Origin of the sequence: Bacillus sp. AY18-3, from assembly GCF_008042305.1 — a bacterium.
GTDB classification, from domain to species: domain Bacteria; phylum Bacillota; class Bacilli; order Bacillales; family Bacillaceae_G; genus Bacillus_A; species Bacillus_A wiedmannii.
The window spans coordinates 1-57,120 of record NZ_QKQR01000013.1; the positions used below are offsets into that span (position 1 = coordinate 1).

General features: G+C 34.8%; 68 protein-coding genes, 1 pseudogene and 1 riboswitch (1 of these 70 only partly in view). Of the genes and pseudogenes, 21 read left to right on the plus strand and 48 right to left on the minus strand.

Translation table 11 applies throughout. The features are described from left to right. Positions 1-512: 512 nt before the first annotated feature. Positions 513-1,748 (plus strand): dicarboxylate/amino acid:cation symporter, encoded by a 1,236-nt coding sequence (locus DM800_RS11515; RefSeq protein WP_000814822.1) that lies wholly within the window; start codon positions 513-515, stop codon positions 1,746-1,748. A gap of 22 nt (positions 1,749-1,770) precedes the next feature. Here DM800_RS11515 and DM800_RS11520 read toward each other — a convergent pair whose 3' ends face one another. Together DM800_RS11520 and DM800_RS11525 are read right to left on the minus strand one after the other, a co-directional pair. Continuing rightward, a complete protein-coding gene (locus DM800_RS11520) occupies positions 1,771-1,926 on the minus strand; it encodes a hypothetical protein (protein WP_000184933.1) in 156 nt (51 codons plus the stop codon). Positions 1,927-2,062: 136 nt separating this feature from the next. Beyond that, positions 2,063-2,482 carry a MarR family winged helix-turn-helix transcriptional regulator gene (locus tag DM800_RS11525; protein ID WP_137035313.1) on the minus strand — a complete coding sequence of 140 codons (420 nt, stop codon included), beginning with the start codon at positions 2,480-2,482 and terminating at the stop codon, positions 2,063-2,065. A gap of 162 nt (positions 2,483-2,644) precedes the next feature. Here DM800_RS11525 and DM800_RS11530 point away from each other — a divergent pair, with 162 nt between their 5' ends. Continuing rightward, on the plus strand, positions 2,645-3,076 hold the full coding sequence (locus tag DM800_RS11530) for a YrvL family regulatory protein (protein ID WP_087984835.1): 432 nt from the start codon (positions 2,645-2,647) through the stop codon (positions 3,074-3,076). A 33-nt stretch (positions 3,077-3,109) separates the two neighbouring features. Beyond that, entirely contained in the window at positions 3,110-3,697 is a 588-nt protein-coding gene (locus tag DM800_RS11535; protein WP_147786880.1) for a thioredoxin family protein, read from the plus strand. Between the two features lie 29 nt (positions 3,698-3,726). On the opposite strand, the gene uppP is transcribed toward DM800_RS11535, so the two are convergent. Further along, positions 3,727-4,518 (minus strand): bacitracin resistance undecaprenyl-diphosphatase, encoded by a 792-nt coding sequence (uppP, locus tag DM800_RS11540; RefSeq protein WP_060489503.1) that lies wholly within the window; start codon positions 4,516-4,518, stop codon positions 3,727-3,729. A 181-nt stretch (positions 4,519-4,699) separates the two neighbouring features. On the opposite strand from uppP, the gene DM800_RS11545 reads away from it, so the two are divergent. The 3 genes from DM800_RS11545 to DM800_RS29145 all read left to right on the plus strand — a co-directional run bounded on the left by DM800_RS11545 (position 4,700) and on the right by DM800_RS29145 (position 6,478). Further along, a complete protein-coding gene (locus tag DM800_RS11545) occupies positions 4,700-6,064 on the plus strand; it encodes an MATE family efflux transporter (protein ID WP_087984834.1) in 1,365 nt (454 codons plus the stop codon). 70 nt (positions 6,065-6,134) lie between these two features. Beyond that, on the plus strand, positions 6,135-6,308 hold the full coding sequence (locus DM800_RS11550; RefSeq protein WP_000343559.1) for a hypothetical protein: 174 nt from the start codon (positions 6,135-6,137) through the stop codon (positions 6,306-6,308). A 20-nt stretch (positions 6,309-6,328) separates the two neighbouring features. Then, entirely contained in the window at positions 6,329-6,478 is a 150-nt protein-coding gene (locus tag DM800_RS29145) for a hypothetical protein (RefSeq protein WP_087984832.1), read from the plus strand. A gap of 63 nt (positions 6,479-6,541) precedes the next feature. On the opposite strand, the gene DM800_RS11555 is transcribed toward DM800_RS29145, so the two are convergent. Beyond that, the gene (locus DM800_RS11555) at positions 6,542-7,060 is read right to left on the minus strand and encodes a biotin transporter BioY (protein WP_098147033.1); all 519 of its coding nucleotides are present in this window, start codon (positions 7,058-7,060) and stop codon (positions 6,542-6,544) included. A gap of 83 nt (positions 7,061-7,143) precedes the next feature. Between DM800_RS11555 and DM800_RS11560 the strand changes: the two genes are divergently transcribed. After that, on the plus strand, positions 7,144-8,052 hold the full coding sequence (locus DM800_RS11560; protein WP_087984830.1) for an aminoglycoside phosphotransferase family protein: 909 nt from the start codon (positions 7,144-7,146) through the stop codon (positions 8,050-8,052). Here the strand turns inward: DM800_RS11560 and DM800_RS29150 are convergent. From DM800_RS29150 to amaA, 5 genes are all read right to left on the minus strand, one after another. Next, positions 8,049-8,210 carry a hypothetical protein gene (locus DM800_RS29150; protein ID WP_046958209.1) on the minus strand — a complete coding sequence of 54 codons (162 nt, stop codon included), beginning with the start codon at positions 8,208-8,210 and terminating at the stop codon, positions 8,049-8,051. The two genes, DM800_RS11560 and DM800_RS29150, sit on opposite strands and share 4 nt — an antisense overlap. A 98-nt stretch (positions 8,211-8,308) precedes the next feature. Beyond that, complete coding sequence (locus DM800_RS11565) at positions 8,309-9,082, minus strand: hypothetical protein (protein WP_087984829.1); 774 nt, start codon at positions 9,080-9,082, stop codon at positions 8,309-8,311. A 24-nt stretch (positions 9,083-9,106) separates the two neighbouring features. Then, entirely contained in the window at positions 9,107-9,553 is a 447-nt protein-coding gene (locus DM800_RS11570; protein WP_000041145.1) for a flavodoxin, read from the minus strand. Next, on the minus strand, positions 9,546-9,722 hold the full coding sequence (locus DM800_RS29155) for a hypothetical protein (protein WP_179955672.1): 177 nt from the start codon (positions 9,720-9,722) through the stop codon (positions 9,546-9,548). Before DM800_RS29155 ends, DM800_RS11570 begins: the two co-directional genes overlap by 8 nt. Before the next feature lie 226 nt (positions 9,723-9,948). Continuing rightward, entirely contained in the window at positions 9,949-11,118 is a 1,170-nt protein-coding gene (gene amaA / locus DM800_RS11575) for an N-acyl-aliphatic-L-amino acid amidohydrolase (RefSeq protein WP_087984828.1), read from the minus strand. Between the two features lie 328 nt (positions 11,119-11,446). On the opposite strand from amaA, the gene DM800_RS11580 reads away from it, so the two are divergent. The 5 genes from DM800_RS11580 to dltD all read left to right on the plus strand — a co-directional run bounded on the left by DM800_RS11580 (position 11,447) and on the right by dltD (position 15,763). Next, entirely contained in the window at positions 11,447-11,593 is a 147-nt protein-coding gene (locus DM800_RS11580; protein ID WP_000440293.1) for a teichoic acid D-Ala incorporation-associated protein DltX, read from the plus strand. 12 nt (positions 11,594-11,605) lie between these two features. Then, positions 11,606-13,120 carry a D-alanine--poly(phosphoribitol) ligase subunit DltA gene (gene dltA, locus DM800_RS11585; protein WP_098147035.1) on the plus strand — a complete coding sequence of 505 codons (1,515 nt, stop codon included), beginning with the start codon at positions 11,606-11,608 and terminating at the stop codon, positions 13,118-13,120. Continuing rightward, positions 13,117-14,283, plus strand: a complete 1,167-nt coding sequence (gene dltB, locus DM800_RS11590; RefSeq protein ID WP_087984826.1) for a D-alanyl-lipoteichoic acid biosynthesis protein DltB — start codon at positions 13,117-13,119, stop codon at positions 14,281-14,283. Before dltA ends, dltB begins: the two co-directional genes overlap by 4 nt. Before the next feature lie 68 nt (positions 14,284-14,351). Then, positions 14,352-14,591 (plus strand): D-alanine--poly(phosphoribitol) ligase subunit DltC, encoded by a 240-nt coding sequence (dltC, locus tag DM800_RS11595; RefSeq protein WP_000807310.1) that lies wholly within the window; start codon positions 14,352-14,354, stop codon positions 14,589-14,591. Beyond that, positions 14,588-15,763 (plus strand): D-alanyl-lipoteichoic acid biosynthesis protein DltD, encoded by a 1,176-nt coding sequence (dltD, locus tag DM800_RS11600; protein WP_001030275.1) that lies wholly within the window; start codon positions 14,588-14,590, stop codon positions 15,761-15,763. Before dltC ends, dltD begins: the two co-directional genes overlap by 4 nt. Before the next feature lie 17 nt (positions 15,764-15,780). Here the strand turns inward: dltD and DM800_RS11605 are convergent, their stop codons facing one another. Continuing rightward, on the minus strand, positions 15,781-16,875 hold the full coding sequence (locus DM800_RS11605; protein ID WP_087984825.1) for an NAD(P)H-dependent flavin oxidoreductase: 1,095 nt from the start codon (positions 16,873-16,875) through the stop codon (positions 15,781-15,783). 115 nt (positions 16,876-16,990) lie between these two features. Here DM800_RS11605 and DM800_RS11610 point away from each other — a divergent pair, with 115 nt between their 5' ends. Beyond that, positions 16,991-17,911, plus strand: a complete 921-nt coding sequence (locus tag DM800_RS11610) for a S66 peptidase family protein (RefSeq protein ID WP_087984824.1) — start codon at positions 16,991-16,993, stop codon at positions 17,909-17,911. A 27-nt stretch (positions 17,912-17,938) separates the two neighbouring features. On the opposite strand, the gene DM800_RS11615 is transcribed toward DM800_RS11610, so the two are convergent. The 3 genes from DM800_RS11615 to DM800_RS11625 all read right to left on the minus strand — a co-directional run bounded on the left by DM800_RS11615 (position 17,939) and on the right by DM800_RS11625 (position 19,461). After that, positions 17,939-18,337, minus strand: a complete 399-nt coding sequence (locus tag DM800_RS11615) for an SseB family protein (RefSeq protein WP_000435201.1) — start codon at positions 18,335-18,337, stop codon at positions 17,939-17,941. A gap of 85 nt (positions 18,338-18,422) precedes the next feature. Beyond that, positions 18,423-18,977 carry a cysteine hydrolase family protein gene (locus DM800_RS11620; protein WP_137035312.1) on the minus strand — a complete coding sequence of 185 codons (555 nt, stop codon included), beginning with the start codon at positions 18,975-18,977 and terminating at the stop codon, positions 18,423-18,425. Then, positions 18,970-19,461 (minus strand): carboxymuconolactone decarboxylase family protein, encoded by a 492-nt coding sequence (locus DM800_RS11625; protein ID WP_097890376.1) that lies wholly within the window; start codon positions 19,459-19,461, stop codon positions 18,970-18,972. Before DM800_RS11625 ends, DM800_RS11620 begins: the two co-directional genes overlap by 8 nt. A gap of 63 nt (positions 19,462-19,524) precedes the next feature. Here DM800_RS11625 and DM800_RS11630 point away from each other — a divergent pair, with 63 nt between their 5' ends. Further along, complete coding sequence (locus DM800_RS11630; RefSeq protein WP_001175491.1) at positions 19,525-19,977, plus strand: Lrp/AsnC family transcriptional regulator; 453 nt, start codon at positions 19,525-19,527, stop codon at positions 19,975-19,977. A 100-nt stretch (positions 19,978-20,077) separates the two neighbouring features. Next, on the plus strand, positions 20,078-20,260 hold the full coding sequence (locus tag DM800_RS11635; RefSeq protein WP_000707107.1) for a DUF3913 family protein: 183 nt from the start codon (positions 20,078-20,080) through the stop codon (positions 20,258-20,260). Between the two features lie 28 nt (positions 20,261-20,288). Here DM800_RS11635 and DM800_RS11640 read toward each other — a convergent pair whose 3' ends face one another. From DM800_RS11640 to DM800_RS11700, 12 genes and pseudogenes are all read right to left on the minus strand, one after another. Continuing rightward, entirely contained in the window at positions 20,289-21,302 is a 1,014-nt protein-coding gene (locus tag DM800_RS11640) for a CPBP family intramembrane glutamic endopeptidase (protein ID WP_087984822.1), read from the minus strand. 195 nt (positions 21,303-21,497) lie between these two features. Beyond that, positions 21,498-22,274 carry an ABC transporter permease gene (locus DM800_RS11645; protein WP_088062593.1) on the minus strand — a complete coding sequence of 259 codons (777 nt, stop codon included), beginning with the start codon at positions 22,272-22,274 and terminating at the stop codon, positions 21,498-21,500. After that, positions 22,274-23,176 (minus strand): ABC transporter ATP-binding protein, encoded by a 903-nt coding sequence (locus tag DM800_RS11650; RefSeq protein ID WP_087984820.1) that lies wholly within the window; start codon positions 23,174-23,176, stop codon positions 22,274-22,276. The genes DM800_RS11645 and DM800_RS11650 overlap by 1 nt, the downstream gene beginning before the upstream one ends. Before the next feature lie 14 nt (positions 23,177-23,190). After that, on the minus strand, positions 23,191-23,985 hold the full coding sequence (locus DM800_RS11655) for an ABC transporter permease (RefSeq protein WP_087984819.1): 795 nt from the start codon (positions 23,983-23,985) through the stop codon (positions 23,191-23,193). Continuing rightward, positions 23,982-24,680, minus strand: coding sequence for an ABC transporter ATP-binding protein (locus DM800_RS11660; RefSeq protein ID WP_048544987.1), 699 nt, complete (start codon positions 24,678-24,680; stop codon positions 23,982-23,984). The genes DM800_RS11655 and DM800_RS11660 overlap by 4 nt, the downstream gene beginning before the upstream one ends. Beyond that, positions 24,677-25,057, minus strand: coding sequence for a GntR family transcriptional regulator (locus DM800_RS11665; RefSeq protein ID WP_000687513.1), 381 nt, complete (start codon positions 25,055-25,057; stop codon positions 24,677-24,679). Before DM800_RS11665 ends, DM800_RS11660 begins: the two co-directional genes overlap by 4 nt. A 228-nt stretch (positions 25,058-25,285) precedes the next feature. Then, complete coding sequence (gene nrdF / locus DM800_RS11670) at positions 25,286-26,254, minus strand: class 1b ribonucleoside-diphosphate reductase subunit beta (RefSeq protein ID WP_048544989.1); 969 nt, start codon at positions 26,252-26,254, stop codon at positions 25,286-25,288. A 93-nt stretch (positions 26,255-26,347) separates the two neighbouring features. Continuing rightward, positions 26,348-27,298, minus strand: a complete 951-nt coding sequence (locus tag DM800_RS11675; RefSeq protein ID WP_306295567.1) for a ribonucleotide reductase large subunit — start codon at positions 27,296-27,298, stop codon at positions 26,348-26,350. A 383-nt stretch (positions 27,299-27,681) separates the two neighbouring features. Further along, positions 27,682-28,809, minus strand: a pseudogene (locus tag DM800_RS11680) (ribonucleotide reductase N-terminal alpha domain-containing protein); the annotation flags it as partial. Beyond that, entirely contained in the window at positions 28,796-29,155 is a 360-nt protein-coding gene (gene nrdI, locus DM800_RS11685; protein ID WP_000634376.1) for a class Ib ribonucleoside-diphosphate reductase assembly flavoprotein NrdI, read from the minus strand. The pseudogene DM800_RS11680 and the gene nrdI, both read right to left, overlap by 14 nt. 476 nt (positions 29,156-29,631) lie before the next feature. Beyond that, positions 29,632-29,949 carry a hypothetical protein gene (locus DM800_RS11695; RefSeq protein WP_000502198.1) on the minus strand — a complete coding sequence of 106 codons (318 nt, stop codon included), beginning with the start codon at positions 29,947-29,949 and terminating at the stop codon, positions 29,632-29,634. 25 nt (positions 29,950-29,974) lie between these two features. Then, the gene (locus tag DM800_RS11700) at positions 29,975-30,169 is read right to left on the minus strand and encodes a hypothetical protein (RefSeq protein ID WP_000356682.1); all 195 of its coding nucleotides are present in this window, start codon (positions 30,167-30,169) and stop codon (positions 29,975-29,977) included. A 245-nt stretch (positions 30,170-30,414) separates the two neighbouring features. Here DM800_RS11700 and DM800_RS11705 point away from each other — a divergent pair, with 245 nt between their 5' ends. Next, a complete protein-coding gene (locus DM800_RS11705) occupies positions 30,415-30,993 on the plus strand; it encodes a GNAT family N-acetyltransferase (RefSeq protein WP_048544992.1) in 579 nt (192 codons plus the stop codon). 37 nt (positions 30,994-31,030) lie between these two features. Here the strand turns inward: DM800_RS11705 and DM800_RS11710 are convergent, their stop codons facing one another. Together DM800_RS11710 and DM800_RS29160 are read right to left on the minus strand one after the other, a co-directional pair. Continuing rightward, complete coding sequence (locus DM800_RS11710; RefSeq protein WP_087984818.1) at positions 31,031-31,633, minus strand: histidine phosphatase family protein; 603 nt, start codon at positions 31,631-31,633, stop codon at positions 31,031-31,033. A gap of 88 nt (positions 31,634-31,721) precedes the next feature. Then, a complete protein-coding gene (locus tag DM800_RS29160; protein WP_000503926.1) occupies positions 31,722-31,904 on the minus strand; it encodes a hypothetical protein in 183 nt (60 codons plus the stop codon). Between the two features lie 236 nt (positions 31,905-32,140). Here DM800_RS29160 and DM800_RS11715 point away from each other — a divergent pair, with 236 nt between their 5' ends. After that, positions 32,141-32,326, plus strand: a complete 186-nt coding sequence (locus tag DM800_RS11715) for a YkvS family protein (protein WP_001165081.1) — start codon at positions 32,141-32,143, stop codon at positions 32,324-32,326. 112 nt (positions 32,327-32,438) lie between these two features. Here DM800_RS11715 and queF read toward each other — a convergent pair whose 3' ends face one another. From queF to queC, 4 genes are read right to left on the minus strand one after another with little or no spacing between them, the layout of a single operon-like run. Further along, positions 32,439-32,936 carry a preQ(1) synthase gene (gene queF / locus DM800_RS11720; RefSeq protein WP_000918895.1) on the minus strand — a complete coding sequence of 166 codons (498 nt, stop codon included), beginning with the start codon at positions 32,934-32,936 and terminating at the stop codon, positions 32,439-32,441. A gap of 18 nt (positions 32,937-32,954) precedes the next feature. Further along, complete coding sequence (gene queE / locus DM800_RS11725; protein ID WP_000036302.1) at positions 32,955-33,671, minus strand: 7-carboxy-7-deazaguanine synthase QueE; 717 nt, start codon at positions 33,669-33,671, stop codon at positions 32,955-32,957. Further along, positions 33,664-34,155: a 6-carboxytetrahydropterin synthase QueD gene (gene queD, locus DM800_RS11730; protein ID WP_087984816.1), complete on the minus strand. Its 492-nt coding sequence runs from the start codon at positions 34,153-34,155 to the stop codon at positions 33,664-33,666. The genes queE and queD overlap by 8 nt, the downstream gene beginning before the upstream one ends. Then, a complete protein-coding gene (queC, locus tag DM800_RS11735; protein WP_000711595.1) occupies positions 34,155-34,817 on the minus strand; it encodes a 7-cyano-7-deazaguanine synthase QueC in 663 nt (220 codons plus the stop codon). Before queC ends, queD begins: the two co-directional genes overlap by 1 nt. A gap of 93 nt (positions 34,818-34,910) precedes the next feature. Beyond that, a riboswitch (PreQ1 riboswitch) is annotated at positions 34,911-34,954 on the minus strand. A gap of 207 nt (positions 34,955-35,161) precedes the next feature. Here queC and DM800_RS11740 point away from each other — a divergent pair. Then, positions 35,162-36,370 (plus strand): ATP-binding protein, encoded by a 1,209-nt coding sequence (locus tag DM800_RS11740; RefSeq protein WP_087984815.1) that lies wholly within the window; start codon positions 35,162-35,164, stop codon positions 36,368-36,370. An 11-nt stretch (positions 36,371-36,381) separates the two neighbouring features. Here DM800_RS11740 and DM800_RS29600 read toward each other — a convergent pair whose 3' ends face one another. From DM800_RS29600 to DM800_RS11760, 4 genes are all read right to left on the minus strand, one after another. After that, positions 36,382-36,498 carry a DUF6254 family protein gene (locus DM800_RS29600; protein ID WP_000038254.1) on the minus strand — a complete coding sequence of 39 codons (117 nt, stop codon included), beginning with the start codon at positions 36,496-36,498 and terminating at the stop codon, positions 36,382-36,384. A gap of 100 nt (positions 36,499-36,598) precedes the next feature. Continuing rightward, positions 36,599-37,132, minus strand: coding sequence for a DinB family protein (locus tag DM800_RS11750; protein ID WP_087984814.1), 534 nt, complete (start codon positions 37,130-37,132; stop codon positions 36,599-36,601). Positions 37,133-37,271: 139 nt separating this feature from the next. Next, positions 37,272-38,966, minus strand: a complete 1,695-nt coding sequence (locus tag DM800_RS11755; RefSeq protein ID WP_087984813.1) for a M3 family oligoendopeptidase — start codon at positions 38,964-38,966, stop codon at positions 37,272-37,274. 160 nt (positions 38,967-39,126) lie between these two features. After that, positions 39,127-39,573, minus strand: a complete 447-nt coding sequence (locus DM800_RS11760) for a MarR family winged helix-turn-helix transcriptional regulator (protein WP_087984812.1) — start codon at positions 39,571-39,573, stop codon at positions 39,127-39,129. Positions 39,574-39,767: 194 nt separating this feature from the next. Here DM800_RS11760 and DM800_RS11765 point away from each other — a divergent pair, with 194 nt between their 5' ends. Beyond that, entirely contained in the window at positions 39,768-41,264 is a 1,497-nt protein-coding gene (locus tag DM800_RS11765) for a DUF3149 domain-containing protein (protein WP_147786881.1), read from the plus strand. 29 nt (positions 41,265-41,293) lie between these two features. Here the strand turns inward: DM800_RS11765 and DM800_RS11770 are convergent, their stop codons facing one another. Continuing rightward, entirely contained in the window at positions 41,294-41,575 is a 282-nt protein-coding gene (locus DM800_RS11770) for an aspartyl-phosphate phosphatase Spo0E family protein (protein WP_087984810.1), read from the minus strand. Positions 41,576-41,972: 397 nt separating this feature from the next. Here DM800_RS11770 and DM800_RS11775 point away from each other — a divergent pair, with 397 nt between their 5' ends. Beyond that, positions 41,973-42,743 (plus strand): divergent polysaccharide deacetylase family protein, encoded by a 771-nt coding sequence (locus tag DM800_RS11775; protein WP_087984809.1) that lies wholly within the window; start codon positions 41,973-41,975, stop codon positions 42,741-42,743. Positions 42,744-42,809: 66 nt separating this feature from the next. Here DM800_RS11775 and cbpA read toward each other — a convergent pair whose 3' ends face one another. The 11 genes from cbpA to DM800_RS29165 form a co-directional block, all read right to left on the minus strand. After that, the gene (cbpA, locus tag DM800_RS11780) at positions 42,810-43,433 is read right to left on the minus strand and encodes a cyclic di-AMP binding protein CbpA (protein WP_087984808.1); all 624 of its coding nucleotides are present in this window, start codon (positions 43,431-43,433) and stop codon (positions 42,810-42,812) included. 124 nt (positions 43,434-43,557) lie between these two features. Further along, a complete protein-coding gene (locus DM800_RS11785; RefSeq protein WP_048545015.1) occupies positions 43,558-44,187 on the minus strand; it encodes a class II aldolase/adducin family protein in 630 nt (209 codons plus the stop codon). A 247-nt stretch (positions 44,188-44,434) separates the two neighbouring features. Continuing rightward, complete coding sequence (locus tag DM800_RS11790; protein WP_147786882.1) at positions 44,435-46,735, minus strand: NEAT domain-containing leucine-rich repeat protein; 2,301 nt, start codon at positions 46,733-46,735, stop codon at positions 44,435-44,437. A 429-nt stretch (positions 46,736-47,164) separates the two neighbouring features. Beyond that, a complete protein-coding gene (locus tag DM800_RS11795; RefSeq protein ID WP_147786883.1) occupies positions 47,165-47,947 on the minus strand; it encodes a DeoR/GlpR family DNA-binding transcription regulator in 783 nt (260 codons plus the stop codon). Positions 47,948-47,987: 40 nt separating this feature from the next. Beyond that, complete coding sequence (locus DM800_RS11800; RefSeq protein ID WP_087984806.1) at positions 47,988-49,172, minus strand: saccharopine dehydrogenase family protein; 1,185 nt, start codon at positions 49,170-49,172, stop codon at positions 47,988-47,990. Continuing rightward, complete coding sequence (gene phnW / locus DM800_RS11805; RefSeq protein ID WP_087984805.1) at positions 49,169-50,266, minus strand: 2-aminoethylphosphonate--pyruvate transaminase; 1,098 nt, start codon at positions 50,264-50,266, stop codon at positions 49,169-49,171. Before phnW ends, DM800_RS11800 begins: the two co-directional genes overlap by 4 nt. Before the next feature lie 15 nt (positions 50,267-50,281). Further along, positions 50,282-51,076, minus strand: a complete 795-nt coding sequence (phnX, locus tag DM800_RS11810) for a phosphonoacetaldehyde hydrolase (protein WP_147786884.1) — start codon at positions 51,074-51,076, stop codon at positions 50,282-50,284. Between the two features lie 21 nt (positions 51,077-51,097). Then, complete coding sequence (locus tag DM800_RS11815) at positions 51,098-52,855, minus strand: putative 2-aminoethylphosphonate ABC transporter permease subunit (RefSeq protein ID WP_060489478.1); 1,758 nt, start codon at positions 52,853-52,855, stop codon at positions 51,098-51,100. After that, a complete protein-coding gene (locus tag DM800_RS11820) occupies positions 52,856-53,857 on the minus strand; it encodes a putative 2-aminoethylphosphonate ABC transporter ATP-binding protein (protein WP_137034923.1) in 1,002 nt (333 codons plus the stop codon). Positions 53,858-53,877: 20 nt separating this feature from the next. Then, the gene (locus tag DM800_RS11825) at positions 53,878-54,954 is read right to left on the minus strand and encodes a putative 2-aminoethylphosphonate ABC transporter substrate-binding protein (protein WP_147786885.1); all 1,077 of its coding nucleotides are present in this window, start codon (positions 54,952-54,954) and stop codon (positions 53,878-53,880) included. Positions 54,955-55,182: 228 nt separating this feature from the next. After that, positions 55,183-55,335, minus strand: a complete 153-nt coding sequence (locus tag DM800_RS29165; protein WP_000240799.1) for a hypothetical protein — start codon at positions 55,333-55,335, stop codon at positions 55,183-55,185. Between the two features lie 145 nt (positions 55,336-55,480). On the opposite strand from DM800_RS29165, the gene DM800_RS11835 reads away from it, so the two are divergent. Continuing rightward, a complete protein-coding gene (locus tag DM800_RS11835) occupies positions 55,481-55,816 on the plus strand; it encodes a DUF3905 domain-containing protein (protein WP_000725963.1) in 336 nt (111 codons plus the stop codon). Positions 55,817-55,854: 38 nt separating this feature from the next. Here DM800_RS11835 and DM800_RS11840 read toward each other — a convergent pair whose 3' ends face one another. Next, a protein-coding gene (locus DM800_RS11840; protein ID WP_087984801.1) for a TrkH family potassium uptake protein crosses the window boundary here: on the minus strand, positions 55,855-57,120 show its 3' portion. The gene runs 84 nt beyond the window's last position; the window shows 1,266 of its 1,350 coding nt (coding positions 85-1,350); the start codon falls outside the window, past its right edge — the gene reads right to left on this strand; it ends in the stop codon at positions 55,855-55,857.

Below are 57,120 nucleotides of genomic sequence, written 5' to 3' on the forward strand. Positions count from 1 at the left end.
CTTTTATAGTATATGTATCGAAGTTGTTCCTCCCTAATTTATAAGACATTCCCCAGTGTCTTGAACAACTTCCATCCCTAATTAAATTGACATAAATTGTCCCCTTCCTTAGGCCATCATTTGCGATGGTCTTATTTTTTGTTTACTCTACCTCTTATTTAAAACTCCCTCTCTCTTTCACTCTATGTTCACATGGGGGTCACATCCAACTTTTATAGTATATGTATCGAAGCTGTTCCTCCCTAATTTATAAGACATTCCCCAGTGTCTTTGAATGGCTTCCATCCCTAATTAAATCGACATAAATTGTCCCCTTCCCTAGACCATCCTATGTGATGGTCTACTTTGTGTTCTAACTAGATTCCCCAACTTTTTTGCTTACTTTAGCAAAAGCAATCTATATTTAAATACATATTTTCATACAAAATATTCAGAAAATACTGTCAAAATAGGCGGTTTTTCTGTACAATTAATGTAGAAAGTAATTTCACAAAAATAAAGGGGGGGTTTTATTGAAACAAACAAAAGCAATCTTAATCGCATTATTTCTCGGTTTAGTCGTCGGACTGACTTTAAATTTAGCTGCACCATCCATTTTTGAACCATTAAATCAATATGTGTTCAATCCACTTGGTCAATTATTTATTCGCCTCATTAAAATGCTAGTTGTTCCTGTTGTATTCATTTCTATCGTGCTTGGATCTGCTGGGCTTGGAGACCCGAAACAACTTGGAAGAATCGGCTTAAAATCAATTTCATTCTTTCTTGTAACTACAGCCGTTGCCATCTCTATTGCAGTTACATTTGCACTGATTATACAACCAGGATCTGGCGGTAACTTTAAAACCGAAGGGCTTAAATATGAAGGGGCAAAAACCGAAACATCTTTCGTCGATACATTGCTAAATATCGTACCAGATAACCCAGCAAAAGCGATGGCTGATGGAAACATGTTACAAATTATTGCCTTTGCCGTATTAATCGGACTCGGTATAGCTATTTTAGGAAAACGGGTTCAAGGTATCCATTCATTACTTGAACAGGGCAACGAATTAATGATGTATCTTGTTAATCTCGTTATGAAATTAGCTCCAATCGGAACATTTGGATTGCTCGCTTCATCCGTTGGTAAAATGGGTCTTGCAGGCGTCGCTGCGATGTTCAAGTATATGATTGTCGTTATGCTAGTACTTATTATTCACGGCGTCTTCGTCTATGGCGGATTATTAAAGGTATTAGCAAAAGAAAGTATTGTCCGTTTCTTTAAACATTTCGGACCGGTAATGGCAATTGGGTTTAGTACATCTAGCTCTAATGCATCTCTTCCGTTTGCAATGAAAACAGCACAAGAAAAACTTGGCGTTCCAAAAGCGATAAGTTCTTTTGTACAACCACTAGGTGCAACAATTAATATGGATGGTACTGCCATTATGCAAGGTGTAGCAACTGTGTTTATCGCTCAAGTATACGGAGTTGAGCTTACTATGTCCCAATTAGCTGTCGTCGTATTAACTGCTGTACTAGCTAGTATCGGTACTGCTGGTGTACCAGGTGTTGGACTTGTAATGCTTACGATGGTTTTAAATCAAGTAAATCTACCGGTAGAAGGTATTGCCTTAATTATCGGTATTGATCGCATTTTAGATATGTCAAGAACAGCTGTAAATATTTCCGGTGATGCAATTTGCGCAATGATCGTCGCAAAATCAGAAGAAAAATATAATACGGATCAATCCGCAGCATCTTAAATCAAAAAAGGAGTGAATTATTTCACTCCTTTTTTGATTTACTTCCTTTTTTCGAACGATATTCTTTTCCTTTATTATCATTACCAGTCTCAAATTCAGTACTAAACTCTTGCTGAAATTGTCCTGATTTTGGTGAGCCTTGATTTCCGCTCCCTTTACTACCATTTCGATTTGTCATATGTCTGCCCCCTTCCTTTACTAGTAGTATGTTACATATTTTCTTTTTTATAATCTTTTACATACGAAAGAAGACCTTCCTCTCATAAGGAAGGTCTTCTCCTTTATTACGTAAGCGTTTTCTTACCTGCGATGAATTAAATAAGTTTTTTAGAAATTGATATCATTATATTCATTTCTTCTTCTGAAAGCGTGGAGAATCTTTCTTGTAAATATTTCTTTTTCTCCCCTTCCATTTTTGCAACTAAATCTTTTCCTTGTTCTGTAATCTCCAAATATACAACTCTGCGATCTGACGTAGAACGTGAACGAGTTACAAAACCTTTATTAATTAATTTTTCTGTGACAGCTGTAATATGACTATTCGACACATTTAACTCATTGGCTACACGTGATACCATTTCTTTATTCGTACGATTCAATATTCTAAGGACGATGAACTCATTCCACGGTATGTAACCACCAAATATCTTTCCAATATCATTACGCAACGTGCGGAACATAGCAAAAACATTTGTCGATAGTTCTTCCATTAATTGCTCTCGATTTTGAGACAACTTTGACAGCCCCTTTTATTTCATTTAGTTAAATAAAAACCTTATTAATAATTTTACATGAAATCTTACTTTTTGTCACCTTATTTTCCCACAATTCGTAGTTTTTTAATAGATATTTCATGATACAATAAAGTTAATTTTCCAGAAAAAGGGGATGGAATAGTGAGTGAAGAAGAAAAATTTTCTAATCTCAATCTAAAAGATAAGACTTTGATTATTGGTTTTGTTATTCTGTTTCTCATTATAATTTTTGCATTTATATTCTTTGTTTATGTAGGAATCTTTCATATTACAGGTATAGAGTATAGATCACGCACTGCTTTACTTCTATTTTTTCTATTAATCACTTTCTTAGACGGTATTACATTCTTTATCTTCGGTTTCCTCAAGGCGTTGCTATATCCAATGACAAAAAACATGCCAAATTGGCTCGCTATTACTCTTTTTGCAATCATTGAAATTACGCTAGATTGGTTCGTCATTCATACTGCCGATGATTGGATAGAGAGCGTACAACTGTCCAATCTTACTGAATTATGTGTCGTACTATTCCTTTTCCTATTAAATCAATTATTAAGTGACAAGAAAGAGTAAGAATGCAAGCTTTTCTATATAAAAATTGGTACAATGAAAACAAATCATACTAAAGAGGTGTTACTTATGAACTTACAACAATGGGCTGATAAAGGTATGTCCTTTGATACATATGTGAATGAAATGAAAGTAAATCAATATGAGCTACTGCACATTTACAATAACTTTTCAATTCCAAATGAATTACTTCCTGTATTAGAAGAACGCCAAAATGATGGCTGGCGTGTTATCGTATTAACAGCTGATTGGTGTGGTGACGCTCTTTTATGCGTACCTGTTATGAAACGAATTTCTGAAGTTGCAAATATTGATATGAGATTATTAATTCGCGATGAAAACTTAGAATTAATGGATCAATATTTAACAAATGCAACAGCACGTGCCATTCCAATTTTTATTTTCATTGATAAAGATGGAAATGAACAAGCCGTTTGGGGACCACGCGCTCCAAAAGTACAAGAGTTAGTAACTTCAATGCGCGCTACATTGCCTGAAAAAGAAGATCCAACATTCGAAGAGAAACAAAAAGAAATGTACGCTAATTTCCGTGCTACATTAGCTGATGATACTTCTCTTTGGGAACATGTAATGGAAAGCATGATGGAAAAAGTAGTAAAATAAAAAAACTGCCGAACTCGGCAGTTTTTTTATTACATAATGAAGAAATAGAATACCGCAGCTAAAATGAAACGATAGTAAGCGAACGGTGTTAGTTTTACACGACCTAATAATTTTAAGAATGAAACAATTGCAAGCATCGCAACAACGAATGCTGTAATAAATCCTGTTGCAAATAACGGGATATCAGCCGCACTTAATATATCCCAGCTTTTAATTAAATCTAAACCACTTGCAGCTACCATCATTGGTACTGCTAAAATAAATGTATATTCAGCCGCCGCTGTATGTGACACGCGAGCTAATAAACCACCACTTATTGTAGAACCAGAACGAGAAAATCCTGGCCAAAGCGCTAAACATTGGAACATCCCAATTGTAAATGCTTGCTTATATGTGATTTCATCTAATGTTCTTGCTGTACTTGGTTTCGAAAACTTCTCAGCAACAATCATTAAAATACCACCAGCCACTAAACTGATGACAACTGGGCCTGGCCCAAATAAAACTTCTTTAATCGCACTATGGAACAATACGCCAAGTACGCCGGCAGGAATCATCCCGATAATAATATGTAATAAATTTAACGATGGTCCATCTGTTACTTTCCCAATACCTACTAAAGACCATAGACGCTTCCAAAATATAACAACAACTGCTAAAATCGATCCCAATTGAATAACAACTTCGAAAACTTTCGCTCTCTCGTCGTCAAATCCAAGTAAATGACCTGTTAAAATCATATGTCCTGTTGATGAAACTGGTAAAAACTCTGTTAAACCTTCAACAGCACCCATGATTATTCCAATTAACCAATCAGCCACGAGTAGTGCCTCCTTAATAACAAATATGTAATTTTTCACACCTTATCATAATACCTTATCCCCTTTTAAAGTGCATCCTTTTTTTATTGATTGTACATGTTGTATGCGCGTATTTCTTTTCTATTTTTTGATTAAATTGTATGATAGTATGAGTTTGTTTTTTTAGCGGAAGGGGGATTTTATGAAAGAAACTAATTCATTCTCACAAAAATTAAAGCAATTTGTATTACTATTTTTCCCGATTTTCGTAACGCAAATGTCATTATTTGCAATGAGTTTTTTCGATACGACAATGTCCGGGCACGCAAGTCCTATTGATTTAGCGGGTGTTGCTATCGGAACAAGTATATGGCTTCCCGTTAGTACCGGATTAACAGGAATTTTAATGGCTACTACTCCAATTGTTGCGCAGCTAGTTGGATCAAAGAAAAAAGAGGATGTTCCCCAAGTTGTCATACAAGCAGTATATTTAGCAATTTGTGCTAGTTTCGTGGTCATCCTTATCGGTTTCTTCGCTGTTTCACCTATTTTAAACGGCATGCGCCTGGAAGAACCCGTGGAACGTATTGCGGCACAATTTTTAAGTATTATTGCAATTGGAATTATCCCTTTATTTACTTACACTGTTTTACGCGGCTTTATTGATGCATTAGGAAAAACTCGCACAACGATGATCATTACATTACTATCATTACCAATTAACGTAGTATTAAATTATGTATTAATTTTTGGTCATTTCGGTTTTCCAAAACTCGGTGGTGTTGGAGCGGCAATTGCTTCTGCAGCAACCTATTGGTGCATTTTAATCATTACCGTTATTATTATTCGTACGAAAGAGCCTTTTGCATCTTTCAATATATTTAAACAATTATATCGTCCTTCTCTTTCAAGTTGGACTGAATTCTTAAAACTTGGCGTCCCTATCGGATTTGCTATCTTTTTTGAAACGAGTATTTTCGCTGCGGTGACACTTATGATGAGTAATTTTAGTACGACAACAATCGCTGCTCATCAAGCAGCTATGAACTTCGCTTCCTTGTTATATATGACTCCTTTAAGTTTAGCAATGGCAATGACCATCGCTGTTGGATTTGAAGTTGGAGCAAAGCGATACAATAACGCAAAACAATATGGATTTATCGGGATTGGCTTAGCACTTGCATTCGCCCTATTATATTCAATTCTTCTCTACTTCTTTGATGATGCAATTGCTTCAATTTATACGACAGATATACAAGTTCATCATTTAGCAAAAGAATTTCTTATATTTGCGATTTTATTTCAAATTTCAGATGCAATTGCAACTCCTGTACAAGGGGCACTACGTGGTTATAAAGACGTAAATGTTTCCTTAATTATGACATTAATCGCTTACTGGGTAATAGGTCTCCCTCTCGGTTACATATTAGCAACTTATACTGACTGGGCAGCAAAAGGATATTGGATCGGTCTTATTATCGGTCTAGCATTTGGCGCTATCTTCCTCCTTGTCCGTCTCTTTCAAGTTCAAAGAAAATATACAATAGAAAACCGCCGCTCACGATAGAGGGGCGGTTTTCTTTATGCATATTTTTTCTTTGAACGTATAACATAATGAAAAAGAAAGGTGGATACATATGGACGAAAAAGAAAAAAAGCAATCATTCGATGAAGAATTCGCCCCTGAAATTTCACCTGGATATCGGCAAGATGTACATAAGCCACCTAAATATAAAAACACCTCGTTTTTAATGGGCATTACCATTTTTGCTGCGGTGTTACTCGTACTCATCATTTTCGTTTATTTTTAAGGAAAGGTGACATATTATATATGAAGAAACAAGATTCCAATCGTTCAAAAAGAACTGTGAAAACAGAAAAAGGGTATGCAGGTAATTCTGTTCTTACACAGAAACAAGTCGAGCAAGGAAATTTATATATTGCTCAAAAAGAACTTGGTCAACAAAATGAAAACCTTTAGAATCCCTCAAAGAACTGGGGGATTTTTTTATCCGCTATTTGTAGCACTGATTCATGTTTCACTTTATTGTACATACTGTTTTTGTTCTAACACCTTAAATATATTATTAACCTTTACAATTTTTATTTCATAATTCAATTTCATTTCGCTTCTCTTACCATTTTCAGTACCCGCAACGTACGCTACAGTTTGATAAAGAAAACTTTCATCCGTCACTTCACGTATGTCCTCGTTTGTAAATTTATACTCTAAATCCCGAAACCGATTTGGATAATAATTTCCTATTAATTGTTCATACCCTCTATTTACAAATAGTACTTCACCTTTTCGTTTCACATCTTCTTTATTATTAAGCTCAAACACTGATAATTGCTCTGTCACAAAATGTTCTCCTACCTTTTTCATTTCATTATGAGTTAAAGTTTCTATACTTTTGTTCTTTAATTCATTATTTAATCCGTACTGATTAATCGGTTTAAAGCTAGCAAAAACCTCTTCTTTATATGACCAAAACAATCCAAAAGCGATACATAGAGAAATGATAAATAGTCTTTTCTTCGTAATACTCCCGCCCTTCTTCATAATGATAGTTATATTTTAACATATAGAAAGAAAATTCTGATATCATAAAGTGGAATAACTTAATTCAGAAACGAGGAGCAATTATGGACTCTTACAAACAGTATATAAAAGAAGCTTTGCCTAATCTTTCTATACATTCATATAAACAAAATGAAGAAGGATGGGATAATGTAGCAGTTATAGTAAATGATGAGCTACTGTTTCGTTTCCCACGAAAACAAGAATATGCAATGCGAATTCCTTTAGAAAAAGAACTGTGCATAATTCTCTCTCATTTGCTACAAGAAATCGAGGTTCCAAAGTATCACCTATTCTATAAAAAGGACACTGATACTATTCCCCTCTGTAGTTACTATACTCTCATTCATGGTGAACCGTTTAAAAAAGAAATAGTTACCAAGCTAGAGAAAAAAGAACTTGAAGTAATTATTACACAATTAGCGACTTTCCTTGCGGCTCTACATAGTATTCCTTTAAAGCGTGTGAAGGCATTAGAATTTCCTATAGAAAAAACACTCACCTACTGGAAAGAGCTACAAACAAAATTAACTCAATATCTTACTAACAGTCTTACTTCATACCAGAAATCAGCGTTAAATTGTTTATTCGAAAATTTCTTTACATGTATCGATACATCCACTTTTCAAAAAACAATTATTCACGCTGATTTTACACATCATCACATTTTATTTGATCACCAAAATAAAGCCATTTCAGGTATTATCGATTTTGGTGATGCTCAAATTGGAGATCCCGCCTTTGATTTTGCTGGGCTATATTATGATTTTGGACATGAATTTACTACATCAGTATATGAACAATACAGTACGCTTATTTCACACCATGATCCATTACTCATTCATCGCATCACGACCTTTTATCAATACAGTCCTTTATTACATAATATGATTTATAACTTTGAAACAAAGAATGAACTTGAATTTCTAGCAGGTACAGAAAAACTGAAAGTAATACTACAGGGCCGAGATTAAATTCTCTCCCGATATTCTCTCTCTTCATACATCATTAACTTTTTATCCATTTCAACAATAATTTGATACAGTTGAAACGCTTGTAAAATTTGCAGTTGAATTCCAAAAGGAGCATTCTGTTCTTTTAACCATTGAAATACTTTCGTTTCATCTTTCATTGATTATTCCTCCCTTTATTAAAATCTGCTACAAATATACGGTAAATGATGAAAAGCTTTTCATGTCAATAACAAAAAAGGATGCAAAATTGCATCCTTTAATGTACGATATTTTTCTTCTGCTTCGCTTCTTTCTTTACTTCTTCCCTTTGGCATTCACTACGAAACGCACAACTCATACACTCAGAACGAAAATGACGCTCTGTATAATGCTCAGGTTGTTGCAACATTTCTTTCATTCTAGATAAATCAGCCATGCCAGTTATAATATCTTCCTGTTTCGGAATGTACTCATACTTAGTTCCTTCTATTAAATTAATAACTTCAATTTTTCCTGGAAGAATGCCGAAAGCTTTATAACTGAATACTGTCATTAACTTTTGACAAAGAGCAAGCATTTCCTCATCCGCATCGACAACATACTTTTTAATTACAAACGACTCAGTACTCCACTCACCAACTTCTAATGTCAATGACATGTGGACACCTAACTCTTCCATATATGTTTGAAATTTTTCATACAAAAATAACGGCGGTGTCTGACTATCATCTCTTTCACCAAACTGTAATAAGTGATCTGTTAGCTTCGCTAACACAATATAATACTCCGCCTTCGAAGCAAACATATTAACCCTTACTTTTTTCCAATACTTTTCTATTAATATTAAAAGTACAATTTTCGTTTGTTGGCCCGCAGGTAGTGTGTAATATTCGTTAATAATTCGATTCACAATCATTTGTGCGATTTGTTGCCATTCAAACGAAGAAGGTTCTCTTCTTTTTATATGACGAAAATAAAATTTATGCGGGCAACGCATAAAATCATACAAATGATAATCTGTCATCGTTTTGATTGCGATTTTCTCATGCACTTGCTCTCCATCTCCCTTCTGCCATTAAGAAAGGTGTTTTACAAATTCAGCTCCAAACTGTAAACATTTTTCTACATCTTCATCTTCTGGCGTTAATTCTACTTTTAGTCCTTCTAACACAACTGCAGCTCCGCGCTCTTGTAGCTTTTCTATTAAAATGTCAACCGCCACGCCGTATTTCGGATAAGCCGAATCACATGATCCGAATACTGCTGCTTTTTTCCCATTTAAATCAATAGAATCCATTGCGTCATAAAAATCTAAGAAATCATCAGGAAGGTCACCATCTCCCCAAGTGTAAGCACCTAAAATAATTCCATCATACTGTTCTAGTATAGAAGCCTCTGGTGAATCCATAATATCGATCACTTCAATTTCATTTTCTGTTTCACGAATTGCACCCGCAATATGATCAGCCATTTCCTCTGTATTTCCACTCATACTTGCAAATATCATTACTAACTTACTCAACTGAATCTCTCCTTTTACCTTGTATCTCTTTTTCTGTTGGAAGTGTACTCTTCTCATCTACATATTCAGATCGACTTACATTTCGTTGCCATTCCATATGCTGATCAACATCTTTATTTTTATCTTTTAATCCCCTCCGCAGAAGGTGAAATTTTTTTCTCATTAACATGTCGCATCCATCCTATTGATAATAATTATCAATTTCAACTACCCTTAGATTAATTGACAGTGATTATCAATGTCAATAACTATTTTTAAAAAAATGATTAAAATGTACAAGCTTGTCCGTTAGCTATTCATATACTATAAATGAGCATAGTTCTTTCTCAGCCCTCTCTGACGGAAAGAAATAAAAGCAACTGCGATAGAGCGCAGTTGCCTTTTTTTATACTTTTTTACGATTTTAACAATCTTATCGCTGTCTCTAGAAATAATTCCACTCCATAAATTAAAGCTGCTTCATCTACATCAAATTTTGGATGATGATGTGGATAACAAGTATCTATCTTTTCATTCCCCGTCCCCAATTTAATGAAGCAACCCGGTGCTTTTCTTAAATATGCTGAAAAATCTTCTCCTCCCATAGAAGGTTCAAGCTTCACAACACGCTCATTCCCAAACAAATGTAGTGCACTTTCTTCTACTACTTTCGTAATATATTCATCATTAATAACCGGATCATATCCATATCGATACGTATATGTATACTTCCCTCCATGCGCTTTTGTAATTCCTTTCACGATTTGCTCAATTTTCTCTTCTGCTTCTATTCTTAACGCTTGATTAAAAGAACGCACAGTTCCCATTAAAGTTGCTGCATTAGGAATAATATTATCAGCCATTCCCCCATGAAACTGCGTAACTGAAACAACTCTTTGCATGAAAGCACTTGTATTTCTTGATACGATATGTTGTAAATTTGTAATAATCTGCGCTCCGATAGCAATAGGATCTATCGTTTCTTCTGGCCTCGCCGCATGCCCTCCTTTCCCTTGAATTTCAACTGTAAATACGTCCGGTGCCGCCATCATCGGTCCATACGCAATTCCGATTTTCCCGCTCTCCAATCCAGACATAACATGTAAACCTATTACATAATCAACACCATCCATCACGCCTGCCTCAACCATTTCTTGTCCCCCGCCAGGATACACCTCTTCTGCGTGCTGAAAGAAGAGACGAATCTCACCTACGAAATCTTCCTTTATATTTGATAGCACCTCTGCTGTACTTAACAAAATAGCTGCGTGAGCATCATGCCCACATGCATGCATCATTCCTTTATTCACAGACGTATAAGATTTCCTTGTCTCCTCTTGAATTGGTAAAGCATCTATATCAGCTCGAATCGCAACTACTTTCCCTTGTCCCGTCCCTCTTTTAATTGCTAGTACACTATACTTCGTCGGTCTCGTTACTTCAAAAGAAGAAAATGAACATAATGTATCATATATAAATTGTGAAGTTTCTTTTTCATGAAATGATAATTCCGGATATTTATGAAAATGCTGTCTCCACTTAATAATGTTTTCTTCTGAAATAAGATCCTTCCACATCCTCTTCATCAGAAATTCCTCCTCTTATGAAACTTTAACAATTCATATATTAACTATGAAAAACTCAAACAAATATTACATTTCTATACATTCTCCCAGACCACTTTTATACATTCACACAATCCACTTCCTATTTACATGTCAAACCCATTACAAATTCATGCTGAATGTAATATAATTGCTAAGTTAGGGATTTTCTTTTTTAGTATTTAGTGCTAATATCAGAAAAGAGCCTTTTGACTTATTTTTACCTAAAATGTGGAATTTTGTTTTTTTCACAATAATGTAGGACATGATACCTACAAAGAGCTATCATTTCATTAAGAGAGGGAAAGACATGGAAAGATTAAAAGAGATATGGTCTCGACCACTCACACAATGGGTTGCAAAGACGGTTTATTACCTTGCAATTTTATTTGCATTGCTTTGGTTGTATGGATTCCATGATACAAACACAAGTACATTTATTTACAACGAATTTTAGGGTGGGAACGTTATGAAGTTATTAGAACAAATTGAAAAGTGGGCTATTGAAACGCCTGATCAAACTGCTTTTGTTTGGCGAGATGCGAAAATTACGTACAAACAATTAAAGGAAGATTCTGATGCGTTAGCACATTGGATTTCTTCTGAGTATCCAGATGATCGTTCACCAATTATGGTGTATGGCCATATGCAACCTGAAATGATTATTAACTTTTTAGGATGTGTAAAAGCTGGACACGCTTATATTCCTGTAGATTTATCTATCCCAGCTGATCGTGTACAACGTATCGCTGAAAATTCTGGTGCGAAACTACTTTTATCAGGAACTGAAGTAACTGTAACTGATTTACCAGTTCGCATTGTAAGTGAAGACAACTTAAAAGATATTTTCTTTACTCATAAAGGGAACACTCCAAATCCTGAACATGCGGTAAAAGGTGATGAGAACTTCTACATTATTTACACATCAGGAAGCACAGGTAATCCGAAAGGGGTTCAGATTACTTATAACTGCCTTGTAAGCTTTACAAAATGGGCTGTAGAAGATTTCAACTTACAAACAGGACAAGTATTCTTAAACCAAGCACCTTTCTCATTCGATTTATCTGTCATGGATATTTACCCATCATTAGTAACAGGTGGTACACTTTGGGCAATCGATAAAGATATGATTGCACGTCCAAAAGACTTGTTTGCTTCTTTAGAGCAATCGGATATACAAGTATGGACTTCAACACCATCTTTCGCAGAGATGTGTTTAATGGAAGCATCTTTCTCTGAGAGTATGCTACCGAACATGAAAACATTCTTATTCTGCGGTGAAGTGTTACCAAATGAAGTAGCTAGAAAATTAATTGAGCGTTTCCCGAAAGCGACAATTATGAATACGTACGGTCCAACAGAAGCTACTGTCGCTGTAACAGGTATTCACGTTACAGAAGAAGTGCTTGATCAATACAAATCACTTCCAGTTGGCTACTGTAAATCAGATTGCCGCCTTCTTATTATGAAAGAAGATGGCACCATTGCACCTGATGGTGAAAAAGGTGAAATCGTAATTGTCGGTCCAAGCGTAAGTGTTGGATATTTAGGAAGCCCTGAATTAACAGAAAAAGCATTTACTATGATTGACGGTGAGCGCGCCTACAAAACAGGCGATGCTGGCTATGTTGAAAATGGTCTTCTATTCTATAATGGTCGTCTTGATTTCCAAATTAAGCTGCATGGTTATCGAATGGAATTAGAAGAAATTGAGCATCACCTTCGTGCGTGTTCTTACGTAGAAGGAGCAGTTATCGTTCCAATTAAAAAAGGTGAGAAATACGATTATTTATTAGCGGTTGTTATTCCTGGCGAACATTCATTTGAAAAAGAATTCAAATTAACATCTGCAATTAAAAAAGAACTCAATGAGCGATTACCAAACTACATGATTCCACGTAAATTCATGTATCAATCTTCTATTCCAATGACACCAAATGGAAAGGTAGATCGCAAAAAATTATTGAGTGAGGTTACAGCATGACCGCATATGGATCATTTTATTTTTTCGCTATAGTGGGCATTTTATTAATACCTACTATCATAGCTGGACTAAAAGGTAAAATGTTGCGTAAATATAATGCCGTTTTAACATTAGTAATGCTCGTTATTATCTTCTCGGATAAACCGAAGCAAGCGATTATGTTAGCCGCATTTATTATTTGGCAATATGCCCTTATTAAAGGCTATTTAATTTTAAGAAAACAAAATAATAGTACATTCATGTTTTGTATGGCTGTTATTTTGTCGATTTTACCGCTCGTTTTAGCAAAAATTGCACCGTTTGTACCTGAGCTAAAGTTTGTTGTATTTTTAGGAATGTCCTATGTAACATTTAGAGCAGTACAAATGGTATTTGAAGTTCGTGATAACTTAATTAAAGAACTTTCCTTCTTTAATTTTTGGGAATTCATTTTATTCTTCCCAGCTATCTCAACGGGACCTATCGATCGTTACCGCAGATTCCAAAAAGATATTCAAAAGCCACCTAGTGCAGAAGAATATCAAAATTTACTATATACAGGGCTAAACCGTATTTTCCAAGGTTTCTTGTATAAATTTATTATCGCTTACTTAATAAAGCAATATTTTATGGATCCGGCATTCGCTCAGCAAGATACAATCCTATCAAATATGATTTACATGTATAGCTATAGCTTATATTTATTCTTTGACTTCGCTGGTTATAGCTCATTTGTAATTGGTGTAAGTTATATGATGGGAATTAAAATTCCAGAAAACTTTAATAAACCATTCATTAGTCGTAACATTAAAGACTTCTGGAATCGCTGGCACATGACCTTATCATTCTGGTTCCGTGATTTTATTTACATGCGTTTCGTCTTTTTTGCAACGAAGAAAAAGTTAATTAAAAACCGTTACACAATTTCGTATATCGGTGCATTTTTAAACTTTTTCATCATGGGAATATGGCATATTACTGGTGAGCATGTGTATCAATACATTATTTATGGTCTTTATCATGCCGCACTGTTTATTTTATTCGATATTTTCGAGCGAAAAAACAAGAAGCATAAGTTTTGGCCAAACAATAAATTTACACACGTCCTTGCGATTGTAATTACGTTCCACGTTGTATGTTTCGGTTTCCTAATTTTCTCTGGACACCTTAACAGATACTTTTAATGCACCCTTCTTATACTAGTAAGAAGTTGCACATATAATATATTTCGGATATAAAGGAGATTTTAAAAATGGCAGAATTTAAAGAGCAAGTATTAGATATTTTAGAAGAAGTATGTGAGAACGATATTGTGAAAGAAAACTTAGATGTTCAATTATTTGAAGAAGGTATTCTTGATTCTTTCGCTGTAGTATCTTTATTAGTTGAATTCCAAGAGCGTTTAGATATTGAAGTTTCTATTTCTGATTTTGACCGTGACGAGTGGGCTACACCAAACATGGTTATTAAGAAGTTGGAAGAAATCCGATGAACAAAGCAAAATTTGGTCCGATGCTTTTAGCATTGGCCCTTTTTGCTGTATTCTTACTTATTCCAACGCGCTTCCTACTTCCACTTTTAAGTGATGAAAAAGTAGAACAAGCTGCCACTTCTTTAAAAGAAGAAAAGATTCAAAGTATGATATTACAGCAAAAGATGTTAGCAGACCCGAAATACCTTCCGATGTACGGTTCATCAGAATTCGCACGTATGGATGCTTTCCATCCATCAAATTATTTCAAAGTAAAGCCTGAAGGGTTCACACCATTCCTACTTGGACGCGGGGGAACACAAGACCTTGTACATGTGTTAAACTTTGCATCTACTATGGATCAATTGAAGGATAAGAAAATGGTATTCGTTCTTTCTCCTCAATGGTTTGTACCACAAGGTATTGATGAAACACACTTTGCACCTAACTTTTCAAAACAACAAGGCTATCACTTGCTTTTCAATGATGATTTAAAGCCTGAAATGAAAAAGCAAATTGCAAAACGTTTATTAAACTTTGAAATCGTCAAGAAAGAAACTTTACTAAAAATTTCGCTTGAAGGTATCGTTTATGATGATACAAAGCATAAAGTAAAAGCACTTGCTGCTAAACCTTTCGCTTATATTTATCGTAACATTTTAGATCGTAAAGATTTATTTACAGCAATGTTTGATATTAAACCGCATAAAGAAAAACTTGACCCTTCATTAAAACAAATGAATTGGGACGAGGCTCGTAAACATGCAGATCAAACTGGTGCAGTAGAATCAGGATCTAACGAATATGGTATCGAAGATGATTACTTCAATAGCAAAATTAAGAAGAAATTGAAGCAACGTGAAGGCTACTTAAAAAATGATGCTTATGATCAATCGCCAGAATATGAAGATTTACAAATTGTACTTGATTTATTAAAACAATCTGGTGCAAAACCACTCTTCATTTCTGTTCCTGTAAAAGGTCCTTGGTACGATTACGCTGGCTTCCCGAAAGAACGTCGCGAATTGTACTACAAGAAAGTTCATGAGCAAATTGAGAAAGCTGGCTATCCAATTGCCGACTTCTCAAATCATGAGTATGATAAATACTTCTTAAAAGATCATATGCACTTAGGTTGGAAAGGCTGGGTTTATATCGATGAGGCCATCCAACAATTTTATAAAGCAAACTAACGAAAAGACCACTTGAATTATTCAAGTGGTCTTTTTCTATATATATTTTGTAATTGTTCGATTGCGTTCTCTGCTTCTTTCATAACTCGCTCCACTACATGCTGAGCTGATTCTATTCGTGCTAATGATGACGCTTGCCCTGCCCAAAGCGACATGTATTCTCCTTTATTTTGTTTTGCTGCTTCTTGGCGTATTTTAGAGGTTAATACATTTTGCACTGGATACATCGGAAGCCCTTCTTCTTTCCCTTCATGTCTCTCTATAAATTCATTACGAATACCCCGCGCATATTTCCCGGAAAACGCACGGGTCACAGTTGTACTCGTATCTGTACTATGTAAAACTGCTTCTTTATACACATCATGCGTAATACTTTCTTCACTCGTTAAAAAGGCCGATCCCATTTGAACAGCTTCTGCCCCCAGTGAAAATGCCGCAACAAGCCCTTGTCCGTTCATTACACCACCTGCTGCAACAATTGGGATATGCGGGACCGCTGCTACTAACTGCGGAATTAATGCAAACGTCCCAATCATAGCGTCCTGTTCTTTCCCAATAAACGTTCCTCTATGCCCTCCTGCCTCACTACCTTGACCAACAATAATGTCTACTCCTAATTCAGCAAGCACCCTCGCCTCTCTCACATGAGTAGCTGTTCCTATGACTTTTATTCCTCTTCTTTTTAAGTCATCTATTTCTTCTTTTTCTAACGTTTGAAATGCAAAGCTAACGACTGGTACGTTTTCTTCTACTAACACTTGTAATTGTTCTTTATAGCTTTTAGGAAGCTTTATCGTCTCTTCTTCCTCTATACCGAATTCTCTATTCACTCCGCTAAGTAATACCTTTGCCAAGTTTACTTTCTCTTCTTCTATCTGTATCTCTTTCGTTAACAGTAAATTAACACCGAAAGGCTTATCAGTTCGTTCCCTTATTTTATAAATTGCTTCACGAATTTGCTCAGGGCTCATATAGCCTGCTCCAAGCGTTCCTAGTCCTCCGCTATTACTTACAGCTGCAACAAGCTCAGGCGTCGTAATTGCACCTGCCATACCTGCTTGAATGATGGGATACTTAATTTGTAATGTATCTATAACTCGACTTGTAAACATCATTTCTCCTCCTATTCCCCTTATATCTTCTTTATTTGACAAACTTTCCCCTTCTTTTACAAGGGTTGAACTTCCTATGAAGCGAATATATTGAAAGTGAAGGAGGCTGAAAACAATGATATATCCAAATGCGTTACAACAAGGTGATACAGTAATGATTATTGCACCGTCCGGCCCACCAACAATTGAAAATGTATTAAAAGGGGTAACCCTATTACAAGAAATGGGTTTATCTGTAGTAATTGGGAAGAGTGTTTATGAGAAATATGGATATTTAGCTGGAAGTGATCAAGTTCGGCTCGATGATATACATGAAGCATTTACAAATAATGAAGTAAAGGCCATTTTCTGTGCACGAGGTGGTTACGGAAGTGCTCGTCTCCTCCCTCACATTCAATATGAAATCATTCAGCAGAATCCAAAAATCTTTTGGGGATATAGCGATATTACAGCTTTACATACGGCCTTTTCACGTTATGCAAAGCTTGTTACTTTTCATGGTCCAATGGTTGAAGAATTAGGTAAAGGTGTAGATTCTCTTTCTTTATCTTCTTTCAATCAACTATTCCATCCGTATTCAACCATCTTATCTGCTTCAGAATGTATCGTACCTACCTCTCCATGTACAGTTACAGGCACATTGGCGGGAGGAAATTTAACTGTATTAACGAGTATAATTGGCTCACCCTATGAGATAATTACGGCTAATAAACTTTTGTTGCTTGAAGACATTGGGGAAGAACCGTATCGCATTGACCGTATGTTAAATCAGCTACTTATATCTGGAAAGTTTAATGAATGTAGCGGTGTTATTTTTACAAGTTGTCACGACTGCACTCCTTCTAAACCATCTCAATCATTGCAAACAATACTATATGAATTTTTCGCACCATATCATATACCTGTCCTATTCGGTTTACCGATTGGACATATAAGCCCAAACATCGGGATTCCTCTTGGAGCTACAGCGACAATAAATACAAATAATAAAACAATCTCTATTTCTTCTGGCGTAGCCAATCCGTATTCAAATTAAAAAGGAAAAGCGATTCCGCTTTTCCTTTTATTTATAATAATTAAAAATTCGTCCAGATGCGATATCTGCAACTTCTTCTGGAATAAATGTTTTACTTATATCAGTGCCAACATTTAATACTGCTGTAGCATCTTTCTCAATGCTACCAAATAATTCTTTTCCACGTATCGTAATAAGGGGCGTTCCTTCTGGCAACACGTCTTTTACAAATTCCATTTGTGTAAAGAACGGAACGATCCATCTACCCTCTCCTTGGAAATGACGCAAACGAAGTATTCCTTCTGTTGCCCCGTCCTCTGCTTCTAGTGAACCAGCAACATAAAACTCAGTAGATAAGAGCAATTCATAAAATTCCTTTTGCTTCTGTTTATCGTCCCCTGCTACAACAAGTACTTCTTCTATTCTCTTTACCGGAATTTGCTCCATATGATGCCACCCCTATTTCAAAATGATTGTACTTAGATTATACGAAATATTCTTATTTTTTTCTACATAATTCGCAATTATTTTCTTAAAATAATTTTAACACTTCTTTTGTCGTTACAATCGTAGCAAACTCTTCATGTAAATTTACAAGTGTCATATTGTGAATATCCTCTGCATTATACTCTTTACCCTCTAGACCTTTACGGTTAAAAGTAGCCGTTGCATCACTCACTAAATACGTTGTAAATCCTAAATTTCCTGCCATTCGTGTCGTAGTCTCCACACAATGATTTGTCGTTAATCCTACAACCACTACTGCATTACATTTGTTCTCTCTTAATTGCTCTTCTAAATTTGTCCCAATGAACGCGCTGTTAACAGATTTCTGAATAATCACTTCACCTGGTAATGGCTTCAGCTCTTCTTTAAAGTTCACCGTTTCCGCTCCTTCATAAAACATCGATTGAGCATTTTCTTTATTTACATGTTGAATATGAAAAACTGGTCGTTTCCTTTTTCTCCATTCTGCTAATAACATTCTCATGTTTTCTTCAGCAAAAAGATTATTTCTCTCGCCCCAGTATGGTAACTGAAACGCCTTTTGTACATCAATTATAATAAGTGCTATTTGATTAGTCATCATTTTCTCCTTCATTCGGCTGTAATTGAAACAGAAAACCAAGTTGTTGTGACGCAGTAATAAAACAAATATAAGCGCAAAGCTCTACAATTTCTTTTTCCGTCCAATATTGTTTCAATGCATGAAACATATTATCATCTATTGCCTTTTTATCATGAACAAATGTATGTGCAAAAGTAACTGCGACACTCATTTCTTCTACCTTTTGCATATCATCAGGTCTTCCCTTTGCCATACAGTACGGACATTCATTCCCGTACGCTAATGTTCTTCTTACTTGCTCCTTTAGCTCTGCCGACAGAGTTCCTTTATTATACAGTGTATTCTCTACCATACTCCATGAATGTAATAGATCTGGATTATGCCCTAATAACTTTTGAAACTTTGTAACTCCTACATTTGATAATGAAATTCTCTCCAACATTTCCCCTCCTATTTCCTTCCGTTTTATTGTAAAATAAATAAAGTTCACTTTACATTTCATATGAATCTTAATTTATATTTTTCCTTTACAAAAATTATTATTTTACTGGAGGTATATTTACAAATGCAACTAGACCGTGTCGATCGAAAGATTTTAAATGAATTATATAATGATAGTCGCCTTTCCATGCGTGAATTGGCGAAACGAGTAAATTTATCTGCTCCGTCTACTGCAGAACGTGTTCGCAAACTTGAAAGTGAAGGCGTGATTCAAAAGTATACAATCGATATTGATTATAAAAAAGCAGGACTTGTTTTAGATTGTATTTTAGAAATCACTTTAAAAAATGGTGATACAACACGTATGCAACAGTTTATTCAGTCTTATCCATCTGCAAGTTTTTGTTACCGAGTAACAGGAAGCTTATGCTACATTGTAAAAATTTCTGTTCCTTCACTCGTTGAACTTGAAGATTTTATCAATGATGTTTCTTCATATGCAACGACAGTTTCTCATATCGTATTATCAGAAGTATCTCTTACTCCTGATATTGAACATATCTTCCCAGAAGCTTAATTTATTTTTATTCATAAAATACTAAAAAACCCCTTACAATAAGAATAAAAATAATATATTATGTATTAAAATACATAAAGTTCGAGAAAGGGGCTTTACATTGAAAATCTGGTTTTATGAAAAAACGGCACAATTAGATGATTTACTTGGCATTTGGGATAATGTTCCGACTATCCCTCGAATTGGTGAAAAAGTGGAGATTTTAAAAACAGTCCGCACTGTTACAGATATTAAATATGTAAAGAACGGTAATAATTTTCGTGTAGAAATTATTACAAATTAAAAAGTAGCTCCTAAGAGCTACTTTTTAATTATCTATCACGCGCTTTCTTTATAACGATTTTATCTTCTTTTACAGATACTGTTACATAATCATTTTCTTCTAATCGAAGCTTATTTACAGCCTCATCTGGTAGCTCTACAGCCATTAGTCTATCTGTTACGATCACTTGACTATATACTTCATTTTCTTGTGATGCACTCACCACTTTTTCCTCATTTATAAAGCGCACTGGTGGCACACCCACTTCTTTTACTGTACGCCATTGTTTCCAAACGTAAGGAATTAACCAAAGTAATCCAACAACTGTCAGACCGATACCGATCCATAAATTACTTTGCGCTTGTAATTCAGTAATTGAGATTGCGCTACTCTCTTCTCCACCGACAAATTGCATACTTGTTGCAATCAAATTATTTAGAGCGTGTACAGCGATATTCGTCCATATATTTTTCGTCTTTATGTATAAAAGACACATTACAACACCAAACATAAATGCACCAATAACATCAAAATGTCCTAAACCAAAAATAAGTGAAGATACGATTACAGCTTTTTTAATGCCCCATTTATAAGCCATGCGCTGTAAAAAGAAGCCTCTAAAAATAACCTCTTCCATAATAGGTGCTAATACACATGCTGAAATGAAAGTAAATATCGTCATATATATGTTACTCGTATTAATAACATTTACGTCTTCTAACATGGTAACTAAGAAATTCGGTAACGTATGTGCTAATATGTAAAATTGAATATGAGATATACCAACTGAAAAAATCATTCCCATTATCGTTGCTAATACAATTAATCCCCACGGTAAACGTCCTGGCTTATCAAAAAAACTGTTAAACACAACATTATTTTTATTTGTTTTTACGTATAACCAAAATAACGGAAATACAAAAAATACAGTTATTTGTGAAATAACCTCCATCGTATTCTCAGAAACATTTGCTAGACTTAATGGGATCATCGTAAGGAACAATCCTATAATCATCCATCCAAAAAAACTGCGTAGCCTTATACGTGAAAATGCATAGTGCATAATAGAACACCCCCAAAGATAGTAAAATAAATGGTGTGATAATTAAATTATCATATGAATATAGTTGAAATTCTCCCTATTTTTCTCAAATACTTTCGAACAATATATATAGTAATCATTCTTTTCTTACAGTTGAAATATACGAGAAAGTTATGTAATAAAAATCCCCGTTTTTACAAGCGGGGATTTCTTTTATTATAATACGTCACGTTTTTGGAATAATGCACTTGATGCTACAAGTAATACAACAAAGTATACAGCTACAAGTAATAAGGAAGTTGTAAATGTAAACTCTGTAAATGTTGGTTCCGTTCCGCCACTTACTAGTTTATTGCTATCGTACACACTTAAATTTAAATGGAAAAACACTACAAATTTCGCTACACCTTTTGCAAACATCATTAATACCATATTAATTGCTCCTTGTAAGAAGAAGAGAAACATCGTAATAATTAATGGTAATACAGATTTTCTAAATACGTTTGCTAAGAAAAATGCAAGCGTCGCAAAGAAGAACGGCGAAAGTACTTGATATAAAGTAGATTTCATTACGATTCCTACCGTTAATTCTGTTTTACTACCATCCATTACAATTCCGCCAATAATCATTGCAATTAACGTGCTAGCAAATATGATAAATACTATAGTAAGTAACACTGTAATATATTTAGAGAATAAAACTGTAATTCGCTTTCTTGGACGGATTAATAACTGCTTAATTGTACCTTTTTGGAACTCATCAGTAATCATACGAGAAGCAATCGTAATCCCAAAAATTGTTGCAAACAAAGTAATTAAACCAATCTCTGAACTTGCAAAATCTAAATATGATCCTTTAAATTCACTTCCGTCTCCCCATTTCAGCATCGCTAAAACTCCCAAAATCTCCAATACTGCAATGACACCAATTAAAATATACATACCTTTTTTCGCATGTAACTTTAAAAATTCATTTTGAATTAATTTAAACATTACGCTTTCACTCCCCCTGTAATCGCTAAGAACTCATCCTCTAACGTTTTATTTTGAACAGTAACTCCGTATACAAGCACATCGTCATTCACAAGTTTTTTTACAAGTTGTGGGATTTCTTCTTTCATTACAGATACTGCAATTACATTTCCTTGCGTCTTACCTTTAATGATTTCATTTGCTTTCTGTACTTGATCTACTTCAAACGCTACAACTACTGTCTCATCATGTTTCGCTTGTTCGTGTAAGTTGTACTCTTGCACAAACTCACCTTGCTTAATAATAACGACGCGATCACACATGAGTTCAATTTCACTTAATAAGTGACTTGATACGATTACAGCAATATTCTCTTCTTTCGCTAAACGTTGTAAATAATCACGAATTTGGCGAATACCAGCTGGATCTAATCCATTTGTCGGCTCATCTAAAATTAAGATTTTCGGCTGATGAAGTAATGCCTGTGCAATTCCTAAACGTTGTTTCATACCAAGTGAATATGTTTTCACCTTTTTATGAATCGCTTGCTCTAATTCAACAAGCTTTACAATCTCAGCAATGCGCTCTTTACTAATTGTTGTAATTGCCATGTTCGCAAAATGCTTTAAGTTTTGCATTCCAGTCATATAATCATATAGTTCAGGATTTTCTACGATCGCCCCAATTTGCTCTAGCGCCTTTTCACGCTCCGTGCGAATACTATGACCACAAATTGTAATATCACCCTCTGTCATTGATATAAGACCTGTCATCATACGAATCGTCGTCGTTTTACCACTACCGTTCGGTCCAAGAAACCCGTACACTTCCCCTTCACGAACTTCAAATGATAAACCGTGGATAATTTCCGTTCCACCAATCTTTTTTCGAACATTCTCTAACTTTACTACTACATTTCCCAATGTTGATTCCTCCTTTAGGCTTCTAGTTTCTTATCGATTATGCGACCTGTTATATAAACAAATAAAACAAATATACCGATTGAAAAAGCAATACTATATAAATTCATAAGCTTTTCTGGATAAAGAAACACATTTGCTTCTGATGATTCATCTATATACACTAACTTTGTTATAAAAGCAGGTGTAGGTGCAAGTCCACCTAGCATTTCATATATCATATTGATTACTTTCGTTACTAGTAAAAATAAGAAGAAAATAATTACATACTCCATTTTTTTCTTTTTCAAAGAAAATACTTTAACGCCAGCTACTGTAAAAAGTAAAACTAACAATACACTTGATAAATTAAATACATATAACACACTGCTAAATAATTGTTTTACTATATCTAACGTAAGTGTACTTTCGGTAAATAACAATCCATAGAGTTCTGTACCTTTTATTACTTTCATCGAAATGCTATAGAAAAACATAGTACCTATTACTTCAAAACACATTAAGCTAATTGCCGCATATGACAATATTGCTAAAACAATTTTTTTACCAGATATCGGTGTTAATCGAAATAATGTACTTTCGGTCATTTTCCCAAACGCAGACATCGCCTGCAGAAATACTAATACCGCAAAAATTATATAAACTAAGAATACTAAGGCAACTATAATCATTTGCCTTACTTCTCCTGATTCTTGTTTAATATAATTCCCCATACTTACAAAAGCGACAGCTGCAATAAATATGAATGACAATAACGAAATGAAAATTTGTTTTTTATTCGCATTGTACATATATATTAAACTGGCCTTCATCTACTAAACACCTCCTTAAACAAATCCGTAACAGCTTTTCCTCTTTGGAAACGTAATTCCTCTACATTTTCATGCAATACACTCTCACCATCTTTTAAAAAGATTACTTCGTCAAAAATATTTTCCACTTCTCCAATTAAATGTGTTGCAATTAAAATAGTACAGTCTTCGCGATAAAACTGTAAAATAAGTTCCAGTACATGCTCCCTAGAAACGAGATCAATCCCGCCCAATGGTTCATCTAGTACGTATAACCTCGCTTTCCTCGAAAATGTTAAAATAATTTGTAGCTTTTCAACCATACCTTTTGATAAAGCTGTAATTTTTTCTTCTAACGGTATTTTAAATTCCGCAATTGTATCTACCGCTTTTTGAATGTCGAAGTCTTTATAAAAATCTCGATAGAAGAATAAAGAATCTTTTACCGTCATCCAATCATCAAATACTGGTTTATCCGACATAAAAGAAACAATTTCTTTCGTTTCTAATCCTACCTTTTTACCAGCGATTGTAATACTGCCTTCGGAAGGATGCTGCAGACCGGCAATCATTTTCAATAACGTCGTTTTCCCGCTCCCGTTATCTCCAACGAGTCCTATAATTTTCCCTTCCGTAATCTCTATGTTTAGTTCACGGATCACTGCTTTCAATCCGTATCTCTTCCATAAGTTTTCTATTTTTAATAACTCTGTCATTCGCTCTCCTCCCTCTTCTCGTGTAATGAAGAGCGAAGGATTGTAAGAATTTCTTCTTCTGAAAAACCTAAATTGTCCATTCCATCTATAAAAGAATGAAGTAATTCTTTCGCCATCTCTTTTCGCAGCTCCATAATTTTCTCCCCTTCATTCGTTACATATCGTCCCATTCCTCTACGTGTGACAACAACCCCATCCCGTTCTAGCTCTTGAAATGTACGCTGAATCGTATTTGGATTTACTTGTAATTCACTCGCTAATTCACGTACAGAGGGAATTTTATCACCCGGCAATAAATGTCCTGTTACGATTTCTTTTTTTATGTATTCCATTACCTGAATGTAAATTGGTGTATTTGGAGAAAACTCTATTTTCATTTCTTCCCTCCTTTTGTATCAGTGTACTAGTTAAATAATACACTGATACAAATAGTTTGTAAATACCCATTTAATTACAAAAAAGTTCTATCCATTTGCTGGATAGAACTTTTTAAACAAAACTCGTTATACAAAAATAATAGTGTTATGTAAACAAACCCATAAAGAAAAGCTGTCTTAAAAGCTGTTCAATCAATGAATAAGACAGCTTTTCTTTATGAGTATATATTAAAAATCAAACACGAAGTCATCATCAGCTAACTTTTCAACGTTCGTTGCTTTTACGTAACCATTCCCTTTTACAGAGAAGAAATCATGGTTTTTCGTATCTGTACGTAAACCATTTAAAACGATTGGGTTAATTTCTTCTTCTTCAAACTTCGGCTCAAGTCCTAAGTTCATAAGTCCTTTATTCGCATTGTAACGAACGAAACGATTTACATCCTCTACAAGACCGATAGAAGTGTAAATTTCTTCTGTGTATGCCATTTCAATTTCATATAGTTCCATTAATAACTCTTGTGTTTCTTTTTGCACTTCTTGTTGATCTTCTGCAGAAAGTTCTGCGAAGAGTTGTTGTGCTAAAATACCGACGAATACGCCGTGAATTGACTCATCACGAATTATTAGGTTAATAATCTCACCACTTGCTGTCAATTTACCTTGACCTGCTAAGTAAAGTGGGTAGAAGAATCCACTATAGAATAAGTAACTTTCTAAGAATACACTTGCTACCATCGCCATGTATAACTCTTTTTTCGTTACTTCAGGCTTTAATAAACGACGATAGTAACTAGTAACAATACCAGCTTTTTTCTCAAGTAATGGATGATTGTCTACCCATTCAAAAATATCATCAATTTCTTCTTCAGTAGCTAACGTTGTGAAAATATGACTGTAACTCTTCGCATGTACTTCTTCCATAGCTCCCATGAAAGCTAATACACTTTTCGCTTGTAAATTTTCAAGATGAACAAGTACAAGTGGCATCCCTTCGCCACCTTGTTTCGTATCTAAAAGTGTTAAACCACCTAATACACGCTTATAAGCAACCTGCTCTTCTTTTGATAATTGTGCCCAAGTATTTTTGTCAGAAGATACTGCGATTTCTTCTTCTGTCCAAAACTGAGCGATGTTTTGCTTCCAAAACATTAAACTAAAATCATCTTCTTTTTTGTTCCAGTTTACCGCACGCATTCAATCGCCCCTTCTCTAAATAAACATGAAAAATTGATAACTAAGCATGAGCAGGGTTCAGAAAACCCTGCTCATGATGTCTCACTTTTTATATTAAACGGTACAAGCTACGCACTCTTCCACGCTTAACTTACGTGTTCTCGTATAATAAAGACTCTTTAAGCCTTTTTTATGTGCATAGATGTAGTAACGTGCTAATTCACGTGTTGAAATATCACTATTAACGTAAAGAATTGTACTAATTCCTTGGTCAATATGTTCTTGGATTTCTGCGATTAAATCAATTAATTTAAACTGATTCATATCGTAAGAAGATTTATAGTACCAGAACGTATCTTTTGATAAATACGGCATTGGATAATATGTCGTCGCATTCGCATATGTTCTTGATTCGATTTGACTTACGATCGGCATTACGCTTGAAGTTGCATTTTGAACGTAACTGATAGATTGTGTTGGAGCGATGGCAAGACGGTATGAATTATATAATCCATTCTTCTTCACTTGCTCTTTTAAACTTGTCCAATCTTCTTTTGTTGGAATATGAATTCCTTCAAATAGTTGCTGAACTTTTTCAGTTACTGGGCTGTAATCTGTCGTTTCGTACTTTTCAAAGTATGTGCCATTCGCATAATCAGACTTATCGAAGTCTTTAAATGTTTCGCCTTTTTCTTTAGCGATTTCCATACTTTTCTCAATAGAGTAGTAATTTAACATCATAAAGAATGTACGAGCGAACTCTTTTGCTTCTGCACTTTCATATGCGATTTTGTTTTTTGATAAATATCCGTGTAAGTTCATTGCGCCAAGTCCAACTGAATGAAGCTCATCATTTGCTTTTTTCACAGTTGGTGCATTCGGAATGATCGTCATATCAGACACAGCTGTTAAAGCTTCCATTCCCGCATGAACAGCTTCACGAATTTCTTTATTTTCCATTACATTTACGATATTTAACGATCCTAAATTACAGTTAATATCACGACGGATAATATCATCTGTACCGTAATCATTTATTTCTGAAGTTTCTTGAAGCTGGAAGATTTCTGTCTCGAATGTTCAACCGAGTCCGCTACTCCTCAGTCCGTTGCTCATGCAACTGCTGTATGTCACCATACAGGACAGACTATATCATCACCTACAGCATTACCTGATTAGGTGCTCCGCTTTTCGAACGCCAATCGCTTGCGCTCTACTCCCATAAGGGATAGTCGTTAGGCTTTTACTTATCTTACATACTTCAGAAAGTCTCTTATTACTTTATGTTGTCCCATAACTCTGCTATACAAAATAATAAGATACATTCTGAACTTTTATATTTTCATTCTAAGATAAGATTTAGCACGGTAGGTTACCTCAAATTTGAGGCTTTCCCCGTTTAACGGAGTTTTCGACTAGCATTTCTACTAGAAGGTGCTACATATTTAACACAAGTTCGACATCTTCACAGTTCCAATATCCTTCAGTGGATGTTGGTTATTTGCATTTGATTTAAACATTAAGTATGGGTAACCAGACTCAAGCTGAATCATAGCAATTTTAATAAGCATATCACGTGCACTAATATCTAGCGGCTTCTTCTTCACTTTCGGATTGCTCATTAATTCATCGTACATTTCATCAATGTCTATATCATCTAAATGCTTTCCGTATTCTTTATACACCGTATAAGGCGCGAAAACATGGAAAGGTTCGTTTTTCTCAGCAAGCTCAAAGAACTTACTTGGAACGATAATTCCGATTGATAGAGACTGAATACGGCTCTTCTCATCGGCATTTATTTTTTTTGTATCAAGGAATTCAATAATATCCCAATGGAAAATGTTTAAGTATACTGCGCCGGCACCTTTTCGTTGCCCAAGTTGATTTGCATATGAAAACGAATCTTCAAGTAATTTCATAACAGGTACTACACCACTTGCAGCGTTATCGATACCTTTAATTTGCTCACCGCGTGCACGTAGCTTAGACAAGTTTAAAGCTACTCCACCGCCGATTTTTGATAATTGCATTGCAGTATTAATGTTAAAGCCGATTGAATTTAAGCTATCATCCATCTCTAACAAGAAACAAGACACCATTTCTCCTCTTCTGCTTCGTCCCGCATTTAAAAAGGTTGGTGTCGCTGGTTGGTAGTTTTGTTTTACAATCATGCTTGCGAAGTGTTTTGCCTTCGCAACATCACCGCGTCCTAAGTATAATGAAACAATTGCTACACGATCTTCATAGCTTTCTAAGTATTGTTTTTGATCATTTGTTTTTAACGCATAATCTTTGTAGAACTTAGATGCTGCCATATAAGATTGGAACTCGAAGTTTTCACCATAAGCGATGTTATATACCTCTTCTACTTCCTCCAAGCTATACTCGTCCAGAACGTTGTAATAGTAATCATATTCTTTCATATACTCCATTCGCTCTGCCACGCTATTAAAATGAACGGTATTTTCTCTAGCTTCTTCCATAAAGACTTCTAATGCCTCTTTATCTTTATGAAGCTGATAAAAACCGTCCTGCATTTGCGTGATTTCATTATTCAGTTCAATGTGTCGCAATCTCCCGCACCCTTTCCTTAAAATATTCTACATCATTATTTGTTCCTGATAACTCAAATTTTGATACAATAGGCACTTCATATTTAGCAGAAATTTTGTCAGCACTTGCACCGAACATGTCTCCCCAGTTACGATTGCCGCTTGCAGATACGCCTTTTAATTTTTCATTATTGCGCTCTAAAAATTCTAAAACACGTTCTGGTACATTGCCAAAACCTGTTGTATACGTAATTAAAACAAAGTCTTCATCTATTACTAGATCTTCACCAATTTGAACGGCCGGCATATTTAATTTGTGAATGAAACGCTTCACGTTTCCTGTCATAGAATCATATGCAACTATCATTTCCGACCCTCCCTCTCCAATCTATACTCTCTGTATGTTGTTTCTTGATTTCTCTATATATTGTATTACGTTTCAAAATAAGACACAAGATATATGTATAAATTCTTTCTTTTTTTAAATTTTACTTTTCGACAAGACAGTCGATTTTTTTCAATACAATGACTATGAAACAACATTCTAAAACTCATGTCAATAAAGTGCTTTTCAAAAAAGTTGTCAACGAATTTAACCTTATTTTTAAAAAAGTTACCAATATATTTTGTCATAAAACGGCAAATGCTGGAGGAATATATTTCTCCAGCATCACGCAAAAAAGAACAGACATGAAACGATAATCTGTTCTAAAAAACGATTACATTTATCAGTGTTACTTTATTAAATATTATACATATACTTTCGGTTCACGTTACATACTAAAAGATAACTATTATAGAAAAAGATTATTATTATGGAAATTCAACTTATTTATGAAAAGATTATTCTGAGTGCTCAATGCGCAAAATATCTTTTACAAATATATGATGTGGATTTTCATCTTTATCAATCATTGTACATACAGGAGCTTCTTCATCAAAGTACACAATCATTCCTTCTACGTACTGATATGTATGTTGAACTTGTACGGTTACTTTAATTTCTATAGCCTCTTCATATGCTCTTTTTATTTTCTGAAGCATTTTTGCCGAACACTTTCGTTTCTCTGGATACATGACCATCCCCATAAACCTATTGCCAGCTCTATCTTTCCACATATAATCCCAATGCGGTAATATGCCTTGTTTAAAATCGCCCATAATTCCCCTCCCTATATTCTTCTAGTTACGAACGTGGCGTTTCTGAATATGTATAAATTACTTGTCCGCCGCGCTGTGCGTTCCCAATAATATGTTTAAAATCTTCTCGACTTACTACAACTTCTCTGAACGTATAAAATACATCTTTCGTAACAACATACTCCTTTATTTCACCATTTTTCAGCTGATCCAAAATTGCATTTGCTAATTCTTTATCCATGTATTTCACCTCTATGCAATATTTTATTTTATCGTATATTCTATAGGTCAACAACTGTAAAATTATCCAGGTGCTATACCTTCATTTCATTTTCATTATTTTTCAAAAAAGATCTCTTTAGTATATGTCCACTAAATATCATATACTAACATAGCTACTTCTCTATATCAATCATTTCAGCATTCAATTATGCAAAGTTCCATACCACTATGCTACAATATATAAATAGAATTAGGAGGGATACTATGATTCGGAAAGCAAAAAAGACAGATGCGAAGGCAATTGCACCTTTATTATATAACGCTCTGCACGAAATTGCTGAAAAAATCACAGGCAGCACAGTTGAGACAGAAGTATTACTAGGACTTGAAACATGGTTCTCAAAAGAGAGAAATCGACTGAGCTATGAAAACTGTTTTGTATATGTACAAGACGGGGTTGCAGTTGGGGTTATTGTCGCTTATCACGGTAGTGAAGCAACAAGTCTTGATGCACCAATTGTACATTACTTAAGAGAATTACATAAAGATGAATCAATTACATTAGAAAAAGAAGCTGAACTTGATGAATATTACATTGATACATTATCAGTTTCAAGTGCATATGGCGGAAAAGGAATCGGTTCTCAATTAATTGAAGCTGCTGAAATCCATGCAACTGAAAAGGAGCATGAAAAAATCGCATTACTTGTTAATTTAGAAAACAAACGTGCCTATTCACTATATGAAAAACTAGGTTATAAAAAAGATCAAATCGTTATGCTTGTAGGCGAACCTTATGCACACCTCGTAAAAACATTAAACATCAAAATTTCTATATCTTAAAAAGAAAGCACACGATTTATATATAAATCGTGTGCTTTTATGTTAATTTTGTATTTAATATATTTCCATCCATCGCTTCGTGGAATGTATAGGTTGTACATCCCCATGGCTTCCTATGTAAAATAGGAGAGCCAGACCATCCCATCGCTCTCAGCTCCGCACCAACCATTGCATTAATGTAATTATGACCTACAAGAGCAATACTTCCATGTACGAGAGCATAACGGTGTAATAAGTAAGCCGCTTGCCTTGCCCTCTCTCTTACTTCCTTATAAGACTCAACACCTTTATGGTAACCAAGTATCCATAATGTTCGCCCGATAAACATCCATACGTTAGGTTTACATTTCAACCATGTTGGAGCATAAAAATTCGTCGGAATTTCAGCTTCCCTAAAAAGAGAATTTTGCATAAAAGATAAAGAATTCATTAATTCAGCTGCTGACTGTATAGCACACCTTTGATTACTCGTTACAGTCAACTTTGCTGCTTCAACCGCTTCCATTGTTTCCATTGGTATAGGTGCTTTTTCTGTTATAGTATGTAAGTCATATCCTTTCATCCATTCATGAAAGGATGTAACCGTCATTGGTTCTATAGTACGATCTAAGCGGCCATGACGAATAAAAGAAATCTTCATTCTTTCCACTCTCCATTCATCACTTACGAACTCTATTATGTACTATTTTTACATATCATACCACGCAAAAAAAGAAAGTTATACACCTTTACATATCCCCACCACTCTCATGTGTGACCCCAGCATGTATACCATCCATCCCATCAAAATATGTAGTCGTTTCATGATGACGAATCTTTTTTAAATTTATATAAGAAAATACAAATAAAGTTAATGCTATAACACTCCCCACAAATTCAAACATCATTTTACCGCCTCTAATTTCTCCCACTTTAGTAGGTTATTGTATTTTTTCATTATACCCCTATATAAAGATGCGCGCATTTAAACCGTTCTTTTTTTCTAATAACTTGGAGTTCTTGCATATTTTCTTACAAAATGTGAATATTTTTCGAATTTTTACTTTGGAAACATTTACAAAATAGACAATATGGTTCAAAATAAGAGGAAATAAAAAAAACCCAAAATTATTCTTTTTTTGGAAAACTGTAACAAGGAGAGTTGCTTATGCAGATCGCAGAAACTGGAGATATCATTGAATTTAAAGGTGGAATGCAAGGCCGTGTTCAAAAAGTAAATCAAAACTCCGTTATTGTAGATATAACAATTATGGAAAATTTTAGAGAACTAGATATGGAACCTCTTACAGTTGTAAGTCATAAAAACTATACTGTCATTAATCAAAATGCATAATATAATAGAAAGAAAGGATCTGTATGTTATACTACTGTCATTAATCAAAATGCATAATATAATAGAAAGAAAGGATCTGTATGTTATACAGATCCTTTCTTTCTATTATATATTAACGATTATCAATTGTTTCTGGATATAGATCATGGTTCATCATACGGTAGTCTGCCATTTGTTCATACTTCGTGCCTGGGCGACCGTAGTTGCAGTAAGGATCAATTGAAATCCCTCCACGTGGTGTGAATTTCCCCCATACCTCAATGTAACGCGGATCCATTAATTTAATTAAATCATTCATAATAACGTTCATGCAATCTTCGTGGAAGTCACCATGATTGCGGAAACTAAATAAATATAGCTTTAAAGATTTACTCTCTACCATTCTTTGTTCTGGAATGTAGCTAATATAAATTGTTGCAAAATCTGGTTGACCTGTTTTCGGACATAAACTTGTAAATTCAGGGCAATTAAATTTCACAAAATAATCACGGTTTGGATGATTGTTATCAAATACCTCTAAAATTTCTGGGCTATATTCAAATAAATATTTTGTATTTTGATTTCCTAATAAAGTTACATCTTTTAAATCTTCATCTAATCTTCCTGCCATTTTAAACATCCCTTCTCATTATACTCCGCGTTTATTTCCCCATACTAACGCATGAAGCTGTGGCAATACTTTTGCATTATTCATTTCTTTACAGTTAACCGCTTTTTCAATAAGCCACTCGTATTTATCTAATAATTTTTTAATCAACATCGCATCATCCACAGTTTTTGTATCATCATTCCCTACTTGTAAGAAGAATGGAACATCTGGATAACGTTCGTGCATCTTAACTGCATACTCAAAGTCATAATCGTCAAATACTACTACCTTTAAACTAATATCTTTTCCTGCTAGTTTCTGAATAACAGCATCTAACTTCTGAAAATCAGTATTCATCGTCGAACTTGGTGGTTTTGGAGAAATCGTTATCTCATCAATTTGAAGTAACCAATCTTGCCATTTACTCCCTTGCGTTTCGATTGCCGTCCGCATTCCATTCTCTTTTAATATAGAAAGAAGAAACTCAATATTTTTCAACAATGCTGGATTTCCACCTGAAATCGTAACATGAGAAAAATTTTCGCCACCAATTTCTACAAGCTCGTTCCAAACGTCCTCTGCTGTCATCTGTCTAATTTGTTCCTTAGCCGATCCATCCCACGTAAAAGCAGAATCACACCATGCGCAACTATAATCACAGCCAGCTGTACGGATAAACATCGTCTTTTGTCCCACAACCATTCCTTCACCTTGAATGGTCGGACCAAATATTTCTAAGACAGGGATTTTACTCATCGAGCATCCACTCCCGTCTTACTTCCGCATAACTAGTTGGCGTCTCGAAAAGACGAACAAATTCAACACGAGCTCCTTTATATTCGTTCGCACGATTATCTTTTAGTAATGCTTCTGCCATCTTTTCATAAATCCAAACGACCATGTTTTCTGCAGTCGTATTCATTGCTGGTAACGTTTCGTTTAAATAACGATGGTCTAAATAAATTTCTATTTCATTCTTCCAAATTTCTTTTATATCTCCAAAGTCAATCGCAAGACCTATTTCATTTACATATCCACTAATCCCAAATACAACTTTATATGTGTGACCATGTAAGTTTTTACATTTCCCTTCATAACAGTGTAAATGGTGTGCTGCATCAAATGTAAATTCCTTGCTGACCATTACTCTTTTATTATGATATTTGAGCTGTTTACGCTGAATATCCTTGTCCATTTTTTGCAAATTTTCTACGATGCGAAATCCAAATAAATTATCCATTAGTTATTTGCTCCTTCGCGTTCTTGTAGGTACGTATCTAATCCTGCTTTACGAAGCTGACATGCTGGACATTCACCGCAACCATCACCAATGATTCCGTTATAACATGTTAATGTTTTTTCTCGAACAAACTCGAATGCTCCAAGTTCATCTGATAATTTCCATGTTTCCGCTTTATCAATCCACATAAGTGGTGTATGAATTACGAACGGATAATCCATGGATAAATTTAAAGTAACGTTTAACGATTTCACAAACACGTCACGGCAATCTGGATAACCACTGAAATCAGTTTCACATACACCCGTTACAATATGACGTGCTCCAACTTGTTTTGCTAATACAGCAGCAAATGATAGGAATAGTAAATTTCGTCCATCTACAAACGTCGATGGCAATTCACCTTCTTCATGTGTAATCTCCATATCCGTTCTCGTTAACGCATTTGGAGCAAGTTGATTTAATAGACTCATATCTAGCACCGTATGTTTAATTCCTAGCTCTTTCGCAATTTCCGCTGCACAATCAATTTCTAGTTTATGACGTTGATTGTAATTAAACGTTACAGCTTCTACTTCTGCAAACTGCTCTATTGCCCAAAATAAGCATGTCGTACTATCTTGTCCTCCACTAAAAACAACAACTGCCTTTTCTTTTTTCATTTCACTCATTCTCCTTCTCTACTACGAATAAGAAGAAAGAACGTTCTTGAACTGTCACAATAAAAAAACAAAACAATACCTAAAGATATTGTTGTTTCCATAGTTTTTTATAGAGGGAGTTCGCGAACCTCTCCCGTGCAATGCACGGAATTCCTTCTTTCATTGACAAAGCTTATTGTAACATATTGTATACTACCAGAAAAAATTTCTGATTTTTCCGCTATTTTTCATTTCATTTCTTTCATTTTATAGTATGATGAATTTAATGCGAGAAGAGAGGAGGCACCCCACTGAAACCCTTTATTATTTATCTCTTTCTAAATATATTATTCATCCTTGTTACAATGCTCGTATACCATTTATTTTGGAATCAAAAAGGGAAACGTTCTCCTAAATTAAATTCAGCTATATTTATTGCATTATGTTGCCTCGCTACCATACTATGTATTACTTTCGGAGCAAAAACAAATTATGGATTTCAATTTGATATGCGCCATATCGTATTAATTGTCGGTACATTAACAGGGGGCCCTATTGCTGGTGCTTCCATCTTAACTGTATTAAACATATACCGCTTCTTATTAGGGGGAATAGGTGTTTTTCCATCCCTTATCGCTTCGGTTCTACTGTTTATTGTTCTACTATTAACATACAAACTCTTTAACCGAAGTTCTAATCGAATAAAAATAGCACTCGCTATCTTTTACAGTCTCATATTTAGCTTGGGCTGGGTACCTTCTTTCCTCTCAGAGGTTACAAATAGCGCCGATTACATACCCCATATTATCGTGTACGAAATATGTACAATAATTGGAACAATCCTTATTTTATATTTGCTACACATACTACAAATGCAAGTTCGTCTTCAAAACGAACTTATGAATGCCGAAAAATTCCATTTAATTGGAGAAATGGCAGCGTCCATCTCTCATGAGATTCGCAATCCATTAACTTCAACAAAAGGATTTTTACAACTCTTGCAGTCAAATACATGCACTGAGCAAGAGCGAAAATTATATATCGACATAGCCATCAACGGAATCGAACAAGCAAATCATGTTCTTACAGACTACTTAACTTTCGCGAAACCAAGTATTGAAAAAGAACAACAGTTACAAGTAGAGGAAGAATTATTGCATGCCTTATCTTTAATCACACCTCTTGCTAATTTAACAAATGTTCGTATCCACTATATCAAACAAAGTACATCTTTCTATATTGCTGGTGAAAAACAAAAACTAAACCAATGTTTATTAAATATTTTAAAAAACTGTATTGAGGCAATGCCTACAGGCGGTGATCTCGTACTCAATTTAGTTCCAGACCATAAGCATATACAATTGTATATAAAAGATACAGGAGTTGGTATGGATCAAGAACAAGTAAAACGCCTTGGATCCCCTTTCTACTCAACGAAAGAAAAAGGAACTGGTCTTGGAATGATGGTCGTATTCAGTGTTATTCAGGCTATGAACGGAAAAATTGATATTATAAGCGAAAAAGGTACAGGTACAACCTTCTTATTAACTTTTCCACTCATACAAAAAACGTGATGAAATACTCATCACGTTTTTTCTGTTCCTTCAACTAATTCAGCAAAGGCTTTCACTTTACCATGTGGTTTTTGATTTTCTTTACGTGCTTTCCACGCGCGCTCTTCTTCTTTCTTTTTCTTGGACATACTTTTCAACTCCTTCTGTTCTTTCTCCATGTAGTATTCCAAAATAAGAAAGAAAACTATGCACGTATCAAAAAAGAAGTGGTCTCCCACTTCCTTCTAATTATCGTTGCAAAATTGCGTGTTTCGCCTCTTTTAACTGCGTAAGATGTCTTTGTTCATGCAAATCAAGAAATTGAACCCACTGATACAAATTCAAATCGTTAAAAATAGGATGCTTTAATCCATTTTCAAATAAATCTTTTTCATCTATCACACTATGAAGCGCGTGTAATAGTTCTTGTCGTGAATGTTCTAGTAATTGAATTCCTTGCTGTTTTTTCATTAACGTTTCTGTTGGTTCCATTTGCTGAGGAGCTTCTCGTTTATGTGTGCGATCAAGCGTAAGTTGGAGGTCTTTAAATGGAGTCGTGTTTCTTTCATTTTTTTGTAAAGCATATACAAGGGCAGATGTAACTGATTGTTCAACTAAATGCAAGTGATGCAAAATTTGAATAATACTCCATTTATCACGGCGTGGCTTTACATTCACTTCTGTATCATTTAACATTTCAATTTCTGATAATAGCGTGCTTCGAGTAGACTGTAATGAGTTCACCAAACTTTCTAAACTCACATCCATATTAGATTGAAGCATACTTCTTTCCCCCCTTTTTGTTGGTGAAAAGAGGTGCTCCTTATTAGAAACACCTCTTCAGTATTCTGAATTTTCTTTTATTATCTCATCATTTTCTCGTTATGTCGATGTTAAACATGTGAAAAAAAGCGCATGTTTTTTACAATTTTGTGTCGTCAATCGCACGTAGCCACGCTTCAATTTCTGTAATGACACTTTTCACACAGCCTTCAGCAAATGGTGATGTTAAATTTGCAACTTCTACTAATTCCAAGAATGATTTACTTCCACCTTGTTGACACAGATTCACATAATCTTCCCATGCCTCTTGTCTATTATCTCTTGCACGTTTCCAAAATTGCAGTGCACAAATTTGTGCTAATGTGTAGTCGATATAGTAGAACGGCGAGCTATAAATATGTCCTTGACGTTGCCAGAAGCCACCGCGCTCTAAATAATCATTATCTTCATAATCACGATGCGGCAAATACTTTTTCTCTATATTACGCCATGCTGTCTTACGCTCTTCTGGTGATGCTTCTGGATTTTCATATACATAATGTTGGTATTCATCAACAGATACACCATACGGTAAAAACAGAAGTGCTGAACTTAAGTGAGAGAAATAATATTTATCTGCATCTTCTTCAAAGAATGACTTCATCCATGGCCATGTAAAGAATTCCATACTCATAGAATGAATTTCACATGCTTCATACGTTGGCCAATTGTATTCTGGAATTTCAAACTTACGACTTTCATATACTTGGAAAGCGTGACCAGCTTCATGTGTTAATACATCAATGTCGCCAGATGTTCCGTTGAAGTTTGAGAAAATAAATGGCGCTTTATAATTCTCAATATATGTACAATATCCGCCACCAGCTTTTCCTTTTTTCGCAACTAAATCTAATAAATCATTATCTAGCATGAAATTGAAAAATTCATCCGTTTCAGCCGATAACTCTTTATACATCGTTTTCCCATGATTAACAATCCAATCCGCATCTCCTTTTGGAGTTGGATTACCAGTAGCAAACTCAAAGTTTTCGTCGTAATATGCTAACTTCTCTACACCAATACGTGCTTGTTGTCGTTTTCTTAACTCCGTTGTAACGGGAACGATATAATCTAGTACTTGCTGACGATAATTCGCCACCATTTCCGCATTATAATCTGTACGGTACATTCTTGCATATCCAAGTTCAACAAAGTTTTTGAAACCTAAAGATTTGGCGATTTTCGTTCTCACTTTAACAAGCTCATCATAAATACGATCTAACTCTTCCTCATTCTCAGCTAAAAATCCGTAATATGCTTCACTTGCTGCTTTACGTTCACTTCTTTCTTTCCCTTGCATAAACGGAATCAGTTGCGATAACGTTCTTTCTTCTCCTGCAAAGTCAATTTTTGCAGATGCTAATAACTGTGTATATTGTGAAGACAATTTATTCTCTAATTGTAAATCTTTCACAACTTCATCAGAGTATGTTTTCAAATCACACTCCGCTAAAGCAAATAATTGCTTTCCATAATACGCTTCTAATTCTTCACGGAATGGAGAATGAATTAACGCATTATAATACTTTGTACCATATCCTTGTACAACTGGAGAGAATTCATCAAAGAAATCTTGCTCTTCCTTATAAAAAGCATCTGTCGTATCAACAGAATGACGAATGTAACAAAGGTTCCCCATTGTACCGAAGTCGTTGCGAATTTCGTTAATTGAATTGATGACTTGTTTTTGTTCTTCTACCGTTTTTACGTTATCAAACTTCTCTAAAGCAACGGTAAACTTTTCTTTTAATTCTTCAATATTTGGCCGTTTATATTCATAGTCTTTAAATGACATGAACGAGCCTCCTCTCCATTATGTGCATCCTTACTATAATTCAATGCTTACTTACAAATCTCCTCTTATTCTTCAACAAAATACGGCAGATGCTGTCATAATTACATGTAAACAAAAGAACCTTGGATTTCTTTATCCAAAGCTCTTTTGGAACATACTATTATTTTTCATATTTTCCAATCTTTTTTAATAGAGCAAGTAATTCATCCTTTTCCTCTTTCGTTAACATTTCAAAAGAATGATGTATAACTTGCTCATGCCCTGGAAAAATAGAAGCAATAAAGCTCTCTCCAGATTCAGTTAGTTGTGCATAAATAACACGTCTGTCATTCGGGCACGGAATTCTCTTTACTAGTCCCTTTTTCTCTAGCTTATCTACAACATATGTAATGCTGCCACTAGCTATTAAAATACGCTCACCAATTTGCTGAAGTGGTTGACCGCCTTTATGATATAACAGTTCTAATACAGCAAATTCAGTTGGATTTAACCCGTTACTTTGTATAGATTTATTTGTAGTATCCATAACAGAACGATGTACACGAGATAATGCAATAAATACTTTTAAAGATTGAGAAATATCTTCTCGTTCATTATTTGATGTCATACAACTTTCAACCCTTCACTTAAATTCTCAGTAATAAAAAGAAAAAACAACTTAGTACTTCATGTGAATTCCGAATGAGTATTCACTCATTCATTTCCTCTCCCCAAATATAGTATGAATGATTCTTGAATAAAAACATGACAATTTTAACATAGTTTATATATAATGATAATAAAAAAGAAGGAGTACCAAATTTGAAAGTCAAATTCCACAGCATAGTTTTATATATAGTTCTTGTTATCCTACCAACGATAGGGATTGGTGCTACATTTTATTCATATCATTCGTATAAAATGAAGCAGGAAAACAAACTATCTGCTCACACGGTTCTCTTTTTATATAGAGACTATTTAGATCATCACCTTGGTGAAGCAATTTCCGCATTAAAAATGCTCTCAAAGGTCGTAGGAACCGAGACTGGAAATATAAATGGAGTTAAACAAATTGTACATGATACAGATGGAAACGATGCACGTTTTTCTGGTTTATATTACGCTACACCAGAAGGAATCATTACAATCGCATCTGAAGGCGACCGGCCACCTGTTGATGTCTCAGATCGCAAATATATTCAAGACGTATTGCAAACGAAGAAAACAACTGTATCATCAGTCATTACAGATCGTGTTCTTGGACATCAAGCTATTATGATTGCTTCTCCCATTTTCAATAAACAGAAGGAAATCTCAGGCTTATTGTTAGCAAGTTTACGCTTTGACTACATTTCAGCATCTTTAAATGCCATTAAGCCACAATATCATTTTGAAGTAACTGATAAACATGATGTAGTTTTTCTCACCGATGATAATAACGAAACAAGTGATGCGCATTCTAATATGCTTACTACCCCACTCAAAAGATTAAATTGGAAGGTCTCTGTTTCTCCATTGCCTATCCATCAAAAAACTTTATATCAGTGGGTTGCAATAGAGTGTATAGCTACTTTATTTTTAATGTCTATTTTATTTTTACTTGCTCAATATATGTTGTTAAAACGTCAAACAAAACTGGAAAGACAACAAAATGAACTACAAAAAATTGAATTAGTTGGAACTTTTGCAGCTAGTACAGCCCACGAAATCCGTAATCCTCTTACCGGAATTAAAGGGCTCGTCGCTCTATTAAAAGAGAAATATAAAGATGAACAAGATCAGTTTTATTTTTCCATCATCGAACAAGAAATAGAACGGATTAATGAAATTGTAAGCGAATTTCTTATTCTTGGAAAGCCAACTGCTATCATTGAACAAACATATGATGTGAGAACCATTCTAAATGAGGTAGCATTAATTATTCAATCTGAGGCGAATCTACATAACATTGTATTCCATTTACATTTGCCAGACCATCCTGTTCATATCCGTTGCTCAAAAGACCATATGAAACAAGTGGTTTTAAACATTACAAAAAATGCAATTGAAGCCATGAATTCTGGTGACACACTGACCATTTCCGTAACAAACAATGAGACACACGCACAATTGAAAATTACAGATACTGGAAAAGGAATTCCAAAACATATTCAAAAACACCTCTTTCATCCGTTCTTTACTAATAAAGATACTGGAACCGGTCTTGGACTTGTCATATGTAAACGAATTGTAGAGATGTACAATGGGCATATTTTTATTGATAGTACAGAAAATGAAGGAACGACAGTTCATATCGAAATTCCGTTACACCTAGTATAATTATCCTTATCCCAAAAGGGTAATTATACTTATTTCATAAAACCAGCCACAAGCATTCGCCAAAAATTACTTGATTTCCCTTCATACCCAATTTGAAAAGTAGGTACCTTTATAATTGATAACCATTTTGGTGTTTGTTTTTCTTTATAACACTGGTACTGTAAAATAAGCTTGTCCAATTCTTGACTCACTTGAATTGTCTCCATACTATTTAACCCACTTGTTAAACCTAATTGAATCATTTCTTCACGTTTCATATGAATATCACGTGAAAGCTTTTCTAATGTGTACTTCCTTTTTACAGTAAACATCCATATCCCCCTTATTATACTTCCGTGCTCTCGACTTTACTTCTCCATCGGCCTTTTAACTACTTAATCATATTTGAATTTGAAGAATCAGAAAATTTAACATTTTCTCCCTGTAATTTACAAATCTTTACCCTCACTTTGAGAATTATTACAAATTATTCTATCTTTGTAAATACATTCGCAATAATAGACATTTTTTTCATCTTCTTTTTTTACAAATACCAATTAAATAGCGGATTCTCTATTTTCCATATACTTTTCTTCGACATTTTTTGTTTAATTTATATAAAAACGCAAAACATAATGATGATTGATAAAGTGAAATTTAATCATTGGGGATTTTGTCCATTCCTCACTGCTCGCAAATAGCGGGATAAAATAGAAAGGAAATATTTATATGCGCAAATATACGATTGCATTGCTTATATTTACTATGTTTTTACCATCCTTCTTGTTTCCTGTTCAAGCAAAGGCCCATACAAACAAAGTCGCTATTGTCATTGATGACTTCGGCAATAATATGAAGGGGACTGATAAAATGTTATCACTTCCTATTCCACTGACTGTTGCCGTTATGCCTTTTCTCCCTTCCACAAAGGAAGATGCGATAGCGGCTCATAAGAAAGGGCACGAAGTTATTATACATATGCCAATGGAACCTATTAAAGGTAAAAAAGAATGGCTTGGACCAAAAGCAATTACAACTGATTTAAGCGACGAAGAAATAAATAAACGACTCGAACAAGCGATTCAAGAAGTACCGCATGCAATTGGCATGAACAATCATATGGGATCAAAAGTGACCGCGGACGAAAGAATTGTACGACTTATACTTGCAGCTTGTAAAAAACACGGTTTATTTTATTTAGATAGCAAAACAAATCCTAAGAGTGTTGTCCCAAAAATCGGGAAAGAATTAGGAGTGCCTATTATTGAAAATCAATTATTTTTTGATGATGTGTATACGGCGGCACATATTTCAAAACAAGCCCAATTACTCATTAAAAAACTTCAAGAAAAACCGATTATGGTAGCTATTGGACACGTTGGACCTCCAGGTGAAATTACATCACGTGTTATAGAAACTTCTATTCCTAACATTCGCGCGCATGCAGATTTTATTTTTTTATCTGATTTAGCACTATCTCCACCTCCTGTTTCAAAATAAGATTCATTACTCACACTAAAAAGGTACCAATCTGCATATAGCAAATTGGTACCTTTCCTTTTCACCTTAAATATAATCTACATGACTCACCCTGAATCCTTTTTTCTCTATTTTTTCGATTAATTGCTTTAATCTTTTTTCATTTAACTCATCTGCTATATTTATGATAACGCGGCGAATATATTGATCACCGTTATCTAGTGTAAATAATCCACCGATATTAAATGCTTTCAACAATGTCCCAAGTTCTTTAATCGTTCCCTTACAATCTTGTGTTGCAATTGTTAATATATAACCACCCGTCCGCATACCGAATGAATCTTCAATAACATCAAAGATATTGGAATGCGTTAAGATACCGACAAATTCATTATAGTCATTTAGCACAGCTAAAAATGGAAGTCGACGAATAACATAAAATGCTCTAAAAAAAGAATCCTTTTCAAAAATAAATGCGGAGGAATCTCCCAGCATATGTTCCGCACTTAATTTCTCTAATCCGCTATTACACTTCTTTTCTAAAAGATCTACTTTATAAATAATCCCTATGAATTTCTTTTCATCTTCTGCTAATACAGGGATTGCTCGAAATCCCGTTTCATTCATAATGTGCAAAGCCTCTTCACCTGAATCGTTCATTTTGCAAAATGTTACTTGCTGTTTTGGCAGAAAATGATATTTAACTCGCAAAATATGTTCCTCCTTACATGTCAACATGTAATCTATATATAATAAGGAGACCTATATTTTATGAGTGAAATTATTTTTAAAACGCTTTCATTTTTTATTGACTTGTAACGACATCACAAACATTTTATATAACAGAGCTCTTTGCACCTTTTATCATTAACAACTTTACATGGTAATTCATTAAATATTCTATACCCTCTAGCCATTTTTTCGCTTCTTCTGGAGTTTTCCCCCACACAATCATGCCATAATTATGAACAAGAACTACTCCTCCACCTTCAATAAAATTCGGTACATTATTTTCTAATAAATCAGCAAATTTCTTCTCATCTTCTACAATGGGAATTGTCATTTCTGTTATACCTTCTTTTCCAAAAACACGTTCCACACTACGTTTATCGAATGTTACTTCCCCTTCTTCTCCATATAACTCTGATATTAAATGACTATCTACAGTCTGCACTTGTAAAATACATTCTGCACTACTTTTTTTATAAATATCCGCATGCATAAACGATTCTGCAGCTGGTTTTTCTTCATTTTCAAATACTGGCTCACACATACAATTAACAACAATAAAGTCTTCTTCTGAAAATAACCCTTTATCTCTTCCCTCAACGTTTATTAAAAAAGTTAACGGCTCTTTTGACGTACAGAGTGATAAACTAATTTTTGTACCATAAAACCAATCACGAAGTGCCAATTCAGATTTCACATCTTTTAATTCATTCCATTTTTTTAGAAAAAATAACATTTCGTCACCCCCGGCATAATATTTATATAATGTTCGAATCCTTTCTATGTAAAAGGAGTATTTTTTGATTATTCTAAAAATTAATTGAATTATCACATGATAACGCCTTTTTGTCAATATAGTTTCATAGCTCTTCTTTAAAATGGGCCATCCATATATCTATACTTCTGTCTATTCCCTATTTCATTTTGTACATAAAAAATACGTTATTCTTTTTAAATCAAAGAATAACGTATTTTCTCATCTTTTATTTCTTTATTGCGTTATATAAAAACTGTGCATATTGTTCACGTGTTACGAAATCATCACCTAAAAAGTTTCCTTTTCCATCACCTTTTGATATATTATTATCCGCTAAAGCTTTCACATAGCCTTCTGCCCAATGACCTTTTGGCACATCAGTAAAGCTCTCTACACTCTTTTCATTTCCCTTTAACTGAAATACTTTTTGTAATACTACTGACATTTCGTATCGAGTTAATACTCCATCTGGACGGAACTCCCCAGTACCATCTCCTTGCATAATTCCAGCTTGCGCAACTGTGGCAATCTCTTGCTCAAACATATGCCCTTTCGTATCTGTAAATCTCTCTTTCTGCTCTACTTTATTTTCTAATTTCAAGTACCTTTGTACTAAAGACGCAACTTGTCCACGAGTAATACGATCCCCAAATCCAAATTGTCCATTTCCATATCCCTTGAAAATATTTTCTTTCGCTAAATAATGAATTGCTTCTTCTGACCAATGTCCTTTTGGTACATCTTTAAATTCTACTACTTCTACTTTTTCATCTTCTTTAGAAGTATTGTTTTCTTTAGAATTGTTGTCCCCTTTACTTTCTACTACATTTTGAATTACAGATCCTGTAAAGAAAATACCTGTATCTGCAAATGGATCTTTCACTCCAAATTCATATACTTTCTCACCTGGTGTACTCCATTTCACTACACCATTACTATACATACCACCATCACTCTTCAGACGGATTTTTGTAGATACCTCGCCGTCTTTTTCGTATATAGGTACTTTTACTTCTTTATTTACTTCTGTATCCTCTAGAAAGACTTTTTGGTTTTGAACATTAATATAAGCCTTCTTACTTAGTTCTATTACTGGTCTAACATCGCGGATTTCATTTGCAACAAAACTTAAATATACTAACTTATTCAACTTACTAACTGGCGATAAGTCTGAAATATAATTTGCTTCTAAATCAAGTTTTTGTAAGTTTACTAGATTTGATAATGGAGTAATATCCTTTAACTCATTATTAGGTACATCTAATTCTGTAAGCTGAGTCATTTTAGCAAGTGGTGTCACATCTTCAATTTGATTTTTACCGATAAATAATTTATTTAATTGATTCATTTGATCAATACCCGATAAATCTTTAACTTTATTACGCGTTAATACTAAATCTTTTAAAGGTAATGAATATAACGGTTTAATATCTTCAATTTGATTACCTGCTAAAGTTAAGTATGTTACATTTTTCAACGCGCTTAATGGAGCAACATTCGTAATTTTATTATTTGCTAAATTCAAGTAATCTAGTTGTTCCATTTTCGCTAATGCTGTTACGTCTTCTATTTGGTTGCCTGATAGATATAAACTTTTTACATTTTTCATTTCAACGAGTGGTGCAACGTTTGTAATTTTATTATTACTCAAATCAAGAGATGCTAAATTATCCATCTTAACAAGTGGTGTTACATCTGAAAATTCATTACCACGCAAAGCTAAATGATTTAATTGCTTTAAATTCGCAAAGAACGACGGATCTGTTATCTTCGCATTCGCAACTGTTAAAGATTTTAAATTTGGCATATATTTTAATGCACTATAATCAAGAATCTCATTCGTGTTTAAAAACAAGTCCTTTACTTGTAATAACTCCTCTTTCGTAATTGGTGTATTTAAATCTTTTCTATTAAATACTTTTTTATTAACAAGTTCTCTTAATTTGTTATCTGTTATCATATTTTGACTATCAACTGGATGATCCGTTTCCGTATTGCCTGAATTAGAATTATCATCTGGTTTCTCTTTTTCTTTGTCACCTACAGTTGGATCTTTAATTTCAAATTGAACTTGATATTTGTGATCATATCCGATGGCCGGAATAAGTATATGCATTTGCATATTATGCTTCTTCTCAAATTCGCCAATTTCAAATTGGACCACTTTCGTTCCATTTTTCCTCTTATCTTCTGATAAAACTTTCACATCTTGAAATACACCAGGTTGGTTTTTATCCTCTATTCTAAGATATTGAAAATAATCGCTATCTTGTATTGTTACAGTAACGATTTTTTTCCCATCTTCAATTGCTAATTTAGGATTTTTTATGTACTGAGAAACCATAGATGGCTCATCTTTTTGATCCTTATATATTTTAATCTCAGTATCGTATGTACGTTCACTAGCTGCTGCCACCGACTGGTTTGCTTCAGCTTTTAGTGCTGCTAATGCTGGAGTAGAGTATGTAGCAAATGGAATTGCTAATGTTGTGGCTACTACTAGCGCCTTAATATAACTTTTTTTCAAAATAATATCCCCTATCATATATAATTTTCATAATTGATAAATGTTATCAATTATCTACAAATAAATGATAATGAATATCATTATCATTGTCAATGGTAATATTACACTAAGTTTATATTTCCAAAGATAAAAAATAAAAAACCCTTTAATCAAAGGGCCTTTTTACCTAGCGTATGAAGAATTTCACTTTTTTCTTTTTCATTAATAAAACCAATTTTTTGCAAAATATTTGCATACAATACAAGTTTATTATATATCCGTTCTGACATGCTTCTCCCTTCTTTCCTTCGACCAACTTTTTTTGTATTGGTAAATTATATGAAAGAGATGAGAAAATGTGTCCACTTTTTGCATACATACAAATCTTTTATCCCGCTATTTGCGGACAGTAAAACTCCCACCTCAAAAACAGGTGGGAGTTCAATTTATTTAGCAAATTGTCCATTGAATATTATGATTTTTGACTTCCGCTTCAAAACTATAGGGCATTTTCTTATCACAAATTACATGTTGAATACGTGAAAATGCTGCTATTCGATAATTTCCTTTTACCCCTACTTTTGTATGATCACATAAAATATATGTTTTCTCCGCTAATTTCAGCATCGCTTCTGACAGTTTCGCCTTTTCTAATTCAAAACTAGAAACCCCAAAACCAGGTAACAATCCATCAATCGAAACGAATGCTTTATGAAAATGAAATTGCTGGATTACTTGCTGCGAAATAGAACCTGACACACGTGAATGCTTTGGAGATACTTTTCCACCAATAAATAAAACTTCACCGTGAAACATCTTTTTATTAATAGAAGAAATTAATTGTGTAGCTACTGGAAATGAACTTGTTACAATCGTTAAATTTTTACGATGAACAAGATATGGCACCATTTGAAGTGGTGTACTTCCATCATCAATCGCAATCACATCCCCATCTTCCACAAACGTTGCTGCTTTATACCCAATTCTCTTCTTCTCTTCTATATGCAGCATCTCTCGTTCTAACATTGGTGCCTCTATTCCAGCTCCCGGAAGTTGGACGGCTCCACCATACACTTTCTTCAACTTCTTTTCACGATCCAATTCTTCTAAATAACGACGAATCGTCTCTGTTGATACAGCAAACTCTCTCGCTAACTCTGAAACTTTTACTTTCCCTTTAAACTCTACCTTCTCAAGAATGGTTCGCTTTCTTTCTTCACCTACTACAGACATAGCTTCACCCCATTGATTTCTACCTCATACACTGCCTTACTTATACAAAGTTATAACTTTCTTTTTCAGTTAAAATTTCTTCATGAATATGAATACCACGCTTTTTTAGTTCATCAAAAATAATTTGTGGATTTACAAAAGCTTCCTCAGGTGTCACAACACCAACTTTATTTACATTCCCATTTGCGATTAACTCTGTAGCAATCCCAAATGGAATACCGACGTTTCTCGTATAAGCTCTTAATTTTTCCCACCCTACAACAGAACCATCAGATAACGGGTGTGTATGATATAATATGTGCCTTTGTTTCTCATTATTTTTCATACCTATTACTTCTACATGAAGTGCATAACCGTAAATTTCTGTTTCTTTCCCTTCTTTCGATTGCAATAAATACTTCGAAATACAATCCATAATACCAATTTCTTTCCCATTTATGTCAACCAGATCATTACGCAATATACCATAATCATATAAAGCACGTACGAGCTGCATATTTTGCTTTGGCCAAGTTCCTCTCGTCTCTATCAGTTTGACGCCTTTATTTTCTAGTGCTTTTGCTAACGTAATCGTTTCAGAATGCGGTATTATATACTGCGTTGCCTTACCATAAGGCGCCGGTAATTCAATTTCTCTTGGACGCGCAAACGGAGGTACTTGCTTAAACTCACCATCTTCATATACTGTACGCGATGGTAAATGTGGATCATATTCATATGTCGTTGTTTCTGTAATTGATGCAGAAAAAGCAATTGGACGGTACGAGCCATGACTTACACGTACTGACTCTACAGTATCTAGCTGATTTGCTGCATGCATTGCCATCATTTGCGTTACACCTGGCGTCATACCAAAACCGGGTAAACACGTTTTTTCATTTTGAGCAAATATAGAATGAGATTCATTTTCTTCACCAAATCCATTCAAATTCACACCGTGACAACCCGCTTCTGCAATACATCGAGTAGACAATCCATTTAACTTAATTGTCGTACCGTCCATTACAATGTCATAACCTTTCATTTTTGCAACCGTATCCTCGTGATTCGTTACATCTACTTTCACAAAATCAACACGAGGATCGTTGAGCCATTCTACTACTTTCAGGCCCTCTTCTTCATTAAAATCAGCTACTGTAATCACCTCAAAAGATGAAAATTGCACTAAATCTAAAATTGCTTCACGACAAATTTTACCTGCTCCACCTAAGCAAAATACTTTCAACCTATAACAACTCCTTTAGCGATACTATCAACTAAGCGATGGATATCTGCCTCATGTACATCACCGATATTTCCAATGCGGAATGTATCTACTTTTGAAATTTTACCTGGATAAATAACAAACCCATCGCACTTTAATTCATTATATAACTGCCCAAAATCAAACCCCTCTTCTGGATAAATGAAGGATGTAATAATAGGCGATTGATATTTTTCATCTACTAGTGGCTTAAATCCGATTTCTCTCATTCTATTCACTAATATTTTTTGATTGTTATAATATCGATTGTAACGCGCTTCTACTCCGCCCTCTTTTTCTAATTCAAGTAGTGCTTGATAAAAAGCGTGTACAACATGTGTAGGTGACGTAAAACGCCATTTCCCATTTTGATTTTCCATCGTTTCCCACTGATCAAATAAATCTAATGATAATGAACGTGCCTGCCCTTTACATTTCACCAATTCATCGCGCTTTGCAATAACAAAGCCGAATCCAGGAACCCCTTGAATACATTTATTCGCACTACTAATTAGAAAGTCAATTTGCAACTCAGCGATATTTATTTCAATACCACCAAAACTACTCATTGCATCAACTAGTGTTACTTTTCCGTATTGCTTCCCTAATTTACATACATCTACAATTGGATTGATAATACCTGTTGTTGTTTCACAATGAACAACTGCAATATGTGTAATCTCTTTATCTCGTTGCAATATCTTTTCTACCTCTGCAATATTAGTAGGCTCCCACTCTTCTGTTTGACTGACCACGACATCTATATGTAACAGCTCTGCCATTTGTACAATTCGCTTACCGTACGCACCATTTGTACATACGAGCAGCTTTCCATTTTTAGGAACGACAGATCCAATCACTGCTTCAACTGAAAACGTACCGCTTCCTTGCATGAGAACAGTTGTATATGTCTCTTCTTCCTTCGTTGCTAACGATACAAGCTTAGCTCTTACCTCTTGTACCATTTTGTTATATTCAGCATCCCACGTACACCAATCGTATAACATAACTTCTTTTACTGTTTTGGTTGTTGTTAATGGTCCAGGCGTTAATAATAAATAGTGATTTTCAGTCATGATCCTATTCCCCTTTTATGAAATAATAAGTTCTTGTTTCTCGATATGTTCCATTACGTTTTCGAGTTCCTGCATCGTTTCTATCGTAAAGTGCGCCCCATTTTCAACGAAACGATTGCGAACTACTTCTATTTTTTCACGAAGTTCTACCGGATCCATATTCTCCACTTCCTCTTCAGTTAAGCCGAGTTCGCTACTGCCGAGAATTACACCCACTGTCCACATACCAGCATTTCTTCCCTCTTTCATATCTGATACCGTGTCTCCAACTTTTATCATATGATTCATTGGATATACACCAAGCTCCATCGCATTTTTATAGCACATCCACGGATACGGACGACCTGCTGGAACATCATCTGGTGTTACAAGAAAATCAGGTTTATACCCTTGTAGTGCTGCTTCTTTTGCTACAATGTCCATCATTTCTCTCGTATAACCAGTCGTTGAACCAATTTTAATTCCTCTTTCACGTAAAGAAGCAATCACTTCTTTTACTCCATTAATCGGCGACGCATAGCGCGGTAAAATAGTGAAGAGAATCTTTTCGAATTCTTCATACATCTCCTGAATGTCTGCTTCTGTTGGTAATTGTCCGAAAATATGATTCCACTCACTCGCAATACGAGGCATCTCTGTTAATGCCCTAACATGATTAATTTTCAATAATCCCATTGGCTTACGGGCTTCTTCTGCAGTAATTGCAACACCGCGTTTATGGAAAATCTCCATAAATACTTCCAGTGGTGCAAAACATCCGTAATCAACTGTTGTACCTGCCCAATCAAAAATAACTGCTTCTACTTTCATCCAATCCATCACCCTTCTTATTTATCTTTTTTGCCATTGTGACGTTCGGTTACGAAGTGCTTTCGTTCCCCATTCATATACAACTCTCACTACAATATTTGTAACAACAATAAGTACACTCATTGCAGCTGCTGGTGCTACATTTCCTGCATCATCCATATTTACAATTGATACGGCAGCTAGTTTAAAATCAGCTGCATACAGGAATACAACTGCTGAGACAGTTACCATTGAATTTACGAAGTAGTACATTACCATTTCTAAAATGGCTGGTAAACACATCGGTACCGTAACTCGAAAGAATGTTTTATAAAACGGTATCCCCATCGACTGTGAAACAAGTTCAAACTCTCGGTCCAATTTCTTTAAAGCTGTCGTTGCCGTAACAAATGTTACAGAATAAAAATGAATGATATTGACTAGTACTAGCACAGCAATTGTTCCGTATAGAGAATGGAACGGGTTCGTTACGGAAAGTCCAAAGATTTGTATTGTTGGTTGACTAAAGAAGAAGACGTAGCCTAACCCAAGTACTAAACCTGGTATCGCTAAAGGGACGATAGAGAAAAAGTAACCTGCTTTTCGGAAAAATTGTAGCTGATCTATTTTCTCAATCGCATAAGCGAACATAAATGTTAAAACCGCTCCAATAACCGCAGTAATTGCTGAAACAATTACGCTATTTTTAAATGCTTCAAGTCCATCTCCTGTTAAACTGGAAAAATTAAAATGCTCAAATGTAAAGCTCATATTATATGGCCATACTTTCACACTTGCAGCAATACCAACTGCCACAAATAATAGAATGATCATAAGCGTTACTACGCTACAATATACGAACGAAATAACATCTCGTTTCTTATTATTTATTATTCTGTAAGGTACTGATTTGGAAGATAAGAGATTCGCCTGCTTTCTTTGCGTAATACGATCAACTGCAAAGGCAAATATAGCTGGGATTAATAAAATCATTCCAACAGTTGCACCCATCGGCATATTTTGCTGCCCAATTACTTGCTTATATACGTCAGTAGCAAGTACATTATATTGCCCACCAACAATTTTTGGTGCCCCAAAATCAGTGAAACTAAGTGTAAACACAACGAACATCGCACTAATTAATCCGTACTTTACACTAGGTAAAGTAACAGTGAAAAATTGCTTTGTTTTACTCGCTCCTAACATATTAGAAGCTTCATATAAACGATAATCAGAGCCTTGAAAAGCAATTAATAATATAAGAAATGCTTGTGGAAATGTATACATGACTTCAGCCATTACAATTCCTACTGGTCCATATAAAGGGATTTGTATCCCTTCAAACAAACCAAACATTCCTTTCGTTACTAACCCTTGATTACCAAATAAATATGTAAGTGCGATACCATGCATCATCGTTGGTGCGAATAATGGTAACAACGCAATATATTGAAATACACGCTTTCCAAACACATTCGTACGAGCGATCGCATAGGCGTAAGCGAAAGCGAGTGTTACTGCAATAATTGTTGTCGCACCCGAAATCCATATCGTATTTTGTAATGATTGAACTAGCGTTGGTGTTGTGAAATATTTACTGAAATTCGCAACACCAATGAAAGCTCCATCTTTATCATAAAAAGCTTGTGTAAACAATTGTAGTAGAGGTAATACAAGCATGATCAAAAACGCGAGAAGCATACCAATAATTAATAGTCTTTGTATCCACTCTTCTTTACCGATACGTCTCTTAATCTTTTTTTTCGTACTTTCTACCTTGAAATCTTCTAACATCTCCATCTATACAATGACCTTCTTTCCATATGACAACATATGATTTTCTGAGAAAGAGATTTGAATCGGCTTTCCTTTTCTAATTGCGGTTGCTTCTACTTCTGATGCCAATATATCCACTACAATTTTCTCGTTATAAAGATGTGTTTTTTCTTCTACGACCCGCACTTCCGTCCGATATACAGATCCGCGAAATTCCATGCTTTCCACAACCGTTTTAATACCATCCTTTTGTACAACTGTTACATGCTCAGGACGAATTGCATGTTCTTCATTGTTTTTCGAAAAGAAATTAATAGAACCAATAAAATCTGCCACAAATGGATTGGCTGGTCTTTGATAAATCTCCTCTGGTGTGCCAATCTGCATAATTTCCGCATGATTCATTACAACAATTTTATCGGCCATCGTTAATGCCTCTTCTTGATCATGCGTAACCATAATAGTTGTTACTCCTACTTTTTCTTGCAAATCACGCATTTCTCTACGTAACTTTTCACGCACTTTTGCATCTAAAGCAGATAATGGCTCATCGAGTAACAAAATATCTGGAGACAGAGCGAGCGCACGTGCAAGTGCTACTCGCTGCTGTTGTCCACCAGACATTTGAGCAGGATATCTATCTTTTACATTCAGCAAATCTACAAGTTCTAACGCCTCTAGCGCTTTCTCTTTTACTTCTGCTTTTCCATATTTTTTTGTCTTTAAGCCATATTCAATGTTTTCAAGTGCTGTTAAATTCGGAAATAATGCATACGATTGAAACACCATTCCGAAATTCCTCTTTCCAGGAGGTAATGCTGTAATATCTTTTCCATCCACAGCGATACTACCTGTTGTTGCCTCTTCTAGCCCTGCTAAAATTCGAAGCAATGTTGTTTTCCCACAACCACTTGGGCCTAATAAACATACAAACTCATTTTTTTTCACAGTAAAAGAAATATCTTTTAACGCTGTAAATGCATCAAACTGTTTTTGAATGTGTTGAATTGATAAATATTCGCTCATTTTTTCTCTCTCCCACTCACTTACTTTTTCGCTTCTGCTTTTTGGCCAAACTCTTTTTCCCATTTTTCTAAAATTTTGTCACGATTTTCTGCTGCCCATTTAAAGTCATTCTTTTTGTATAACTTTTCTGTCACATCTTTAGGGAATCCATCTGGAAGTTTATAATCATTTTTAATTGTCGCGAATCCATTTTTCTCGAAGTATAACTTCATTACATCATCAGTAATTGCCCAATCTAAAAATGCTTGCGCTATTTTCTCATTTTTTGCATTATCTTTTTTAATAAGTGCGTTCGCTTCTACTTCCCAACCTAACCCTTCTTTCGGCAATACAACTTCAACTGGTGCACCTTTTTGTTTCTCTTTCAAAGCACTATAAACCATTGATACGCCAACTGGATATTCACCTGCGCCTGCTAATTTCGCTGGTTTTGAACCTGAATGAGTATAAGTTGCCATATTATCATGAAGTTTCTTCATGTAATCCCAGCCTTTATCTTCACCCATAATTTGTAACCATGCAGAAACTGTTAAAAATCCTGTTCCAGAAGAAGCTGGATGTGGCATAACAAGCGTTCCTTTATATTCTGGTTTCGTTAAGTCTTCGTAAGATTCTGGCATCGGTAAATTTTTCTTCTTTAATTCTTCTTTATTTATAGCAATCCCCGTCATAAATGCCGTATTACCTACCCATTTTTCTGGTTGCTTATCATCTTTAAATTGCGGAAGAACACGATCCGCTCCTTTTGGAGAGTATCCTTTTAACATATCTTTTTTATCTAAAGCTAATAGACTAGACGCTGCTGTTCCCCATACAACATCTGCTTGTGTATTTTTTCCTTCAGCTAGCAATTTCGCTGTAATAACTCCAGTTGAATCACGAACAATGTTCAGTTTCACATCTGGATATTTCTTTTTAAAAGAATCAAGATAAATTGGTACAAGTTCTTCTTCAATCGCTGTGTAAACAGTTAATGATCCAGATAATTTATCATCCTTTACTTTTGCCCCAGCACTTTCTTCTTTCTTTGCACCACACCCCATTAATAACGAAAATACCATTCCAGTTGCTACAGCTTTAAAGATTGTTTTTTTCACTGTCTCTCTCTCCTTTTATAAATCTTATGTACAACTCTAATATAAACAACTAGTGTAAAAGCAGTATTAAACCAACATTAATCTTTTGTTTGTTGTTTGTTTTTGTGTAATACGTTGCTACTTCTATGTTTTTTCGCATTTTTCTGCTAATAATGAACACTAAATTTACAAATAATTAAAAAAACCTTTATAATCCCACAAAAAAATGAGGCGTTTGTAAAAAACGCCTCATTTTTGTTTACCTTTTTTTGAATTACGATTTGCATACTTCGCGCTATTTTCTCCTTCATACTCTAATGCAAATTCTGCATCTGGTAAGCTTTCTTTCGGAGTTTTATTATTGTTGATTGCCGCATTTTGTTTCACTTTTCTTTTTACCAATACATTCACCTGCTCTCAAGAATTCACTTTCTACTCTAGTTTGAAACAACATTAAATAATTATTACTGGCAAGTGTTAACAAGTACATAAAGCCGCTAGATGGAAATACTACCTATGAAAAAACATTAGAAAAGGGGCGATTATTTTGAAGAAGAAAGATAAAATCCAGTCACCAATTTTAGATGAAACGCTCCCGCATCAAATGAATTTCCCATCTTTTAAAGGAACAGGAAAGAAGATGCAACAACCTTTCATAAATCAATATGACGTCGTAATCGGAGACAGTAAATATGATTCCGAGAATAGTCCACTTCACAATTGGACTGATGAAGTAGACCCTGCCATTATGGCTGGAGAAGAATGGATTCATCCTACAAATGATATTGGGTGGATTTCAGAAGAAAATCAAGAGTTGCTAAAAAAAGAAGTGGATAATAAGAATGAGGCTTTTATGCATCCGCAATTTGGCATTAACGACTAAAAAACCATTCTACCTCACATAGGTAGAATGGTTTCATACTATCCAATAATAATTCTCTCTTTCGGGTATTTATAGCGAGGTGGCTGTTCTCTTCCCCCACTAGCCAGTATAAATGTTAAAATACCGACACGCCCAATAAACATAAGTACAATGAGTACAAGTTTACCAACAGTTGTTAAATCTGACGTAATACCTGTCGATAGCCCTGTCGTTCCGAAAGCAGAACACACTTCAACAATTAAACTCATAAGCGGTACATTTTCCGTAATAGATAAAATAAAGAGTGCTGTGGCACATAATAAAATCCCCATCGTCATAACGACAGATGCTTTTAGCACGTCTTCTTCATGTAACTGACGTTTGAAGACTCTAACCGTTCTTCCGCCTCTTGCAAAAGTGTATAGCGATAATATACTAACAGCAAATGTTGTTGTACGTATTCCGCCCCCAACCGAACTTGGAGATGCCCCTATAAACATTAATATACTCATAAATAAAAGCGTCGATTGTGACAATTCACGTATATCCATTGTAGCAAGTCCACCGCTTCGCGTCGTCACAGATTGGAATAATGTATAGAAAACTGTTTCATGCCATGACTTTCCTGCTAAAAATTGATTTCGTTCTAGTAAAAAAATCATAATGGTTCCAACGATAACGAGGGCAAAAAATGTTGTTGTCGTCAATTTTGTAAATAACGAAAAGCGGAATAGTTGCTGTCGCCTTTTACTAAAGAATTGCTTTATTTCCATTAACACCGGGAAGCCAATCGCTCCTAAAACAATAAGTAACATATGAATCATTTGCACAATATAATCTTTTTTGTACGGAATTAGTGATTGTCCAGTTAAATCAAATCCGCCGTTCGTGGTTGCACTAACAGCGGCAAAGAAACCGTGAAAATAAGCTTCTTGCCAAGTCGGAAAATAAAGTAGAAATCTTGTACCTAATAGTATCGCTCCAATAAGTTCTATCGAAATAATTACAATTAAAATAGAACGCATCAATTCTACAAGGCCTGATAAATTCCCTTGATTATGGTCTGCCATAATGAGTCTTCTTCTCTGCAAACCGATCTTTTTCCCCGTTATAATCCAAACAAACGTACCAAGTGCCATAATTCCTAAGCCGCCTAATTGTAAAATAAGGGCTAACATAATAATTCCTGCCGTAGTAAATGTATCTGAAATCGTAACAACAGACAGTCCCGTAACACTTACCGCACTAACAGATGTAAAGAGGGCATCGATAAATGTCCATTTCACACCAGACTTCGTAACAAACGGGAAACTAAGCAATATCAC

What these genes read in the sequence shown, in the direction of transcription:
- DM800_RS11815 (WP_060489478.1), bottom strand. Translation starts at nt 52,855, where the DNA reads ATGGAGATGTTAGAAGATTTCAAGGTAGAAAGTACGAAAAAAAAGATT.
- DM800_RS29600 (WP_000038254.1), bottom strand. Translation starts at nt 36,498, where the DNA reads ATGTCCAAGAAAAAGAAAGAAGAAGAGCGCGCGTGGAAAGCACGTAAA.
- DM800_RS11665 (WP_000687513.1), bottom strand. Translation starts at nt 25,057, where the DNA reads ATGAAAATAGAGTTTTCTCCAAATACACCAATTTACATTCAGGTAATG.
- DM800_RS11770 (WP_087984810.1), bottom strand. Translation starts at nt 41,575, where the DNA reads ATGTTTACTGTAAAAAGGAAGTACACATTAGAAAAGCTTTCACGTGAT.
- dltC (WP_000807310.1), top strand. Translation starts at nt 14,352, where the DNA reads ATGGCAGAATTTAAAGAGCAAGTATTAGATATTTTAGAAGAAGTATGT.
- DM800_RS11560 (WP_087984830.1), top strand. Translation starts at nt 7,144, where the DNA reads ATGGACTCTTACAAACAGTATATAAAAGAAGCTTTGCCTAATCTTTCT.
- dltB (WP_087984826.1), top strand. Translation starts at nt 13,117, where the DNA reads ATGACCGCATATGGATCATTTTATTTTTTCGCTATAGTGGGCATTTTA.
- DM800_RS11625 (WP_097890376.1), bottom strand. Translation starts at nt 19,461, where the DNA reads ATGAAATGTAAAGTGAACTTTATTTATTTTACAATAAAACGGAAGGAA.
- queF (WP_000918895.1), bottom strand. Translation starts at nt 32,936, where the DNA reads ATGGCAGGAAGATTAGATGAAGATTTAAAAGATGTAACTTTATTAGGA.
- dltA (WP_098147035.1), top strand. Translation starts at nt 11,606, where the DNA reads ATGAAGTTATTAGAACAAATTGAAAAGTGGGCTATTGAAACGCCTGAT.
- DM800_RS11620 (WP_137035312.1), bottom strand. Translation starts at nt 18,977, where the DNA reads ATGACTAATCAAATAGCACTTATTATAATTGATGTACAAAAGGCGTTT.
- DM800_RS11550 (WP_000343559.1), top strand. Translation starts at nt 6,135, where the DNA reads ATGGACGAAAAAGAAAAAAAGCAATCATTCGATGAAGAATTCGCCCCT.
- DM800_RS29155 (WP_179955672.1), bottom strand. Translation starts at nt 9,722, where the DNA reads ATGTTAATGAGAAAAAAATTTCACCTTCTGCGGAGGGGATTAAAAGAT.
- DM800_RS11655 (WP_087984819.1), bottom strand. Translation starts at nt 23,985, where the DNA reads ATGAAGGCCAGTTTAATATATATGTACAATGCGAATAAAAAACAAATT.
- DM800_RS11695 (WP_000502198.1), bottom strand. Translation starts at nt 29,949, where the DNA reads ATGGGCGATTTTAAACAAGGCATATTACCGCATTGGGATTATATGTGG.
- queD (WP_087984816.1), bottom strand. Translation starts at nt 34,155, where the DNA reads ATGGATAATTTATTTGGATTTCGCATCGTAGAAAATTTGCAAAAAATG.
- DM800_RS11705 (WP_048544992.1), top strand. Translation starts at nt 30,415, where the DNA reads ATGATTCGGAAAGCAAAAAAGACAGATGCGAAGGCAATTGCACCTTTA.
- nrdI (WP_000634376.1), bottom strand. Translation starts at nt 29,155, where the DNA reads ATGATAGTTGCATATGATTCTATGACAGGAAACGTGAAGCGTTTCATT.
- DM800_RS11555 (WP_098147033.1), bottom strand. Translation starts at nt 7,060, where the DNA reads ATGAAGAAGGGCGGGAGTATTACGAAGAAAAGACTATTTATCATTTCT.
- queE (WP_000036302.1), bottom strand. Translation starts at nt 33,671, where the DNA reads ATGAGTAAAATCCCTGTCTTAGAAATATTTGGTCCGACCATTCAAGGT.
- phnW (WP_087984805.1), bottom strand. Translation starts at nt 50,266, where the DNA reads ATGACTGAAAATCACTATTTATTATTAACGCCTGGACCATTAACAACA.
- dltD (WP_001030275.1), top strand. Translation starts at nt 14,588, where the DNA reads ATGAACAAAGCAAAATTTGGTCCGATGCTTTTAGCATTGGCCCTTTTT.
- DM800_RS29150 (WP_046958209.1), bottom strand. Translation starts at nt 8,210, where the DNA reads ATGAAAGATGAAACGAAAGTATTTCAATGGTTAAAAGAACAGAATGCT.
- DM800_RS11715 (WP_001165081.1), top strand. Translation starts at nt 32,141, where the DNA reads ATGCAGATCGCAGAAACTGGAGATATCATTGAATTTAAAGGTGGAATG.
- DM800_RS11630 (WP_001175491.1), top strand. Translation starts at nt 19,525, where the DNA reads ATGCAACTAGACCGTGTCGATCGAAAGATTTTAAATGAATTATATAAT.
- DM800_RS11615 (WP_000435201.1), bottom strand. Translation starts at nt 18,337, where the DNA reads ATGGAGCAAATTCCGGTAAAGAGAATAGAAGAAGTACTTGTTGTAGCA.
- nrdF (WP_048544989.1), bottom strand. Translation starts at nt 26,254, where the DNA reads ATGCGTGCGGTAAACTGGAACAAAAAAGAAGATGATTTTAGTTTAATG.
- DM800_RS29145 (WP_087984832.1), top strand. Translation starts at nt 6,329, where the DNA reads ATGAAGAAACAAGATTCCAATCGTTCAAAAAGAACTGTGAAAACAGAA.
- DM800_RS11755 (WP_087984813.1), bottom strand. Translation starts at nt 38,966, where the DNA reads ATGTCATTTAAAGACTATGAATATAAACGGCCAAATATTGAAGAATTA.
- DM800_RS11520 (WP_000184933.1), bottom strand. Translation starts at nt 1,926, where the DNA reads ATGACAAATCGAAATGGTAGTAAAGGGAGCGGAAATCAAGGCTCACCA.
- DM800_RS11580 (WP_000440293.1), top strand. Translation starts at nt 11,447, where the DNA reads ATGGAAAGATTAAAAGAGATATGGTCTCGACCACTCACACAATGGGTT.
- DM800_RS11545 (WP_087984834.1), top strand. Translation starts at nt 4,700, where the DNA reads ATGAAAGAAACTAATTCATTCTCACAAAAATTAAAGCAATTTGTATTA.
- DM800_RS11535 (WP_147786880.1), top strand. Translation starts at nt 3,110, where the DNA reads ATGAAAACAAATCATACTAAAGAGGTGTTACTTATGAACTTACAACAA.
- DM800_RS11750 (WP_087984814.1), bottom strand. Translation starts at nt 37,132, where the DNA reads ATGCTTCAATCTAATATGGATGTGAGTTTAGAAAGTTTGGTGAACTCA.
- amaA (WP_087984828.1), bottom strand. Translation starts at nt 11,118, where the DNA reads ATGAAGAGGATGTGGAAGGATCTTATTTCAGAAGAAAACATTATTAAG.
- DM800_RS11820 (WP_137034923.1), bottom strand. Translation starts at nt 53,857, where the DNA reads ATGAGCGAATATTTATCAATTCAACACATTCAAAAACAGTTTGATGCA.
- DM800_RS11760 (WP_087984812.1), bottom strand. Translation starts at nt 39,573, where the DNA reads ATGACATCAAATAATGAACGAGAAGATATTTCTCAATCTTTAAAAGTA.
- DM800_RS11610 (WP_087984824.1), top strand. Translation starts at nt 16,991, where the DNA reads ATGATATATCCAAATGCGTTACAACAAGGTGATACAGTAATGATTATT.
- DM800_RS11740 (WP_087984815.1), top strand. Translation starts at nt 35,162, where the DNA reads ATGCTCGTATACCATTTATTTTGGAATCAAAAAGGGAAACGTTCTCCT.
- DM800_RS11660 (WP_048544987.1), bottom strand. Translation starts at nt 24,680, where the DNA reads ATGACAGAGTTATTAAAAATAGAAAACTTATGGAAGAGATACGGATTG.
- DM800_RS11775 (WP_087984809.1), top strand. Translation starts at nt 41,973, where the DNA reads ATGCGCAAATATACGATTGCATTGCTTATATTTACTATGTTTTTACCA.
- DM800_RS11605 (WP_087984825.1), bottom strand. Translation starts at nt 16,875, where the DNA reads ATGTTTACAAGTCGAGTTATAGATACATTACAAATTAAGTATCCCATC.
- DM800_RS11645 (WP_088062593.1), bottom strand. Translation starts at nt 22,274, where the DNA reads ATGTTTAAATTAATTCAAAATGAATTTTTAAAGTTACATGCGAAAAAA.
- DM800_RS11640 (WP_087984822.1), bottom strand. Translation starts at nt 21,302, where the DNA reads ATGCACTATGCATTTTCACGTATAAGGCTACGCAGTTTTTTTGGATGG.
- queC (WP_000711595.1), bottom strand. Translation starts at nt 34,817, where the DNA reads ATGAAAAAAGAAAAGGCAGTTGTTGTTTTTAGTGGAGGACAAGATAGT.
- DM800_RS11795 (WP_147786883.1), bottom strand. Translation starts at nt 47,947, where the DNA reads ATGTCTGTAGTAGGTGAAGAAAGAAAGCGAACCATTCTTGAGAAGGTA.
- DM800_RS11710 (WP_087984818.1), bottom strand. Translation starts at nt 31,633, where the DNA reads ATGAAGATTTCTTTTATTCGTCATGGCCGCTTAGATCGTACTATAGAA.
- DM800_RS11785 (WP_048545015.1), bottom strand. Translation starts at nt 44,187, where the DNA reads ATGTTATTTTTTCTAAAAAAATGGAATGAATTAAAAGATGTGAAATCT.
- phnX (WP_147786884.1), bottom strand. Translation starts at nt 51,076, where the DNA reads ATGAAAGTAGAAGCAGTTATTTTTGATTGGGCAGGTACAACAGTTGAT.
- DM800_RS11700 (WP_000356682.1), bottom strand. Translation starts at nt 30,169, where the DNA reads ATGGATAAAGAATTAGCAAATGCAATTTTGGATCAGCTGAAAAATGGT.